This is a genomic window from Novosphingobium guangzhouense, assembly GCF_002896965.1.
Lineage (GTDB): Bacteria > Pseudomonadota > Alphaproteobacteria > Sphingomonadales > Sphingomonadaceae > Novosphingobium > Novosphingobium guangzhouense.
In genome coordinates this window covers 57,672-115,342 of the sequence record NZ_LYMM01000002.1, presented here as the reverse complement: position 1 = coordinate 115,342, position 57,671 = coordinate 57,672, and the positions used below count along the sequence as shown (strand labels likewise).

The window sequence follows — 57,671 nt, the reverse complement described above, 5'->3', positions numbered from 1 at the left end:
GGCCCTGCGCGCTCTGGTAGCCGTCGAAGTAGTTCTTCAACTTGCTGCCGAACGGAATCACGCCGAAGATCTTGCGCGGTTCAAGCAGCTTGCCCTTGCGGCTGGGATCCAGATCCTCGACCGTGCGGCGCAGTTCGGCAAGGTCGGCACCCACGCCTGCATCCTTGTCCATCGCCCGCACCGGGCGGTCGAGGAAGCGGTTGGAATGGCTGGAGGCGTCCGAAATTTCCTTGCGACCCATGTTGGTGATCTGATCCACCTTGCGGCCGAATTCCGGCGAGGCGGCGTCTTCGGAGACAAGGTCGTTCACGAACTCGTCCACGCGCACCTGCAGCTTGGATTTCGCCTCGTCCCCGATGGCGACAAGGCCCGCCGCGCGCTCGGGCGCCACGGTGGGCACCGGATCGGGCGGGGTCAGCTTCAGTTCGCCAGCGGTATCAGTGCCGAATGCGGGGCCGGTGGCCATGTGTAATCCTTGTGAAAACCCGGTTGTCAGCGAACCTATGTGCGCACACGCCTGTCTGCAAGGATAACCGGGGTTCAGCCTTCGACGAACCGCTGACCGGGATCGACCATGAGCATGGAATCCCCACGCGCCACGACCGCCAGCCTCAGTCCCGCCGCTTGCGCGCGACGCACCGCAAGGTCGGTGGGGGCAGAGATCGTAACCAGCAGCGGGCACACGGCCCGCACCGTCTTCTCCACCAGTTCATAGGAACAGCGCGATGTCATGACGATGAAGCCCTGCGCCGGATCGATGCCCCGCCCGCCATCGGCCCGCGCCAGTGCGCCCACCAGCTTGTCCAGCGCATTGTGCCGCCCCACGTCCTCGCGCAGCGCCAGAACCTCCCCCTTCTCGCTGCAGAATGCCGCGGCATGGGTCGCACGGGTCAGCGAGCCCAGAACCTGCCCTGCGCGCATGGCATCAAGGGCACGACCGATCGCCTGCGGGCTGACCTGAGATGCAAAGGCCTGAGATGCAAGGGAAAGTGCGGGCAACGGGCGCAATGCGGCCTCCACCCCCTCGATCCCGCAGATGCCGCAGGAACTATCTCCCACCCGCCGCCGCGCGCGTTCCAGGATCGGGCCGAGCCGTTCGGGCGGCAGGTTCACCCGCGCGACATAGCCCTTGCCCCATTCGGCATTGTCCGTCGCATGAACGGCCACTTCACCGACCTCCCCGGCCAGCGCCAGCCCCTCGGCCATCAGGAAACCTGTGACGAAATCCTCCAGCGCCAGCGGTGTCGCCATCATCACCGCGTAAGCGATGCCGTTTGTCTCGATCGCAACAGGCGCCTCGACCGGGACGGGGGACGCAAAAGCGTCTCCCTCTGCGCCGTCATACGTGGTGCGGCGAAGGTCGATGCGCACCGCGCCGGGACTGTCAGCAAGCTGTTCCAGTGTTCACTCCAACACACAAAAGCGCCCCAACGCCACGTCGAAGCTGCTGCAAAGGATTACAAAGCCTATTTGGCCCTTCCGATCACCCAATTTCCAGACCAGATTTTCCATAGGATTGATTTATAATGATTTTCTTTCAGGTTGCCCAATAGGGAAAGCAGCCGTGCCGCGCGACGGGAATACCCCTCTGCGCCCCAGTTGCCCACAGGTTGGGCTGAATTGGCTTGCGGCCTTCACGCGGATTCCTCTAATGGGCGCGCCTTGTATGGCTCCGGCGCTCTATCCGGGTCGCCGCCGTACACGCACGAGACGCGCCGAAACACATGGGGAAAAGGCCAGTCTCGAAGGCCCTTTTTCCACGAAGATTGGTACGAAATCGAATGAGTTGGCTCGACAAAGTCCGCAATTCCATATCGAGCCTCGCCAAGCGCGATACGCCCGACGAACTCTGGATGAAGTGCGCCAGCTGCGGCGAGATGCTCTTCATCAAGGAGTTCGAGGCCAATCTTTCGGTTTGCCCCAAGTGCGAGCACCACGGCCGCATCGGCGCCAAGGCGCGCTTCGACCTGCTGCTGGACACCGGCTACACGGTCCTGCCGACGCCCAAGGTTCCCGAGAACCCGCTGAATTTCCGCGATACCAAGAAGTATCCCGATCGCCTCAAGGCCGCCCGCGCCACCAATCCCTACCCCGATGCGCTGACCAACGCCTACGGTGCCGTGAACGGCGCCAAGGCCGTGCTGGGCGTGCAGGACTTCAAGTTCATGGGCGGCTCGATGGGCATGGCCGTGGGGGAGGCTTTCGTCGCCGGCGTGGAAAAGGCGATCGCTGAAAACTGCGCCTATGTCATCGTCACCGCAGCGGGCGGCGCGCGCATGCAGGAGGGCATCCTGTCCCTTATGCAGATGCCCAAGACCACCGTGGCCACCCGCCGCCTTGCCGCTGCGGGCCTGCCCTATATCGTTGTCCTGACCGATCCCACCACCGGCGGCGTGACCGCCAGCTACGCCATGCTTGGCGATGTGCAGATTGCCGAACCCGGCGCGCTCATCGGCTTTGCCGGCCAGCGCGTGATCCAGGACACCATCCGAGAAAAACTCCCCGACGGCTTCCAGCGCGCCGAGTACCTCCATGCCCACGGCATGGTGGACATGGTGGTCCACCGCAAGGACCTGAAAGACACGCTGGCAACGCTGCTCGGTTATCTTGCACGAAAGGAAGTCGCGTGAATATCGATAGCGCCCTGGTTCGCGAACTCGCAGAACTGCTGGCCGACACCGGCCTGACCGAGATCGAGGTCGAGGATGGCGATCGCAAGATCCGCGTCTCGCGCCAGATGGCCCAGCAGATCGCCGCGGCCCTGCCGCCGATGGGCTATGCCCCGGCTGCTGCCGCGCCCGTCGCGGCTGCTCCGGTTGCCGCCGAGGCTGCGCCCGCCGCTGCCGCTGCGCCGGTCGATGCCGTGAAGTCACCGATGGTCGGCACCGTCTACCTCGCCCCCGAACCGGGCGCGGCTGACTTCATCACCGTCGGCAAGACCGTGAAGGCCGGCGACGTGCTCCTCATCGTCGAGGCGATGAAGGTCATGAACCAGATCGTCGCGCCCAAGGCCGGCACCGTCACCGCGATCCTCGTCGACAACCAGCAGCCGGTCGAATTCGACCAGCCGCTCGTCGTGATCGGCTGAGAACGGGACCGGACATGGCCATCAAGCGCCTCCTGATTGCCAACCGCGGCGAAATCGCGCTGCGCATCCATCGCGCCGCGCGCGAAATGGGCATCGAGACCGTCGCGGTGCACTCCACCGCCGACGCCGACGCGATGCACGTGCGCCTTGCCGACCACGCGGTCTGCATCGGCCCGCCCGCCGCTAAGGACAGCTACCTCAACGTCGCCGCGATCATCTCTGCCGCAGAGATCACGCAGGCCGACGCGATCCACCCCGGCTACGGCTTCCTTTCGGAAAACGCCCGCTTCGCCGAGATCGTCGAGGCGCATGGCCTGAAGTGGGTCGGCCCGAAGCCCGAGCACATCCGCACGATGGGCGACAAGGTGGAAGCCAAGCGCACCGCAGGCGCGCTGGGCCTGCCGCTGGTCCCCGGCTCTGACGGCGCGATCGAAGACTTCGCAGAGGCGCGCGACCTTGCCGAAAAGATCGGTTATCCGGTCATCATCAAGGCGGCATCGGGCGGCGGCGGCCGCGGCATGAAGGTCGTTAATTCGGCCGAGGAACTGGAAAGCCAGATGGGCCAGGCCCGTTCGGAGGCCAAGGCGGCCTTCGGCGACGCCACGGTCTACATGGAAAAGTACCTCGGCAACCCGCGCCACATCGAGTTCCAGGTGTTCGGCGACGGCAATGGCGAAGCCGTCCATCTGGGCGAGCGCGACTGTTCACTGCAGCGCCGCCACCAGAAGGTGCTGGAAGAAGCCCCCTCCCCCGTCATCACGCCGGAAGAGCGCGACCGCATGGGCGGCATCGTTTCGAAAGCGATGGCCGACATGGGCTATCGCGGCGCGGGCACGATCGAGTTCCTGTGGGAAAACGGCGAGTTCTACTTCATCGAGATGAACACCCGCCTGCAGGTGGAGCATCCGGTGACGGAAGCCATCACCGGCGTCGATCTGGTGCGCGAACAGATCCGCATCGCCGACGGCCAGCCGCTGTCGTTCCGACAGGACGAGATCGAGTTCAAGGGTCACGCCATCGAATGCCGCATCAACGCGGAAGATCCGTGGAACTTCACCCCCTCGCCGGGTCAGGTGACGAACTACCACGCAGCGGGCGGCATGAACGTGCGCGTCGATTCGGGGCTCTATTCGGGCTACCGCATCCCGCCGTACTACGATTCGATGATCGGCAAGCTGATCGTGTCGGGCCGCAGCCGCAACGGGGCCATCATGCGCCTCAAGCGCGCACTGGAGGAAATGGTGATCGACGGCGTCAAGACCTCGATCCCGCTTCACCAGGCTCTGCTGGAAGATCCCGAGTTCAAGACCGGCGACTACACGATCAAGTGGCTGGAAGACTGGCTGGCCAAACGGGCCGCCGACTGAACGGACGGGGCGGGCCTTGCGCTCGCCCCTCCTCGTTTGAAGTAACGCATTGTGGTATCGGCTGAATGGCCGACGACACGGACTGGAAGATCATGATTTCGTTTCTCGACTTTGAAAAGCCGATCGCCGAGCTGGAAGCGCGCATCGCAGAACTGCGCGCCACCGCCGACGGCAGCGACCTCGACATCGAGAGCGAGATCGACAAGCTTGCGAAGAAAAGCGCAGGCATGCTGGAGACGACTTACGCCAAGCTTTCGCCCTGGCAGAAGACGCAGGTCGCCCGCCATCCGCAGCGCCCGCACTTCGTAGATTACCTGCGCCTGATCTTCACCGATTTCGTCGCCCTTGCCGGTGACCGCACGTATGGCGAAGATGCTGCCATCATCGGGGGCTTGGCAACGCTCGATGGCCGCAAGGTCATGGTGATCGGCCATGAAAAGGGGCACGACACCGCCACGCGCATCAAGCACAACTTCGGCATGGCCAAGCCCGAAGGCTATCGCAAGGCGATCCGCCTGATGGAAATGGCCAGCAAGTTCGGCCTGCCGGTCGTTACGCTGGTCGATACCGCCGGTGCCTTCCCCGGTGTCGAGGCTGAGGAACGCGGCCAGTCCGAAGCCATCGCCCGTTCTACCGAAGCCTGTCTGGCGCTTGGTGTGCCGATGGTGGCGGTGATCGTCGGCGAAGGCGGTTCGGGTGGCGCGGTCGCGATCGCCGCGGCCAACACCGTGCTGATGCTGGAGCACTCGGTCTATTCGGTAATTTCCCCCGAAGGCGCGTCCTCGATCCTGTGGCGCACGCCTGACAAGGCAGCCGATGCGGCCACCGCGATGAAAGTGACGGCGCAGGACCTGCTGGGCCTCAAAGTCATCGACGGCATCGTGCCCGAGCCCATCGGCGGTGCGCACCGCGATCCGACGGCGACGGCGCGCGCACTGGCCGATGCGGTCGGCCGCGAACTCGATGCGCTTGGCCGCCTGTCCGGCGCCGACCTGATCCGCCAGCGCGAAGAGCGCTTCCTGGCAATCGGTTCGCTCTGACCTTCGCGTCAGTTTGAGCGGGGGGCTTGTTGCGCCCCCGCTCTAATTTCCCGAACACCATGTCCGGTTATTGACGCTGGACGTCAACACCACCGACCGATAGTGGGATCGCCCAACACAGGTCCGCTTCGGCGGAACAGGGCACGCCGGACCAACCGCGATGACGCGGCGCCGGCCATGGGGTCGGGAACATCAATGAGCCTTTTCGGGCGGCATAACCTTGGCAGGACGACGCTTGCGCTGAGCGCGCTCGTCACTGCGGCCACCGTCTACGCGGCGACGCAGGGATCGGCGCAGGACAAATCACCCGATTTCGCCACGATGACCCCGCAGCAGGCCGCCGATTTCGTGGAGCCGATGCTGGGCGAATACTGTTCGCGCTGCCACAACGACATCGACATGATCGCCGATCTTTCAGTGGAAGATCTCAAGGCGGACGATATCCGCACCGGCCGCCATGCGGAGGAATGGGAGAAGATCCTGCGCCGCGTCGCCGCCGGGGAAATGCCGCCGCACGGCAAGACGCAGCCCTCTGCCCAGATGCGCGCCGCCTTCGTCAACTGGCTCGACACGTCGCGCGCGGGCTACCTTGCCGCCAACCCCGATCCGGGCCGCGCCACGATCCGCCGCTTGAACCGCATGGAATACGCCAACGCGGTGCGCGACCTGCTGGCGCTCGACGTGGATTTCAGCCGTGAGCTTCCCGCCGACAACTCCGGCTTCGGCTTCGACAATATCGCCGACGTGCTCTCCGTATCGCCCACGCTGATGGAGCGCTATGTCGCAGTCGCGGGCAAAGTGGGTCGCATGGCTACCGGCCTCACTTCGTCCCGCGAAGTGGTGACGACATGGCAGGTGCCCAAGGATGGCTCGGTCCAGAATTCGGGCGTTCCGGCTTACAACGAGCGTGCGGGTGCGATGCTGCCGCTGGCATCGCGCGGGGGCTATGCCCAACGTTACTATGCGCGCCGTGACGGGCAGTACGACATCTCGGCCTGGCTCAACGCCAATACCAACAACGAAACCGACAGACTGGCGGAGGACAAGGTCACCGCCCGCGTGCCGATGAAGGCAGGCTCCCATCTCGTGGCGCTGTCCTTCCGGCGCACCATCGCGCCTTCCGAAGCCGTGCAGGTGCTGCGCAACGATACCGACAAGGTGCCGCTGCCGCTCGACAAGCCGAAGATGCTGCCACTCGACGTGTGGGTAGACGGCAAGCTGGCCAGTACGCTGAACGTGCCCAGCTACCGCATGCACCAGCGCTATTCGCAAGCGAACTTCCCGCGCGACGTGCTGCAGGTGGATGTGGCAGGCCCGTTTGACGCGTCGGGAATGCCCGACACCCCCAGCCGCCGCGCCGTGTTCCTCTGCCGCCCGAAGAAGGCCAGCGAGGAAGAGGCGTGCGCGACGAAGATCGTCACCACCCTTGCCCGCCGCGCATGGCGTCGTCCGGTCGGCGGTTTCGACGTGGCTCCATTGCTGCGCATCTACGCCGACGAGCGCAAGGCTTCCGATTTCGAACACGGCATCGAAGCAGCGCTGGAAGCCGTGCTCGTCTCGCCCGAATTCCTGTTCGTGGTGGAGCGCGATCCGCAAGGCGCCATGCCCGGCAGCGTCAACCGTGTTTCGGACCTTGAACTGGCGACGCGCCTGTCGCTGTTCCTGTGGAGTTCGATCCCCGACGATCGCCTGCTGACCCTTGCCGAACAGGGCAGGCTGGCCCAGCCCGCCGTGCTTGATGCCGAAGTGGCCCGCATGCTGGCCGATCCGCGCGCAAAGGCACTGACGACGAACTTCGCGGGCCAGTGGCTCTACTTGCGCAACCTTGATCAGCAGCGCCCCGACACCGAGGTCTTCCCGCAGTTCGACGTGCGGCTGAAATCCGCGATGGCGACCGAGACGGAGATGTTCTTCGCGGACGTGCTGCGCAACGATCGGCCGGTGCTGGACTTCATCAGCGCCGACTACACGTTCCTGAACCAGCGGCTTGCCGAACACTACGGCATTTCAGGCGTCTCCGGCCCCGCGTTCCGCCGGGTGGCACTGCGCCCCGAATGGCATCGCGGCGGGCTGCTGGGGCAGGCGAGCATCCTGACCGTCACGTCCTATGGCAACCACACCAGCGTGGTGAAGCGCGGCAAGTGGATCCTTGAGAACATGCTCGCCGCCGCGCCGCCACCGCCACCGCCGGATGTGCCCGCGCTCAAGACCAGCCACGATGGCCGCCTGCTTACCGCGCGCCAGCAGCTGGAACTGCACCGCGCGAACCCGACTTGCGCCGCCTGTCACGTGAAGATGGACCCGATGGGCTTCAGCCTTGAGAACTTCGATGCCGTGGGCGCATGGCGAACCGTGGACGCGGGCCAGCCGATCGACACGATCGCGACGATGCCCGACGGCTTCCGGTTCGACGGCCTCACCGGCCTTCAGCAAGTGCTGATGGACCGAAAGGACGAATTCACGCGTGCCTTCACCGAACGGCTGATGACTTACGCCGTGGCGCGCGGGCTTTCCGCCAACGACATGCCCACGGTGCGCGCGATCGCCTCCGACGCCGCTGCGAACCAGTATCGCATCCAGACCATCGTGCGCGGCATCGCGAACAGCCCCGCCTTCACCCTGCGCCGCGTGCCGCAGCCGTTCAAGGCAGCGTATGGGGCGGCGTATGGAGCAGCGTATCTCGCCCCAAGGAACCCGACCCGATGAGAGTGATCCGCCCCGCCCTCTCCCGCCGCACACTGCTGCGCGGTGCCGGTGCCGCCATGGCGCTGCCCTTCCTCGAAGCGATGATGCCAGCCGCGAAGGCCGCTGACGTTTCTTCGCGCCCCAAGCGGCTTCAGGTGTTCTATTCCCCCAACGGCATGACAATGCCGGATTTCGTGCCCGCCACCACCGGCGCGGATTACGCGCTGCCTTCCTCGCTCCAGCCGCTGGCGCCACATCGCGATCAGATCGCCGTCATCACCTGCCTTGGCCATCCGCAGGCGGCGGCCATGGGCGACCGCCCCGCCGGGCACGGCCGTTCCTGCCCCGCCTTCCTGACCGGCGCACATGCCAAGCAGACCGAAGGGCCGGATATCCGGGCCGGCGTATCGATGGACCAGGTCTTCGCCCAGCACCTTGGCGATGCCACCCCGCTGGCCTCGCTGGAACTGGGGATCGACACCGCCAGCCTGCTGGGGTCTTGCGACATCAACTATTCGTGTGCCTATACCAACGGCATCTCATGGCTGACCCCCACGGTGCCGCTACCGGTAGAGGCCAACCCGCGCGCCGTGTTCGAGCGGCTGTTCGGCGATGGCGATACCGATGAAGCGGGCCGCCTTGCCCAGTTGCGCCGCCAGTCCTCGATCCTCGACTTCGTGATGGAAGACACCCGGCGTCTGTCCGGCCAGCTGGGGATGGAAGACAAGCGCAAGCTCGACGAATACCTGGATGCCACCCGCGCCATCGAAAAGCGCATCCAGCGCAGCGCCGCCTCGCCCGCCACGACGCAGGCGGCGAACCTCCAGCAACCCGCCGGCATTCCGGACGACTTTGCCGAGCATGTGAAGTTGATGATCGATCTGCAGGTGCTTGCCATGCAGGCCGATATTACCCGCGTCGGCACCTTCATGATCGGGCGCGAGCTGTCGAACCGCACGTACCCGGAAATCGGCGTGCCGGATTCGCACCACATGCTCAGCCACCACGGCAACAACCCGGACAAGATGGCGCAGCTGGCGAAGATCAACCGCTATCACATGGAATTCTTCGCCTATTACCTCCAGAAGATGCAGGACACGCGCGATGGAGACGCCTCGCTGCTGGACCGCACGCTGGTGATCCGGGGCTCTGCCTTCGGCGATTCCAACGAACATGACTACATGGACCTGCCGGTGATCGTGGCGGGCGGACTGGTGAAGGGTGGCCGCCACACGAAAGTCGAAAAGGGCACCACGATGTCCAACCTGATGCTCGCAGGCCTTCATGCCCTGGATGTACCGGCCGCAAAGTTCGGTGACAGCACCGCCCCACTCAGCGAGCTGACCCATGCTTAGGCTGCTGACGGGCGCAGCGCTGGTCACGCTGGCCGTCCCCGCACAGGCTGACCCGCTGGCCGATGCCCTTGCCACCGCCGATCCGGTTGCGGTGACAGCGGTTCTGGAGGCAGGCGGCGATGCGAACGCGGTACTGATGTACGGCGAAAGCCCCCTCGCCCGCGCGATCGAGACGCAGGATCCCGCGCTCGTCGCCGTGCTGCTGCAACACGGCGCGGAGCCCAATGTGGTGGATGCCGAGGGCCTGAGTCCCCTGTCGCTCGCCTGCGAACGCGGCAGTGCCCGGATCGTGCGGCAGTTGCTTGATGCCCGCGCCGATGCACGCAAGGCCGGGCCGGACGGCGCCACGCCGCTGGCGATCTGCGCGCGCTATTCATCGGCGGCGGTGGTGGAGCAAATGCTGCACAAGGGCGCAAGGGCCGACGCCGCCGATGCGCGCGGGCAGACGCCGCTGATGTGGGCCGCCTCTGCGGGGAACATCGACGCGATCGCAGCGCTGCTCAAGGCAGGCGCGAAAGCCAATCGCGTGACGCGCGAAGGGTTCACCCCGCTGTTCTTCGCGATCGCAAGCGGTTCGGCCGATGCCACCCGCGTATTGCTTGACGCGGGTGCCGATACGACCCATCGCGGACCGGAGAACACCAGCGCGCTGCAACTGGCGCTGTATCAGAAGAACTGGCGCGCGGCGCAAATGCTTGCCGCGCGCGGCTTCGACCTTGCCGAGCGGGACCGCAACGGCGAACAACCGCTCCACGTGGCGGCGGCAAGCGGCGATATCGCCCTGCTCGATGCGCTGCTGTCGAAAGGCGCAGACGTGAACGGCCTGACCGGCCCTTCGCGCATCACCTGGGTGACGGAAGCGAACTTCGGCGTCGCCCCGCCCCCCGTACCGCCAACGCCGCCCCTGCTGATGGCAGCGCAGGCCGGACAGGTAGAAGCGATGAAGCTACTGGTCGCACGCGGGGCTGATCCCCGCTTCGTGGCCGAGAACGGCGTCAATGTGGTGCTTGCCGCCGCTTCGGGGCGCAGTGCAGACGCGCTGCAAGCGGCGCTTGCCCTTGCCCCTGACGCCAATGTCGCCGACGCCAGGGGAACCACGCCGCTGCATCTCGTGCTGGGCGGCGGAATGCATGACCAGCTGGGCGCGATGCTCAGGGTGCTTGCCGCGCACCACGCCCGCCCCGACCTTGCCAATGCGCGCGGCACAACGCCCGCGCAGATGGCGCAAGGCGGTCTTGCGACGGTAAAAGCAGTCTACGATCAAGTCTTTGGCCAAACGGGCGCGCCCGTGTTAGCCAATGCGCGGCCCTGAATCATAACAACCCACAGGATCGACACACCATGACGCTTTCCAACAAGCTTTCGCTTGCCGTACTCGGCATGTCCGCCGCCGTGGTCGCCGTTACCGGCACCATGGCTGTTGCCGCCTCTCCCGCGCAGACCGCAATCACCACGCGTCAAGCCAACTTCAAGAAGATAGGCGGCGCGATGAAGGTTCTGAAAGACCAGCTTTCCAGCGGCTCCATCGACAAGGCGCAGGCCGTCGCCGCCGCAAAGACCCTTGCCGCAACCGGCCGTGCGCAAGCCACGCTGTTCCCCAACGGCTCGGGCGCATCGGCAGGCATCAAGACCGACGCCCTGCCCGCCGTGTGGAGCAACCGCGCGGCTTTCGACGGCGCGATGAAGGCTTATGTTGCGCAGGCCGACAAGCTCGTTGCCGCAGCCGGCACCGGCAATGCCGCCGCCATCGGCGCGCAGTTCAAGGCCGTGGGCGGCACCTGCGCATCGTGCCACAAGCAGTTCCGCGCCGACAACTGAGGCCATCGATGACCACCCGCTCCATTACGCCCGTCTGGGACCCGACCATCCGCCTGTTCCACTGGCTGCTGGTCGCGCTCATCGCCTTTTCGTGGTGGAGCGGGGAACAGCATGACCTCGAACGCCATCGCCTGTCCGGCTACGGCATTCTGGCCCTGCTGGTGTTCCGCGTATACTGGGGCTTCTTCGGCCCCCGCACGGCGCGCTTTGCCAGCTTCGTGCGTGGTCCGGGCGCGGTCGTCGCATATCTGAAGGCGCTTGGCAGCCGCAAGGCCGGCCATGCCGACGGCCACAACCCGCTGGGCGGATGGAGCGTCGTCGCCATGCTGCTGGCCGTGGGGGCGATGGTGACCGCAGGGCTTTTCGCCAGCGACATCGACATGCTCTACGATGGTCCGCTGGCGACATACGTGTCGTTCGACCAGTCCTCCGCCGCGTCCGACCTGCATTCCACCATCTTCAACGTGATCCTGGCGCTGGTGGCGCTGCACGTGATAGCCGTGGCGTTCTATCTGGTGTGGAAGCGCCAGAACCTTGTCCGTCCGATGATCACCGGAAAGCGCCCTGCCGCTCCCGAAGAACCGACGCAGGATCTGCGCTGGTCGCCGGTCAAGGCGTTGATCGGCATTGCGATCGCCGTGGCTTTCGCGTGGGCCGTTTCAACCGGCTTCCAGTTCGGCAACGCGCCCGCATACTGAAGCGGGCGCGCGTGCCGTCATTATCAGGGGGTGGCGTCCTTGTAACGGTCCCAGTTGCCGAGCAGTTCGTCCACCACCTTTGAACCCACGGTGTAGAGGTTCTCCACCGCTGCCTCCAGACCCGCATAGCCCTCGTTCTCGCGCAGCAGGTACGTCGCCGCATCGACGCCCGGCGGGGGCATCGTGAAGTTGGACCCGGCGCGCACTACCAGCACGCGATCGCGGTCAGCGCGACCCACGTTGTCGAGGTAGGTCATCGCCTGCATGACCCCGGTATCCTCCATCGCCGAAGTCACGAATTCGCCCTTGCCACCGCTCCAGTAGCGGACCCAGTCGTTGGCCCAGTCGGTCAGCTTTTCGCCGTGCCAGAAGGTCATGGCGGACAGCGTATCGCCTTCCAGCACGAAGGGCGCTTCCTGTGCATGAGGATAGTCGACGAACTTGGCGCGCTCCTCGGCAATTGCCGGGCTATCGGGCAGTTCGATATTCTTCGTCAGATCATACGCCCACTTTTCAAGGCTGGGGTTGATCTGGAACATCTCCCCGCCCGAAGGATCGGGCCTGGCGGTCTTGTCGTTCGGGCCCTTGGTGTTGCGGGCGAAGTAGCCGGTCTTCCAGTCGGCCGGGATTTCACGAGCGTCGATCTCGTGCGCAAGATCGCCGTCGACGACGTAGCGCGCCCAGGCGACCGAGCCGATCGAGGCATCCTCGGGATCGATGCCGGCGATGCCCGCGACCAGCCAGTACGCCTGGCTCAGATCGAAGCGCGGATCGAGGCCAAGCGCCATCGTCGCCGCCGTGGAACGCGCGGTGCCGATCCCGGTCACCATGCCCAGCACCTGCGTTTCGGGATTGTAGTAAAGATCGTGGAACGACTGCGGGAAGGGAATGCGCTGGGTCAGGCCCCGGCGCGCCTTCCATAGCTGGAATTCTCCCGCGACGTCGCCCTCGTCCTTGCCGATCTCGAACAGCGAAACGATCACCACCTTGACCGGCAGCGGATGATCGCACGGCGCACCGGGATCGCAATCTGTGACGGAGGAAGCGGAAACCGAGGCGGGAACCGAAGCCGATGCCGAGGCGGGTGCGTCGGCGGCGAACGCCGGTGCGGCCGTGGCAAGCATAGCGCCCGCCAGGAGGGTCGCGAGCGTCTGGGAGCGCATGATGAACCTTTCGATGAGTATCCGAGGAAGAAGGGAGCGCCGGCCATAGCCGACGCTCCCCCTCGGGGGGATCAGAACTTGTAGGAAATCGTCCCCTGGAAGCTGCGCGGACGTTCCGGCAGCACGATGGTGGAACCGAACAGTTCGGTGAAGTTGGCGCGGAAATACTTCTCGTTGGTGGCGTTCTTCACAACAAGGCGGAACAGGAACGGTCCCGTCTCGAACGAGGCGCCCACGTCAAACAGGGTGTAGGCGGGCAGCTTTACCGCGCGCGACTGGCCGGAATAGACCGAATCCACCTTCACCATGCTGCCGGTCAGCGCGATGCCGTTGTCGAAGGCATACGTCGCCGTCAGCGAATAGAGGTTGGTCGGAATGCCCGCGCGGCGGGATGCTTCCTTGTCCGGGATCGGAATAAGGCCGCCCGGCTGGCCGCCCAGGTACAGCGTCGGATCGGTGACGTTCACCAGATCCTCGATACCCAGGAAGCTGAACGTGCTGCCCGCTTCCAGGAAGCTGAGGTTGTAGACCTTGGTGCGGGTGTAGCCGCCGGTGATCAACAGGTGATCGTCCACCGCCCAGCGCATTTCTGCTTCGAGCCCCTTTGTCTCAACCGCCTGGTTCACGGTGGAGGACTGCGCGTTGTAGTCGGTGCGCTTCTGCTTGTAGACCGAGACCGCCGCGTAGAGGCGATCGTCCAGCCAGCTGCCCTTGAGTCCGCCTTCGTAAAGCTTGGACGCGGTGATGAAGGTGCCGCCTGCGATATTCTCAGGCGCGATTTCGGCACCCTGCCCGGCGATCACCACCGACTGGCGGGCGATCGTGGCGTAAGGGATCAGGCCGAAAGGCAGCTTGTAGTTGGCGCTTGCCGACCACGACCAGGCCCCCTTGCTGTCCGACGCACCGGGAATGTCGGGTGCGAATTCCATCTTGGGGATGTTGAAGTTCGACACCGCCTTGATGCGATCGTAACGCGCGCCCAGCGTGATATCGAGGCCGAACTTGAAGTCGAGGTCGGCAAGCCCGGCAAAGGCAATATCGGTGTAATGGCCACTGACGTAGCTGGTGTAGTCGCAGTCGCATTCGGTAGACAACAGGCGGTCGCTTGCCGGCGTGTAGCCCACGGCCAGGTCGACACGGTGGAAGTATTCGTAAGTGAAGTCCTCGCCGTGCTTGAAATTGGTGTATCGGATCGACGGAGACAGCTGGAACGCGAACTTGCCCGCATCGTTCTCGAACGTCTTGGAGACGACGATCTTGTCCTCGATCACGTAGGAATCGTGGAATTGCGAGAAGCCGTAAGCATTCTCGTTCATGTTTTCATAGCTGTCGTAGAACAGCTGGTTCTTGATCTCGATATCGCCGGGGCCGGTCCAGATAAGGTCGGCGTAAAGCGTGGTCGCATCGTTATCCAGCCGGTCGTTCGGGCCGGTCAGCGTCTTCTTGCGGCTCAGCTTGGTGGTGCCGGTATCGGTCAGTGCCAGCAGCGGATAGGCATCGAAGCTGGCATCGGTGAAGCCGGTGGGCGACAGTGCGAAAGGCGACATGTAGTTGGCGCCGCCGATCGAACGGATTTCCGCGGCCGAAATCTGCCCGTCGCCATCGAAGTCCAGCGACTGCGCTGCGCCGGTGATATACGTGCCGTTATCGACAAGGTCTTGCGTCAGGCGGTTCCAGCCGCCGTTCTGTTGACCGCGATAACGGTGGTACATTCCGCCGAATTCCAACCGCAGGTTCGGGGTGATATCGGTGTCAAACGCGGCCTGCAGAATGGTCTGCTTGGTCGACATGTTATCGTAGTAGCTGCCCGAATCCTCGATCTCGCCATAGAGGCTGTAACCGAATTCCTGCGTTCCCAGCTTGCCGGGGCCGCGGATTTCCGCCGACAGGTCGTTGCGCGACCAGGAACCGCCGGTGTAGCTGATCTTGCCCTCGGGGCTTGCGAGGTACGAACCGCCCTGCACGCGCGCTGATTTCGGCACGAAGTTCATGTAGCCGCCGGTCTTCGACGGGCCATAGATCGGCGATGCCGGGCCGCGCACGATATCGATGCGGTCGGACGCGGCGATCGGGGTCGGATAGTTGCCCGGATTGTCGAGACGGCGCATGCCACGGAAATAGACTTCGCCCGGCGTGCCGCGAATATCGAGCGCACCGCCGACACCGAAGAACGAGTTGGTGAACGTGCCCGGCGACTGCGCGACCAGATCGTAAATATCGGTGATGCCGAAGCGTTCGATCTGCTCGGTGCTGATGGTGGAAATCGCGCGCGGCGTCTCGGTCACGGTTTTGTCGAACCCGAAGACGGAACCGACACCTTCGATCGGCAGCGCACCGAGCGAGCCGGTGACTACGATGTCCTTGCCATCCTCGCTGGTGTCGCTCTGGGCGTCCTGAGCGAAGGCGGGTGTGGTGAGTGCTGTGCAGGAAAGCAGCGCGCTTGCGGCCAATACCGTCTTGCGCGTGGTGAAGCGGATCATTTCCCTCATGGTATGCCCCCTTTACGCGGCGGGCATGTCTGTGCCCCCGCTATGTGCTGTGGTGTCCCTCCTCTCCCGCACTTCTCTTGGCAGTTCCCTGTTGACGGTGCCCCGTTGCTTTGACGGCCGGCATCCGCGATCGCGGCGGGGGATCAGTCCCCCGCCGCGCCGTTCTTGTTCTTGAACCGGTCCAGCGAACGCTCGAACCGGTCGAAATTCATTTCCAGCCGCGCCTGCAGCATGGCCTTCTCGTTCTTCACGAGAAACGCCTTGCAGGATGCGGCGGCGAAATCCGCCGCACATGGCGCCACCGCGTCCCCATAACGGCGGCCCGCCCACAGGCTGGCGCCCGGCGCGAAGGAATATTCAAGGCTGTTGCGCGCCAGTTCCTTGAGGTCGGCGTAATGCAGCCCCTGTTGCTGCACCGCGCGGACATGTTCGTTGGTCATGTCCGACCGCAGCACGCCTTCGTCGTCGGTGGAAAGCATCACCGGCACCCCCATCGAGCGGTAGAGGTGCAGCGGATGGACCCCGCCTTCCACGCCGAGAATGACGGCATTGCTGGTAAGGTTGATCTCCACCGCCACGCCCTCACGCGCCATGCGGGCAAGGGTTTCGGGCGCGTTGACCTCGTAGGCGATATCCACGCCATGCCCGATGCGCCGCGCTCCCGAGGCGACGGCCTTGCCGATGTGATCCTCAAGATCCTTGGGTGGCACCAGTCCAAGCGCAAGTTCACCCGCATGCATGGTGACCTTCACCTTGGGATATTTCGCCTCAAGGAAGCGGAACATCGCCATGTGCAGGTCATAGTCGCGAAGGGCAACAGGATCGTCCTCGGGCATGACGATGTTCACGCCGACAAAGCGCGGATCCTTGTCTGCCAGCACGAAGCCCGCCAGCATCGACCGCCACACGACCTGCGGCGGCAAGCCGCGCATGGCCGAGTAGATGTAGTTCATCGCCACATCGCAGCCGGGATCGGCCGCCTTGGCCCCGCAGGACAGGCGCTTCTTCGCGAAGGCTTCTTCCTTGTCCACTTCCGCCATTGCCGGGGCCACCAGCGCCTGAGCCGCCGGAAGATCGCGCTTGTAAGCGGCTGCGATGCCTTCGGCGTCAAGCGGTCCATCGGGGGCGGACAGCATGAACGGGATCGTGCTGTCCGGGTTGTGCATCAGTTCGACGTAAACAAGGTTGTTGCGCCCGGCGCTTGCGAAGGCATCCGCCAGCCAGCGCGCATCCTCCCCTTCGGCGGCGGGTCCGAACTTGCGAAAGCTGGAGAAGAACTGGTTGTGCCCGGAAACCAGCGCCGGGCCGATCCCCTTCTGGAAGCCGCGCGTGGAAATCGCGTCGATCAGCCTTGCATAAGTGAACGGATCCTTCTCGGCCATACGGCCGATCTGCAGGTCTTCCGGGCACGGACCGGCCACGATGCGGGTGATGCCCGCGTCCGCGCACATGCCCTTGGCAGCCGCGACCTTGAGGAAATCCTCCGCATAGACCGAACCACCAAGGTGGTTGTGCAGGTCGCCGCCCTTGGGCATCGCCTGCAGGAACACACGCAAACGCCCGGCATTGCCTGCCATCTCATCAAGCATGGCCGAAGCCGCCGCCTCATCCGCATGTGCCGCCGGAGCGGCAAGCGGAAGGGCCAGCGTCGTCAGCAGGGTTGATAGAAGGCGCCTCACGGTACGGGGGCCACCGGCACGGTGTTTTCGTACTTGTCCCAGTGCTTGAGCAGTTCATGCACGACCGGCGCACCGACAAGGTAGTTCGCTTCGAACGCAGCCTTCTGCCCCGCGCCTTCGTTGGCTACGCTGTCCACCGCCGAGACACCCGGCGGCGGCATCGACGGGTTGGAGCCCGTACGCAGCACCATCACGCGATTGGGATCCACCAGCCCGTTCTTGGCCGCGATCAGGATCGAGCCCTGCTGGATCTGGCTTTCCATGTTGGTCATGGCGAAGCGACCCTTGCCATCGGTCCACAGCTTTACCCAGTCGCGCGCCCATTGCGTGCGGCTGGGGCCATGCCAGTAACGCAGGCCGCCCAGCGTCTCTCCCATCAGCACGAACGGCGGCTTCTGGGCATTGGGCCAGCCCTTCCAACGGGCACGGTCAGCCTGCAGTTCGGGCGAATCCGGGATCTTGACGTCCTTGCTGAGCCCATAGGCCCAGTATGCGAGACCCTGGTTCAGCTCTGCCGACATCGCCAGCTTGCGGGTATCGGTGAAGCCGGCGAAGTCCTCCGTCGCCTTGGGCAGCGTGTTGGGCTTGTCGGCGCCGATCGCGAAGAGACCATAGGGCCAGTCCTTGGGCACTTCGCGGTCATCGAATTCACGCAGCTTGTCGCCATCAACCACCCAGCGCGACCATGCCGCGCTGCCGACCGAGGCAAGCTGCGGGTCGACGCCGGAAATGCCGGTGAACAGCCAGTACGTCTTCGTGAAATCGAAACGCGGGTCCATGAGCAGCGCGGTCAGCTGGTCCGAAACGCTGCCGATCAGCGTGTCCAGGCTGCCCCAGACCATCCCATATAGACCATCGGCATTGCGGCGCAGCGGGTGAAGCGTGCCCTTGACCGGGATCACCTCGTCCAGATGCTCACGCTCGGCCCAGGCCTGGAATTCGCCGGGGGCATCGCCCTTGTCCTCGCCCGGTTCGAACGTGGCGACGACGATGACCTTCACCGGGATCGGCGCAACCTTGGGAATTTCCGGCAACGCCGGCTCTGCGGCCGACACGGCGACAGGCGCAAGCAGGCCCGCCGCTGCGGCAAGCGCCAGCGCACGCAAGGAAGCCCTCATGGGGCGGCCGGATCGAACAGAAATCATAGTAAACTTGAACCCCGAGAATGGGGGCGCGCCACGCAGGTTCGGTGGATTCACCCGGCACCGGCGCGCCCCTTACCAAAAAGCGCGGCTCCGGCGATCAACGATCCCCCTGTAGGGAGAGGATCGGGAAATCGCGGCCGTCGGATCGCACCTTGCAGTATTGCTAGCGGTGGTACGGCACAGGAGATAGTGCTAGCAAACTCAATGAATCCCACAGTCCGTTGCAAAAATTAGAGCAGGTCTGAAGTCGCCATGCCCGCCTTTTCCCGTTTTCTGCGCTATTTCATGGTCGTTGGCCGTCACGGATCGATCCGCAAGGCCGCCGACGAACTCAATGTCTCGGCTTCGGCGATCGCCCGCCAGATCCTCAACGTGGAGGCCGACATCGGCACTCCGTTGTTCGAACGCCTGCCTACCGGCCTGCGGCTGACGGCAGCGGGCGAAATCATGATGGCGGCGGGCAACCGCTGGCAGAAGAACATGCAGGATATCCGCGCCCAGATAGAGGATCTGCGCGGATTGAAACGCGGTCACGTGGAAATGGCGGTGATCGAGGCACTGGCCAAGGGCCACATCCCTGCCGCGATCCGCTCCATCAACGAGCGCTATCCCGGCATCACCGTGGACGTGAAAGTGCTGGAAAACGATCAGGTGCGCAAAGCCGTGGCCAATGGCGATGCGGATTTCGGCATCATGTTCGAACCGCAGAGCTACCGCGATCTCAACGTGCGCGCTTTCGTGGAAGTGGTGCTGGGCTTCGTCACGCCGGCGGGCCATCCGCTTGGCCTGCAGGACGAGGCGCGCTTCACTGCATGTACCGGCCTGCCGCTGATCCTGCCCTCCGAACCTCTGGCGGTAAGCCAGCAGATTTCCGTGCTCGAAGGCGCAACCGGGATGGAGATGGACCGCAAGGCCACGTCCGACAACATCCAGATGATAACTTCACTGGTACAGGAGGGCCTTGGCATCGGCATCCTGTCCTCTCTCGACGTGATTACCGAGGTGCAGGCCGGGCAGCTTTCCTTCACGCGCATCTCCGATGCCATGCTTCGGCCGATGACGCTGGCGCTTTGCACCAACTCCGCGCGCACGCCGTCCTATGCCGCCGGCATCGTGCTGAGCGAGATCGAGAACGGCTTTTCCAGGCTCAGTTATCTCGAATCCATGCGGCCCGGCGGGTAAAACGGCTTCGCAGGCGATTGCCCTGAACGCAGGCAGGCGATATTCGCGGGACTTTCCCGACATCGCCGGACAGGATTCGCTCCGCATGAGCCACAACCCCGAACCCCAACTGCATTACCTCGAATACTACGAGGACTTCCTTGCCAAAGTCCGCATCCTTTCGCGCAAGATCCGCGAAAGTGAATGGCAGCCCGAATTCATCATCGGCGTCGGCCGCGGCGGCCTGGTGCCCGCGGTCTACATCTCGCACCAGCTGGAACTGCCGATGCTGTCGATCGACCATTCGGCCAAGGTTCCCGGTTTCGCCGACGAGCTGCTCGGCAAGGTTGCCGGCATGAGCGCGGAAGGACGGCGCCTGCTGTTCGTGGACGACATCAACGACAGCGGCGGCACCATCGAATATATCCGCAACCTGCTGGGCGACAGCGGCTGCGACCATGGCAACCTGCGCTTTGCCGTGATGATCAACAACACCCGCTCCAAGGCCGTCGCCGAACTTTACGTCGACGCCATCGATCGTGACGAGGACAAGCGCTGGTTCGTGTTCCCTTGGGAGTCGGTCGGCACCAAGGACGCCATCGTCGAGGAAGCGCGCTCGGTTCCTGAAAGGCTTGGCTGATCATGCGGATCTGCGTCTATCTGGGATCGTCCGCAGGCGTTAACCCCCTGTACCGTGAAGCCGCGCACCAGTTCGGCACCCTGCTTGCCAAGCGCGGCATCGGCCTCGTCTACGGTGGCGGCATGGTGGGCCTGATGGGCGTGGTCGCGGACGCGGCCTGCGCGGCTGGCGGCGAAGTCATCGGCGTTATCCCCGAAGCCCTGCGCGCGCGCGAACACGACCATCAGGGCATCACCGAGCTTCACGTCGTCAAGACCATGCACGAACGCAAGGCGATGATGGCCAACCTTTCGGACGGCTTCGTCACCCTGCCCGGCGGCATCGGCACGTTCGAGGAAATGTTCGAGGCTTGGTGCTGGACCCAGCTGGGCTACCATAACAAGCCGGTGGGCCTGCTGGACGTCAACGGGTTCTATTCGGGCCTGCGCCAGTTCATCGACAACGTGGTGGAAGAAGGCTTCCTCCAGCCGCGCCACCGCGCGATGCTGCTGGTGGAAAGCGATCCCGAAACGATGATCGACCGCATCGTCAACTTCGTCCCGCCCGAAAACGAGCACTGGCTCGGCGCGCAGGACGTCTAAGGTCGGCCCGATGGGGCTTGGGCAGGATCAGCCTGTCGAAGCCCCATCCGCCATACGCAAAAGCGCCGCGTAAGGGTCACCCTCCAGCCCCAGCACGTGCGCAAAGGCGGGTTCGGTCTTCATCCCCCGACGCCGCGCAGCCATCACCGATGCGCGAAAATCATCGCCCCGCTCGTCAAGCAGGCGACGTTCGATCTCGAAATGCCGCCAGCCCATCTGCGCATCAACCGGCACCGGCGAGCCGAACAGTTCGAACGGCACGCCCGCAATCGTGAACCCCGCCACCACGGCCCGTTCATCGTGCGCCCACTGGTGCATCGCAAAGCCCTGCGCACCCGCGAACGCCCCCCACACCACGCGCGCGAAGGCATGGGCGTCAGGTGCATGGCACAGGACGTCGATATCGCTGCCCGGCACATCGATGCCCAACGGAAACGTCCCGGCCACACGCGGATCGAATGCGGCCAGGACCGTCAGGACATTGCTGCGGTCAAGCGCGGCGCGCCAGTTGGCGCTCACCCTGCCGCGTAAGCCTCCAGCCGCTCTACATGCCGCGCAACGGCTTCGGCCGGCAGGAACGAGCCGGTGAAGCTGTTGCGCGCCAGCGTCACCAGATCGGCACGGGAAAGCCCGCGCGCCTGTGCCACGGCACGGTAATTGTCGGCCACGTAACCGCCGAAATAGGCCGGATCATCGGAATTCACGGTCGCCTTCAACCCTCTGGCCAGCATCCGGTCCAGCGGGTGATCGGCAAGGTCGTTCACCACGCAAAGCTTGAGGTTGGACAGCGGACAGACCGTCAGCGTCATTTCCTCTGCTGCAAGGCGGGAAACCAGCGCCTCATCCTCCAGCGCGCGGTTGCCGTGATCGATGCGATCGACGCCAAGAAGGTCCAACGCTTCATGCACGTAGGCGGGCGGGCCTTCTTCTCCGGCGTGGGCGGTAATCTTCAGGCCCTTTTCACGCGCCGCCGCAAAGACGCGCGCGAACTTGGCAGGCGGATGGCCGACTTCCGAACTGTCCAGTCCCACCGCCGTGATCCGGTCGAGCCAGGGTTCGGCCATCGCCAGCGTGGCGAACGCCGCCTCTTCCGACAAGTGGCGCAGAAACGAGAGGATCAGTTGCGAGGTAAGTCCGTATTCGGCCTCTGCCGCCGCCATGGCCGAAAGCAGCCCTTCGATCACTTCCGCGAAGGGAATGCCGCGATCGGTATGGGTCTGCGGATCGAACATGATCTCTGCATGGACCACGCCGTCCGCAGCGGCGCGGGCGAAATAGGCCATCGCAAGGTCGTGGAAATCCGCCCGCGTGCGCAGCACGTCCGCGCCCGCATAGTAGATGTCGAGGAAGTCCTGCAGGTTCGAGAAGTCATAGGCAGCGCGCACCTCCTCCACCGAGGCGTAGGGAATGGCGACATTGTTGCGCTGCGCCAGTTCGAACATCAGTTCGGGCTCAAGGCTGCCTTCGATGTGCAGGTGCAGTTCGGCCTTGGGCAGGCCGGCGATAAACTGGGAAAGATCGGTCATGGTGTCCTTTTGTACGCGCATTCGCCCAGCAGGTAAGTACGGGAAATGGCGCGCTCGTCTCCAAGGATCTGGAGTGCGAAGAGCCGCGTGGCAAGGTCGGCCCCGCCGTTTTCCTTTGCCGTGCGCCGCGCCATGAGCGGCGTGGCGGCGCTGTCCAGCACGACGAAGTCCGCCTCCTGCCCCACTTCCAGTGCGCCTACCCGGTCTGCGATGTGCAGCAGCGACGCGCTGCCTGCCGTGGCGAGGTACAGCGCGCGGAACGGGTCCAGCCGGTCTTCGCGCGCCAGTGCCGCCTGATAGGCAAGGCCCGCCGTGCGCAGCATGGAGAATGAGGTGCCCGCGCCGATATCGGTGCCAAGCCCAAGGCGCAGCGCATGGCGGTCCGCCTGACCGAAATTGAAATGCCCGGACCCCAGGAACAGGTTGGACGATGGGCAAACCGCCACACCCGCGCCGCTTTCATGCAGGCGCGTGCAGGCCCGGTCGGACAAGTGAATGCCGTGCGCAAAGACCGAACGCGGCGTGACCAGCCCGAACCGGTCGTAAGCGTCGAGGTAATCCGCGCTGTCCGGGAAACGGGCGGCGACGGCGGCGACTTCATGGACGTTTTCCGATAAATGCGTGTGCATCAGCACATCCGGATGCTCGGCCAGCAACGCCCCCGCATCGGCAAGCTGCGCATCGCTGGAAGCCAGCGCAAAGCGCGGCGTCACCGCATAACCAAGCCTGCCGCGCCCGCGCCAGCGGCGGATCAGCGCCTCTGTTTGCGCACGGCCGGAGGTGACGGTGTCCTGCAGCCCGTCGGGGCCAAGGTCCATCAGCACCTTGCCTGAAACGATGCGCATGCGCCGTTCCAGCGCCGCTTCGAACAGGGCGTCCACCGATTGCTCGTGGACCGTGGGATAGACCAGCGCGCTGGTGGTGCCATTACGCAGCAGTTCATCAAGGAAGAACGCCGCCACGGCATCAGCATGAGCCTTGTCGGCAAAGGCTTTTTCAGCCGGGAAGATGTGCTTGTCGAGCCAGTCGAGCAGCTGTTCGCCATAGGATGCGATACGGTCGGTCTGGGGATAGTGGACATGGGCATCGATGAAACCGGGCACGACCAGGCCGGGCAGCTCTTCGGCATCGGGATAAGTATCGGCAAGGTCGGCGTAGGCGCCGCGCGCGATGACCACGCCATCCTCCACGACGAGCAGGCCGTCAGGTTCGTGGCGAACGGCATCGGCCGCGTCGCGGGGATCATGCGCGACCGAAAGCAATTCGGCGCGGTAGGCGCGGATCATCAGAGTCCTCTCAATTGCAGCAATTGCGCGCAAACGGCGATGGCGATCACGTCCGGCTCCTTGCCGGAGACGCCGGGCACGCCGATGGGCGCGGTAAGGCGCTCCAGTGCCTCGGGTGGGATGCCATCCGCGGCCAGTCGTGAACGGAAGCGGGCGATCTTGGTGGATGAGCCGATCAGCCCCACGAAAGCAAGAGGATCGCGCCCCAGCGCCGCCAGCGTCAGGTGATAGTCCAGCGGGTGGTCGTGGGTCAGGATCAGCATGGCCGCGTCCGCCGGTGCTTCGGCCACGCAATATGCGATCTCTTCTTCCGGCACTACGGTGACGCCATCGATATGCGCCTGCTCGGACCGCGTATCGAACCACGCCAGTTGCAGCGGAAGCCCCGTCATGTGCCGGGCGATGGCCTGCCCAACGTGACCCGCGCCGAACAGATAGACCGGCCGTGGCCGCTCGCCCACCGGCTCGACGATCCGGGCACCCACTTCGGGCTTGTCACCCCGCGCGGACTGGCGCGTGGCCGTCTCACGGTCGAACACGCGGCGTTCCAGCGCATCTTCGGAAAACCGGGTCGCCAGCATCCGGCCGGGCTCGGCATCATGCAGCCAGTCAAGCGCATCGACATCGAGATGCTCCACCAGCACGCGCACCCGGCCACCGCAGCATTGCCCCAGCAGCGGGCCAAGCGGATAGTCCTGCACCCGCCATGTGCCGGGAGGATGGTCAAGGATCGCCCGCGCCTGATCGACCGCGCGGTATTCCAGCTGGCCACCGCCGATGGTCCCTTCCTGCCCCTGCGCGGTAACAAGCATCCGCGTACCCGCCCCGCGCGGGGCCGAGCCTTCGCTGGCCAGCACGGAAACCATCGCGGTCGGGACCGTCCGGTCCAGCCGCCGCAGCCAGCCAATCCACTGGCTCATACGGCCGCCTTGTGCGCCGCGATGGCCTTGAGAATATGCTCGGGCGTACAGGGAGCATCCAGCGGCGGCAGCGCGCGCTTGTCCGGCATGGTCGCCGCAACCGCGCGGTTGAGCGCCGAAAACACCGAGATCGCCAGCATGAACGGAGGTTCGCCCACCGCCTTGGAGCGATTGATCGTCGGCTCCACGTTCTCACCGTCCCACAACGTCACAGTAAAGTGCTTCGGTCGGTCGGACGCGGTGGGAATCTTGTAGGTCGCAGGGCTATGCGTAAGCAAACGGCCCTTGCCATCCCAGACCAGTTCCTCGGTCGTCAGCCAGCCCTGCCCCTGAATAAAGCCGCCCTCGATCTGGCCCTTGTCGATCACCGGGTTCAGCGACCGTCCAACGTCATGGATGATGTCCACGGCCAGCACCTTGTGCTCTCCGGTCAGAGTGTCGATCACGACTTCGCTTACCGCCGCGCCATAGGCGAAATAGTAGAACGGACGGCCCTTGAAGACCGAACGGTCGTACTCGATCCCCGGCGTCGCGTAGTACCCGGTGGAGGACAGCGAGATGCGACCGATATGCGCCTTGCGCGCGACCTGCCCGAAATCCAGCGTCTCCGCACCGACGATCACGCCGCCGGGGGTGAAATGCACGGCTCCCTCTTCCAGCCCATATGTGCGGGCAAGGAAGGTGGTCAGCCGGTCGCGGATCGTCATTGCCGCATTGTGCGCCGCCATGCCATTGAGGTCCGCGCCCGAACTGGCTGCCGTAGCCGATGTGTTGGGCACCTTGTCGGTCCGCGTCGCGGTGATGCGGATGGTTTCCATCGGCACCGCGAAGACGTCTGCCACCACCCGCGCGACCTTGGTATAGAGGCCCTGCCCCATCTCGGTGCCGCCATGGTTCACCTGGATCGACCCGTCCGCGTAGACGTGAACCAGCGCACCGGCCTGATTGAGATGGGTCGTGGTAAAGCTGATGCCGAACTTCACCGGCGTCAGCGCGATACCCTTCTTGAGTACCGGATTGGCGGCGTTGAACGCCTCCACCGCGCGCGCCCGCTCGTCATAGCGCGCGGTCTGGCGCAGCCGGGCGATGATCTGCGGCGCGACGTTGTCGGCAACGGTCATCGCATAAGGGGTGGTCTCACGCCCCGGCCCGTAGAGATTGGCTACCCTGACGTCGAGCGGATCAAGGCCCAGTGCCATCGCCACGTCATCGATGACGCGTTCGATCGCCAGCATGCCCTGCGGCCCGCCGAAGCCACGGAAGGCGGTGGCCGACACGGTGTTGGTCTTCAGCCGCTCCGACACGACTTCGACATCCGGCAGGAAGTAGCAGTTGTCCGAATGGAACATTGCGCGGTCGTTGATCGCGGGAGACAGGTCCACCGTCGCCCCGCAGGCCGAGGCAAGATGCAGCGACAGCGCCAGCAGATGGCCCGCATCGTCGAAGCCGACTTGATACGCGATCTCGAAGGGATGCCGCTTGCCGGTCATGACCATGTCGTCATCACGATCGCAGCGGAACTTGGCGGGTCGGCCGGTCTTGCTGGCGACCAGCGCTGCGGCGGCAGCGAACAGCGCGGCCTGCGTTTCCTTGCCGCCAAACGCACCGCCCATGCGCCGCACTTCCACCGTCACATCGGCAGAAGACACATGCAGCATATGCGCGACAAGGTGCTGAACCTCGCTCGGATGCTGGGTGGAGCACAGGACATGGACCTGCCCGTCCTCTCCCGGCGTCGCCACCGAGACCTGCCCTTCGAGGTAGAAGTGATCCTGCCCGCCCATCGCGAAACGGCCGGACAGCCGGTGCGGCGAGGCGGCAAGTGCAGCGGCTGCATCTCCTCGCGCCATGCGCTGCGCGGGTTCGATATGCGATCCGGCAGCCTGCGCCTGGGCGACGGTTACCGCAGCGGGCAGCGGCTCATATTCGATCTGCCCCAGCCGCGCGGCTATGCGGGCCGCGCGCTGGCTGGTCGCGGCGACAAGGAACACGGCCTGTCCATGGCACAGCACTTCGCCATCGGCCAGCAGGCGGTCGTCGCCGGCAAAGGGGCTGACGTCGTTCGCGCCGGGAATGTCTGCAGCGGTGTAGACCGCAACGACGCCGGGGGAAGCCAACACCTTCGACAAATCCATCGAGACAATGCGCGCGCGCGCCTCGCTCGACTGACCGAACGCAAGGTGCAGCATGTCGGCAGGTTCGGTCAGGTCGTCCGCATAACGCGCCTCGCCCGCAACGTGGAGCCGGGCGCTGTCGTGCGGATGCGAAGGTTTGGGCAATACCTTCCAGGCAGGATCACGCTCAGCCATCGAGCGCCTCCAGCACCGCTACGGCAACCCCTTGCGAGCGCAGCCAGAGACGGCGCAGCAAGTTGGCGGCAGCTTCCACACGATAGGCCGCAGAGCCGCGCACGTCGGTCAACGGATCGAAATCCGCCTTCAATGCTTCCGCCGCTGTGGCGAAGGTGGCTTCGGCAAAGGGCTGGCCAAGCAGCGCATCCTCGCACCGGGCGGCCCGTTTTGGCGTTGCAGCCATGCCGCCGAAGGCCACGCGGGCGTCACGGATCACACCGTCCTCCACCCGCAGCATGAAAGCGCCGCAGACGGCCGAAATATCACTGTCAAACCGGCGCGAAAGCTTGGAAATCAGGATCACCGCATCCGCCGATGGGCGCGGAATGCGGATGGATTCGACAAACTCTCCGGGCTGCCTGTCCTGCTTGCCATAGCCAAGGAAGTAATCCTCCAGCGGCATCGTCCGCCGCCCTGCCATGCTGCGCAGCGTAAGTTCGCCGCCAAGCGCAATAAGCGCGGGCGGCCCATCACCGATCGGCGAGCCATTGGCCACGTTGCCACCCACGGTCCCGGCATTGCGCACCTGCAGCCCGCCGATGCGGCGCACCAGTTCGCCAAGCTCAGGGTGCAGCCGCGCCATCGCAGCATGGGCATCGGCATAGCGCACCCCGGCCCCAAGCGTCAGAGCATCGGCGCTTTCTTCAATCACCGCCAGTTCCGCGATCCCGCCCAGGAAGATCACCGTGCCCAGATCACGCAAGCCCTTGGTCACCCACAGGCCCACATCGGTTGCCCCGGCGATCATACGCGCATCGGGATGTTCGGCCAGCAGGCGGGCAAGTTCGTCCGCAGAGCGCGGCGCAAACCAGCGGCGTCCCTGCCATTCGCCCGAAGCGCTGCCCTGCAGCCCCCGAAGGGCGGTGACGACCGCCGCATCGTCCTGCGCGAAGGGCGCCGCAGCCTCTCCCGCCTCGATGATCGGGCCATAGCCGGTGCAGCGGCACAGGTTGCCCGCGATGACATCCTCCACAGGCAGTTCGCACCCGCGCGCGCCGATGGTGCGGCCGTGCAGCGACATGACGAAGCCCGGCGTGCAGAACCCGCACTGCGAACTGCCGTTGCAGGCCATCGTCTCCTGCAGCGGATTGAGCGCGCCGCCCACATCCTTGAGGCTTTCGACGGTCATCACCGCCTTGCCGTCCAGCATCGGCAGGAACTGGATGCAGGAATTGACCGCACGCCATGCCAGTTCATCGCCTTCCAGCGAACCGACAAGCACCGTGCAGGCACCGCAGTCCCCCTCGGCGCAGCCTTCCTTGGTACCGGTGCGGCGCATCGTGTAGCGCAGATGGTCCAGCACCGTGGCGGTCGGATCGACCGCGTCCAGTTCGACCATTTCACCGTCGAGAAGAAAACGCACCGCCACGTCAGCTCCCCCGGTACGTCGAATAGCCGAAGGGAGAGACAAGTAGCGGCACGTGGTAATGCCCGTCAGGATCGGCGATGCCGAAGTCGATCGACACGTGATCGAGGAAAGGCGGCTCCGGCAACTTGATCCCTTTGCCCCGGAAATAGGCGGCAACCGCGAATGTCAGGCGATAGGATCCCGTAGGTAGCGCCGGCAGGCCGGGACAGCGTCCGTCACCATTGGTTTCGCCGGTGAAAAGGATCGTGCCCGAACCGGTTTCCAGGCACAGCGAAATGCCGGTCGCGGGTGAACCGTGCGTGGTGTCGAGGACGTGGGTGGACAGGCTGCTCATGCGGCGGCCTCCTTGGCACGGGGCCATTCCCCAAGGAATTCGTGCTCATCGTAATCGAGGAAGTCGGCCACCAGCGCTTCCCGGTCATCAAGGAACAACTGGTCGGCAATCCCCTTCACCAGACGCGGCAGGGCATTATGCAGGCCGGAGAGAGCCGAGGCGGAAAGGCCAAGGCTGACAAGAGCCGAATAATTGAACGCGAACAGCCCGTGCAGCGGCGCGCCGTCCACACCATCGCGCGGCAGGAATTCGAAGGCGCTGCCAAGATAGGGATGCGCATCGATCAGCGCGTTGCGCTTGCCCGGCGGGCTCACACGGTCTGACCAGCGGGCGATGATATCCGCGACATCCGCCAGTTCGGGGCGCAGGCCCGGATCACTCAGCAAGCCGGTAGAGATCACCACGAAGTCGAAATCATGCACCCCATGCGGCGTCGTGACGCGCACGAGGCCGTCATGTTCCTTCACGTCCAGCCACGGCGCGCCAAGGTGCAGCGCAAAGCCCGGCCACGATGCCGCGCGTTCGAACGTGTCGTTCGTCGGCGGCTGGTTGTGGCCGAGGAAAGCGTCCATCGCGGCATACTTGGTCTGATCGTCCAGCGCGGGATAGCGGGCGGTGAAGCCCACGCGTTCCATGAAACGGATGGGGTTGATGCGCGGCAGTTCCTTGCGGCGCATGAACACTTCGGCCGCTGCCACGCCCTGCATCAAAGCGAAGTTGGCGTTGTCGAAAGCGGAAGCGCCCCCGCCCAGCACGCCGATGCGCTTGCCGTGCAGCGCAGCGAAATCGATCGGCTCGCTGGTATGCGCCCACAAGTGCCGGGGCAGGTTTTCGCGCACCATGGCAGGCGTGTGCCATTCGCCTCCACCCTGGATACCGGTGGCCAGCACGACCTTGCGCGCATGTTCCACCGTGCCGCCCGCAAAATGCAGGCGATGCAGGCCCAGATCGGGCAGAGGCTCGATCCGCTCAAGCTTCGCGCCGTTGACCACCGGCAGGTCAAGCACCCGGCGATACCAGCGCAGGTATTCCATCCAGTCGCCGCGCGCGATTTTGTCCACCGCGCTCCAGCCCGCAAGCCCATACTGAGCTTCCCACCATGCCCGGTAGGTCAGCGAAGGCACGCCAAAATCGATCGGGTTCAAGTGTTTGGGCGTGCGCAGCGTGACCATGCGCGCATAGGTTTCCCACGGCCCTTCGAACCCGGCCTCGTTCTCGTCGAACACGCGCACATGGGTCACGCCTTCGCGGCGCAGGCCAAGCGCGGCGGAGAGGCCGCACTGGCCACCGCCGATCACCGCGACATCCAGCACCGCCGCACCGTCCAGCGTGCGCGGGCGCACCCATTCGGGCCGTGCGAAGCCGATCAACTCCAGTTCGCGGGCAAGCTGCGCCTCAAGCGCAGGAAGGCCGATCTTGTCAGTCATGTCATGTCTTCCAGCCGCAGGCGGACGATCTCGCCGATCTGCTCCAGCGCCGTCGCCACTTCGGCCTCGCGATCGTTCGCAAGGCGGCGTTCCATTGCCGCAAGGATACCAGCCTTGTCGGTCAGGCGCACGCAGATGATGAAGGGAAAGCCGAAGCGATCGCGATAAAGCGCGTTCAGGCGGTGAAATTCGGCGTATTCAAGCGGCGTCAAACGGTCGAGCCCGGCGCTGGCCTGCTCGGCCGTGCTGGCATCGGTCAGCGTGCGATCGATCGCCGCCTTGCCCGCAAGTTCAGGGTGAGCGCGGATCAGCGCAAGCTGCTCTTCAGCGGTGGCCGCGTACATCACCGCCATCAGATCGGCGTGACGATCGCCGGTGGACGGCAGCGCATCCGCACGTGCCTCTACCCAGGGGCTGTGTTCGAACAGGGCGGTCACGATGTAGTCCCTTCAAGGCTGACATGGGCGGAAACGACCTTCCAGCCGCCGAAAAGACCTTCAGGGAACTTCACCCAGGACTGCGTCTGGCGGCCCCTTCGATCGGAACCTTCGCGGAAGAATTCGGCGTCGGCCGTGGCGAAGCTGTCGCCGTAGACGGTGATCGCAACGCGGCCCAGCTTGCGCTGCGGAGAGCCGCCGCGCCCCTTCCGGAACTCGCGGATTTCCTCAATGCCGTACAACACTTCGCCCACGCCGTAGCGGTTGGTTGTGGGGGCATCGTGGAACAGCGCATCCATCGCCGGGATATCGTCCGCCATCAGTGCCGTCTCATAAGCATGGAACGCGTGGGTGACTTCGGCGAGGAGCACCGGATCATTGATCTGCATGAGGATGCACCTCCATCCAGTGCCGCGCGATATCGATACGCCGCGCCACCCAGGCATCGCCGCTGGCCATGACATGATCGAGGAACCGCGCCAGCCAGCGCGCACGACCGGGCTTGCCCGCAATCCGCGCATGGAGGCCGACCGACATCATCCGCCCGCCCTCTTCGCGCAGCTGGTCGAAGGTATCGCGCATATGGCGAAAGAACTGCTCGCCTTCGGTAAAGCCGTTGAGCGCCACGATCTTCATGTCGTTGACGTCAAGCGTATAGGGCACGATCAGCTGCGGCCTGCCATATTGCGTATCCCAATACGGCAGATCGTCGGCATAGCTGTCGGCATCGTAGGCAAAGCCGCCCTCTTCCACCACCAGCCGCGCAGTATTGGGGGAGGTACGCCCCTGATACCAGCCGAGCGGGCGCTGACCGGTCAGCTTTTCGTGCAGCGCGATGGCTTCTGCGATGTGAGCGCGTTCGACGTCTTCGTGCTGATACTGATAGTCGATCCAGCGCAAGCCGTGGCTGGCGATCTCCCAGTCGGCCGCCAGCATCGCCGCCACCGCATCGGGGTTCATCTCCATGGCCTTCGCCACGCCGAACACGGTGACGGGAAGACCGCGCTCCGTGAACAGGCGGTGGAGGCGCCAGAACCCGGCGCGGCTGCCGTATTCGTAGAGGCTTTCCATTGCCATCGCCCGGTCAGGGTGGCTGGCGGCGCCAACCATCTCGGACAGGAACGTCTCGGAGCCCTTGTCGCCGTTCAGCACCGAATTCTCGGCGCCTTCCTCGTAATTGATAACGAACTGCACCGCCACGCGCGCGCCGTTCGGCCACTGCGGGTCCGGCGGGGTCTGTCCATAGCCGGCAAGATCGCGCGGGCTCATGCGCCTTGGCCTTCCGGCCATGCCCCGATCGCCGCCGTCACTGCCTCACCGGCGGGCAGCGCGAAGCCCTGCATCCGCAGGCACGATTCCAGCGCCGCCAGCGTCAGCAGAACCTTGTGCTTCATCGCATTGTAGCCCATCGCGCCGATGCGCCAGATCTTGCTCTGCAAGGGGCCGAAGGCGGTGCCGATCTCGATCTCGAACAGTTCGCGCATGGCCTTGCGCACGCCTTCGCCATCCACGCCATCGGGGATGTACACGCCGGTCACGTTGGTCATGCGATAGCGGTCGTCGCCGAACACCGTCAGGCCCATCGCGCGCAGGCCCGCCGTCATCGCCCGGCCTGCCGAGGCATGGCGGGCATAGCGCGCCTCCAACCCTTCACCCAGCGCAATGCGCGCGCATTCGCGGGCGGCGTAGAGCATCGATGTCGCTTCGGTATGGTGGTTCAGGCGCTTTTCGGACCAGTAGTCCATGATCATCGCCAGATCGAAATAGTTGGAGCCGATGCGCGGCCCCGCACCGTCCACCATTCCGGCGCTGCGGATGCCCTGCTCCACATGGCGACGCCTGCCGATATGCTCTGCAGCGCGGTCGGAAATGGTGATCGGGGCCGAGCCGGAGGGGCCGCCCAGGCACTTCTGCAGGCCGCCGGTGACGATATCCACGTCCCAGCGGTCTGCCGCCAGTTCCATGCCGCCGATAGTCGCGGTGGCATCCACGTAGGACAGCGCACCAGCCTGCCGGCACAGCTCGCCGAAGCCTTCCAGCGGCTGCGCCATCGTGGTGGACGTATCGCCGTGAATGGTCGCCACGATCTTGGGATGACAGCGGGCGATGGCATCGGCGATGCGATCCATCGGCACGACTTCGCCCCACGGCGCCTCCACCGTCTCGATGATCGCGCCGATGCGCTGGAGGATTTCGGTCAGCAGCAGGCCGAAACGGCCGAAGTTGACCACCAGCACCACGTCGCCGGGCGAAACAAGGCTGACCAGCGCCGCCTCGATCCCGGCGCGCGCGGTGCCGTCGACCAGCATCGTCCAGCGGTTCTGCGTGCCGAAAATCGGGCGATAGAGCGCCATGACCTGATTCATGAACCCGGTCATCTCAGGATCGAACTGCCCCAGCAGGTCGGCGCTCATCGCGCGCAGCACGCGCGGATGGGCGTTGATCGGCCCCGGCCCCATCAACAGGCGCTGCGGCGGGTCGATCTCTCCGAAAAGATGCGGATCAAGCGACAACGGATTCTCCCAGACGTTCGATGAAGCCAAGCATCACCTGCAACGCGACCTGCGCGTCTTCAGGTTCGACATGCTCGGCCGGATTGTGGCTGATGCCTTCGCGGCATCGGATGAACAGCATGGCAGTGGGGCACAAGGCGGCCATGTTCATGGCATCGTGCCCCGCGCCCGAAACGAGACGGCGCACCGGCTGACCGGCCGCAGCCAGCGCCGCGTCCATCATGTCCATCAGCGCCGGATCGCTGGGGCTGGCGGCAAGATCGTGGATCAGCGCGATGGCCAGTTCAAGCCCGCGGGCGGTGGCGATTTCATCGATACGCGCACGGATTGCCTCTGCCACCGCATTGCGCCTGTCTTCCGCGCCCGAACGCACATCGATGGTGAAGCGGACTTCGCCGGGGATCACATTGGGCGCGCCGGGCAGTGCTTCCAGCCGGCCCACGGTAGCGACGACGTCAGAATTGTCTGCGCGCGCGATCTGCTCCACCGCCAGCACCATCGCCGCAGCGCCCGCCAGCGCATCTCGGCGCAGGCGCATCGTGGCGGTGCCTGCATGACCCGCCATCCCCTTTACGGTAACCGCATAGCGCAACTGCGCCGCAATCCCGGTAACGGTGCCGACCGCAAGACCATCCGCCTCCAGCACCGGCCCCTGCTCGATATGCGCTTCGAGATAGGCGAGCGTGGTATCCGGCGCGCGGGCTGCGGAAAGGTAATCGGGCGTGGTAGCCAAAGCCTGCGCTAGCGTGACGCCCGCCGTGTCGGTGATATCGAGCGCTGCGACATCAAGCGTGCCCGCCACGGCCCGGCTGGTCAGCATGGCGGCGGGAAAGCGGGAGCCCTCCTCGTCCCCGAAGGCGTAGACCTCGATCGGAAACGGCAGCCGCCTGCCTTGTGCATGAAGCGCGGCAACAGCCTCGATGCCCAGCATGATCCCCAGCGGCCCATCATACGGCCCGCCGTCACGCACGGAATCGAGGTGACTGCCGATCACCAGCGCCGGTGCATGGCCAAGGTGCCCGTCATAGCGCCCGATCAGATTGGCGGCCGCATCGACATGGACGCGCATTCCCGCCGCTTCCATCCATCCCGCCACGGCGCCTTGCGCAGCGGCATAGGCCGGCGTCAGGTATGCGCGGAACAGGCCACCTTCCATGTCACTGTAAGGAGCAACGCGCAGGGCATCGCACCGGGCAACGGCGCGGGCCCCGCCGGGGTTTTCGGTCACCATCCCGCCGCCTCGCCATCGCTGCGTGGGTCAGTTGCGCCTTCGAACGAGCCGTCGGCAAGCCGCACCACGGCGCCCGCATGGCCCATGGTGGCGGTCAGCGGGCCCACGCGCTCCACATCATGCCCGGCTTCGGCAAGTTGAGCGTAAAGCGCATCGTTAAAACCGTCTTCCAGTTTGAGCGAGGTCGTGACATCGCCCCAGGTGCGGCCCAGTAGCCAGCGCGGGGCGCTGATCGCGGCCTGAAGGTCCATGCCGAAACGGGCATAGCGGGTAAACAGCGCGGCCTGCGTCTGCGGCTGCCCTTCCCCGCCCATCGTGCCATAGGCCATGACGCGCCCATCTTCGAACACCGCAAGCGCGGGGTTGAGCGTATGGAACGGCTTGCGACCGGGCTTGAGAGCATTCCAGCCGTTCTCGGCCAGCCGGAACGAGCTTCCGCGGTTCTGCCAGGTGATCCCGGTCTGCGGCAACACAAGGCCCGATCCGAATTCGAAGTAGGTGGACTGGATGCATGAAACCACCCGGCCCTCTGCATCCGCGGCGCCGAACCAGCAGGTGTCCCCCCACTGCGGCGGCTGCGGCCATTCAAGCGCCCGTGCGGGATCGATCCGCGCGGCAATATCGTCCAGTCCGGCAGAGTCAGACAGCAGGTGCTGGAAATCGAAACCAGTATACAGCGGGTCGCCCACGTGAACGTCGCGCAGCAGGAAGGCCTGCTTGGTCGCTTCGACAAGCCCGTGGACATGGTCGAAACCATCCGCCGCGTCGGCCTTGAGCCGGTCGAACAGCGCCAGAATCATCAGCGAGGCAAAACCCTGCGTCGGCGGCGTTGCGTTATAAAGCGCCGCGCCGCCGATCACGGTATGCAGCGGATCGGGCCTCGTCGCCCTGTGTGCGGCAAGGTCGGCTGCCGAAACCGGGCTTCCCAGCGCCTCAAGATCGGCCGCGATCAGCGCTGCGAGTTCTCCGGTGTAGAAATCGTCAAGGCCGTTCGCAGCCAGCATCCGCAGCGTCTGCGCCAATGCGGGAAGGCGCAGCAGGTCACCCTCCTCCAGCGGGCGCCCATCAGGCTCGAACGTGGCGGCATAGGCGCCGGGCGCCCCGCGCAATTCATCGCCCTTGCCCGCCGCGATCGCCGCGCCACCCTTCGTGACCGCAACGCCGTTTTCCGCATGGGCGATCGCATCGCGCAGCAGGCGTTCCAGCGGCAGCTTGCAGTAATCAGCCTCCAGCGCCGCCGCCCAGCCCGAGATCGTGCCCGCCACGGTGTTCGCGGCAAGCGGTCCACGCGTCGGCACTGCATCCAGCCCGGCATAAAGCGAAAGGTCAGCCTTCGCCGCTGCCCCGCCGCAGCCGTGGATAGAATGGACGGTCCCATCGGGCTCCCGGATCACCCAGAACCCGTCGCCGCCGATCGCGGTCATGTGCGGGTAGACGACAGCCAGCGCCGCCGCGATGGCGACGCAGGCTTCCACGGCGCTGCCACCTTCGGCAAGCACATCGCGCCCGGCCTGCGCTGCAAGGAAATGCGGCGCGGTGACGATGCCGTTGCTGGCGTTTACGGTCTGCATGGATGGCCTCTCAGTCCGGCGTCATCAATCTGGAAGGGCCGCCACGAAGGCGCGCACCACATGGGCGGAATTCACCGAGGCAAGGCGCTCGTAAGTGTCCTCCATGTTCTTGTCGCGATCACCGCCCGCAAGGTCCGAAAGCGAACGGAACACGATCGTGGGCACCTGATTGGCATAGGCCACCTGCGCCACCGCGCCGCTTTCCATGTCGAGCACGCGGGCGTGCCACGCCTTGTGCAGATACTCGCGGAATTCGGCGTTGTCGGCATAGACGCCGGCACTGACGCCGGTTCCGCCGACGACGACCCTGGGCGGCCGGGCGATGCATAGCTCGCTGCCGGGAAGCTGGTGCTCCGAAGGCGCCACGCAGCGTTCCATGGTAATTGTGGGCGCCACCTTGCGGGCAAGGTCAAGCAGTGCAGGGTCCATCGCGAAAGTGAAGAACCGCCGGGCCGGGGTCTGCGCATTGGGCACCGTCACACCGCGCGGGAAGATGAAATTCCAGTTGCCCGGCGCCTCCGTCGAGACGGCTTCGGGCGATTTCCAGCCGCCCTGCCCGTCCTTGCGGGCAAAGTTCACTTCCAGATACTGGCCCCAGTTTTCCGCCACGATGACGTCGCCTATGGTCAGCGCCGGGTCGACACCGCCCGCGATTCCGGAAAAGACGATGCGCTTCACGGTAAAGCGATCGATCACCAGCTGGGTGTTCATCGCAGCGTTCACCATCGACACGCCGCTCTGCATCAGGAGGACGGGCTTACCCTCCATCACGCCGGTCAGGTAGGTGGAGCCGTTGAGGGTATATTCCTTCTGCTCGGTCACCGAATGAACCAGAGCATTCCATTCGGGCTGATATGCCGTCATCACCAGGGTACGGGGGGTGAGGTCCAGCCGCTCATCCGCCAGAGCGGGGCTTGCGGCCAGTGTCAGCGCAAGCGCTGCGGTGATGACGGCAGCGCGCATCAGGCGGCTCCCATCCAGACGAAGCGGGCCACGAAAAGAAGCGCCAGGACCAGCAGGAAGGCGTCCTTCTTCGTGATTGTCCCGCGCACGATCTTGAGCGCGGCATGGGCGGTGATGCCGAAGGCAAGCCCGTTGGCGATCGAGAACGTCAGCGGGATCATCGCCACGGTCAGGAACGCGGGGATCGCCGAAAGCGGATCTTCCCATTCCACTTCGGTCAGCGGCAGCAGCATCAGGCCGCCGACGATGATCAGCGCCGGAGCGGTCGCCGCCAGCGGGATCACTTGTGCGTAAGGCGCCACGAACATCATCGCCAGGAACAGCACGCCGGTGACTACGGCGGTAAGGCCGGTGCGTCCGCCCGCCTGCACGCCGGCCGCGCTCTCGACATAGCTGGTGACGGTGCTGGTGCCCGCCATCGAGCCGACGATGGTAGCGGTGGCATCCGTGATAAGGATGCGGTTGAGGCGCGGAATACGGCCCGCCGCGTCCATCAGCCCGGCCCGCTTGGTCACCGCGACAAGGGTGCCGATGTTGTCGAACAGATCGACGAACAGGAACACGAACAGGATCTCAAGCAGGCCCAGCCCGTGCTTGCCGGAAAGGCCGAAGACGCCGCCGAGGTCAAGCTGGAACGCGGTTCCGGTCAGCGCGGCAAGGGAATAGGGTTCGGGGCTGATGGAAACCATGCCCGCGATCCAGCCCACCACGGTGGTGGCAAGGATGCCGATCAGCATCGCTCCACGCACGTTCCACACCGATAGCGTACCGATCACCGCAAGGCCGAACAGCGCCAGCGCCGCTCCCGGAGCCTTGAGATCACCCAGCGCCACGAACGTCGCCGGATTGGCGACAACGATGCCGGAATCCTTGAGGCCGATGAAGCCGATGAACAGGCCGATGCCGCCTGCGACCGCCGCGAAAAGGTATTGCGGGATGGAATTGACGATAAGCTGGCGGATACCCGTCAGGGTCAGCAGCAGGAACGCAACGCCCGAAATGAACACGCAGCCCAGCGCCACCTGCCAGGGCACGCCCATCTGCTGGACGACGGTATAGCTGAAATAGGCATTGAGCCCCATACCCGGCGCCAGCGCCAGGGGTGTGTTCGCGACCACGCCCATCAGGATCGAGGCGAAGGCCGCCGCAAAGCACGTCGCCGCCGCGACCGAGGCGATGGGCATGCCCGCGCTGCCCAGGATCGCCGGGTTCACGAGCACGATGTAAGCCATCGTCAGGAAGGTCGTCACCCCCGCCAGCACTTCGGTCCGCGCGGTGGTGCCTCGCGCGCTCAGCGAGAAATAGCGGTCGAGCTTGCCGGAGGGCGCCGGCGTTTCCTGCGCCCCCTCCGGGACATCGATGGTGGTTGAGATCTGCGTCACGGTATTACCCCCTCGCCGCCTCGGGCGGCGTAAAATCATAAGTGCGCGCCGTGCCCAGCGGCATGGAATATCCGACGATCCCTTGCGCCTCGAGCATCGCGGCGAAGGAGAAGAGGTCGCTTTCGCGCCCCGGACCACCGATCAGTTGCAGGCCGATCGGCAGCCTGCCCGGTCGGTAGAGCGGAACTGCCAGCGACGGCAATGCCGTGAAGGTGATCGGCTGGGTATGAATGCCAAGGTCGGCCCTTGCCGGGGACAGCGCGCCGTCGATGAGGATGCGCGGATCGGCGATCGGCGGCGCGAAAGTCGGCGTCGCGGGGGCGAGCAGCACATCGTAATCGGCAACCAGCGCCTCGATCCGGGCGCGATACTCGGCGCGGAATGCCTGCGCCTCTGCATAAAGCGCATCGGGCAGCAGCGCGCCGGCCAGCAGGCGATCGCGCACTTGCGGATCGAAGCTCATCGCGTTCGCGGCCAGTGCCTTGCGATGCAGCGCGCCACCCTCGTATGCGGTGATCAGGAACGCGGCGGAACGGGCGCGCGCGATCTCGGGCAGCTCGACAAGCGGGGCGCCGGGCGCGATGGCGTCGATCGCGGCCAGCTGGTCATCTTCCGCATTCTCCCGGAACCGCCCTCCAAGACGCGCGATGCGCAAGTCGCCGCTGCGTGACGATGAGCGCCCGCCCAACACCTGCCACACCAGCGCCATTTCCTCGATAGAGCGGGTGAACGGGCCGATGTCATCGAAGCTTTCCGCGAAAGGAAACACACCGCCCAGAGGCAGGCCGCCGTGCGTGGGCTTCAGGCCATAGAGCCCGCACAGGCTGGCAGGCACGCGGATCGATCCGTTGGTGTCCGATCCCAGCGCAAAGGCGAGCAGCCCGGCCGCCACCACCGCCGCCGACCCGCCCGACGAACCACCGGCCAGACGCGAGGGATCATGCGGATTGCGCGTGGTGCCATAGGCCGCGTTAATGGTCGCGAAGCCGTAAGCGAACTCATCCATGTTGAGCGTCGCCACGCAGATCGCGCCCGCCGCCTGCAAACGCGCTACCGCCTCGGCATCACTGGTTGCAGGCGCGGCATCGGCATAGAGCGTGGAGCCCGCCGTGGTCGGCAGTCCCTGAAGGTCGAACAGATCCTTAACGCCATAGAGCACGCCTGCCAGCGGCCCGGGATCGCGCCCGGCGGCCACCATGGCATCGACGGCATCAGCCTCGGCACGGGCACGGTCATGCAGTACGCAAGTGACCGCGACGTGCTCGTCCGCGACCAGCGCGATCAGCGCTTCTTCCACCATGGCACGGGCGCTGAGCGATCCGGCTCGCACGGCAGCGGCGGTCTGTGCGATCGCCCTCATGCCGGTTCACCACGCATGGTACGCAAGTGACGGGCCAGCAAGGCCAGGTTGGCGGCAACGCCCGGCGCGCATTCCGCCGGTATCGTGATTTCCCGCGCATACGCTGCGGCAGCGATTTCCGCTTCGCCCAAAGGCACCTCGGGCGAGGCTTCAGGACGGGGGCATACGGGGGTTTCGGCCATGGTCTCGCGCAGTCGGAAGGGTCAGGAAAAGGTGCGCCGCGCGGCCACAAAGTCCGCGCCCCGCACCTGGGTCCTAACTGCCTTGCCAGACCTGCGCGATCAAACGCAATGATCGGAACGGATCATTGCAAAAATTAGAGCAGGGTATTGCACAGCGAGGCTTCGACAAGCGAAGCCCCTGCCCTGGTTCATACCATCGTTTCAGGCCGCACCACGCGGTCGAACGTCGCTTCGTCCACCAGCCCCAGTTCCAGCGCCGCCTGTTTGAGCGTCTGTCCTTCGGTATGTGCGTGCTTGGCGATCTTGGCTGCGTTATCGTACCCGATCTCGGGCGCCAGCGCGGTGACCAGCATCAGCGAACGGTCCAGCAGTTCGGCTATCCGCGCGCGGTTGGGCTCGATCCCATCCACGCAGCGCTCGGCAAAACTGACCATGCCGACAGAGAGCAGGTCGATAGACCGGATCACCGCCGCGCCGATCAGCGGCTTGAACACGTTCAGCTCGAAGGCGCCCTGCAGGCCGCCGACGGTCGCCGCCTGATGGTTGCCGATGACTTGCGCCGACACCATCGTCAGCATCTCGCACTGGGTCGGGTTGACCTTGCCCGGCATGATCGAGCTGCCCGGTTCGTTAGCGGGCAAGTCCAGCTCGCCAAGCCCAGAGCGCGGGCCGGAGCCCAGCCAGCGCACATCGTTGGCGATCTTGGTCAGCGCCACCGCCAGCGTCGCCAGCGTGGACGAAAGATGCACCAGCGGGTCGTTGGATGCCAGCGCCTCGAACTTGTTCTCGGCAGGACGGAACGGCAGCCCCGTCAAGTCCGCCAGTTCCGCGGCCACGTCGACGTCGAAGCCCGGCGCCGCGTTCAACCCGGTGCCAACCGCCGTGCCGCCCTGCGCCAGCGCGGTCATACCGTGCGAAACGGCAGGTTCGATACGCTTGCGACTGCGATAGACCTGATGGACGTAGCCGGAGAATTCCTGCCCCAGCGTCACCGGCGTCGCATCCTGCAGGTGCGTGCGGCCGATCTTGACGATATCCTTCCATGCATCCGCCTTGGCCTGCAGCGAGGCGTGCAACTGGTCGATCGCCGGATAGAGCTTATCCGTCGCCGCGCGCGCCGCCGCAACGTGAAGTGCGGTGGGGAAGCTGTCGTTGGAGGACTGGCCCATGTTCACATGATCGTTGGGATGGACCGGCGACTTGCCGCCACGCGTGCCTGTCAGGATTTCGTTGGCGCGGCCCGCGATAACCTCGTTGACGTTCATGTTGGACTGCGTGCCCGATCCGGTCTGCCAGATCACCAGCGGGAACTGGTCGTCCAGCTTGCCCGAGACGACTTCCTGCGCGGCGCTTTCGATGGCATCGGCGATCTTTCCGTCAAGGCCATGCTTGCGGTTCACCCGCGCCGCCGCCTGCTTCACCAGCGCCAGGGCATGGACGATCGCGATCGGCATGCGCTCGGTTTCGCCGAAGGGGAAATTCTCGATCGAACGCTGCGTCTGCGCGCCCCAATAGGCGCTGACGGGTACGTCGATTTCACCGATACTGTCGGATTCGCGGCGGGTTTCCATGGTTTCGAGATCTCCTTCGCTTCAAGCAATGTCCTCTAAGGGTTAGATAAGCCGCAAGACTGCCTTGTCCATCGCTATTGCGAATTAGTTGCATAAATTTGCATGCAATCTCTGCAAGCCCGGTGCATCCCACGCGCTTGACTGGCCCTTAGATTTGGCCGACCTCGTCGTTCCCCCTTGCCACGCTCCGAATACAGGACATCCCCATGACCAAACGCCTTCTCGCCGGCCGCGAAGTCGCCGCCATCGGCCTCGGCTGCATGAACATCGCGTGGGCTTATGGCGAAGCGCCCAGCCGCGCGGATGCGGTATCGCTGTTCCGCCATGCGCTGGACGCCGGGTGCGATCACTTCGACACCGCCAACATCTACGGCATGGGCATCAGCGAAGAAACGCTGCGCGAAGCGATCATGGGCCGGCGCGACGAATTCTTCCTTGCCACCAAGACCGGCATCGTGCTCGACGGTGAACGGCGCGGGACCGACTGCCGCCCGGATAGCATCGCCGCATCGATCGACGCCAGCCTCAAGCGGCTCGGCACCGACCATGTCGACCTGTTCTACATGCACCGGCTGGATCGTGACACGCCGATCGCGGAGTCGGTCGGCGCAATGGCGCGGCTGATCGAAGCGGGCAAGATCGGGGCCTACGGCGTCTCCGAATGGTCGAGCGCGCATATCCGCGAAGCGCATGCGGTGCATCCGATGGCCGCGGTGCAGACCGAATACTCGCTTTGGACCCGCAACGTCGAACTGGGCGTGCTGGACACCACGCGCGAACTGGGCATCGCGCTGGTCGCGTTCTCGCCCGTCGGTCGTGGCGCGCTGTGCGGCGAGATCACCGCGCCGGAACAGCTTGGCGGCAAGGACATCCGCCTGACGATGCCGCGCTTTTCGGCGGAACACTGGCCCGCCAATCTGGCCCTGATCGAACAGCTTTCCGCCCTAGCCGCCGAGGCCGGGGCTACGCCTGCGCAACTATCGCTCGCGTGGGTGCTGGCACAGGGCGAGCATCTGCACGCGATCCCCGGCACGCGGTCCATTGCGCACTTCGACCAGAACCATGCCACGATGGCGCTCGATATTCCCGCCGAAGTGATCGTGCGCGCAGGCGAGATCATCAACCAGCAGACCGTCAGCGGTCACCGCTATTCGCCGACGATGAACGCCTCCATCGATACCGAGGATTACTGAGGCGTCACCCCAGGGGCTTCATCTCGCGGATCAGGTCGATCAGCAGGCGAAGCCCCCTCGGCACCTGGCGGCGGCTGGAATAGTAGATGAAATAGCCCGGCCCCGGCGACGCCCATTCCTGCAGCACCGCGCGCAGCGATCCTTCGGCCAGCAGCGGCGCGATCGCCGGCTCCGCCGCGTACATCAGTCCCATCCCGTTCAGCGCCAGCGCACGACTGATGCTGCCGTTGTCGACGATGATGCCGCCGGGCACTGTCAAAGCCAGCGATTCCTCTCCGCGGTCGAAGTCCCAGTTATATATCCGCCCATTGCCCAGCCTGATGCGGATACACTGATGGTGCATCAGGTCGTCGGGATGCTGGGGCTCGCCATGCTTTTCGAAATAGGCAGGCGCACCGGCCACCACCCATCGGAAATCGGGGGTAACGCGCTGGGCGATCATGTCCTCCGGCACTGTGCCACCGAAGCGGATGCCGGCATCGAAGCCCGCCTCGATCACGTCCACCATCGTGTTGTCCACGCTGATATCCAGTTCCACATCGGGATAACGCGCGACGAACTCGGGCAGGATCGGCGCCAGCAGCCGCATCGCCGCTTCATCCGGCACGTTGAGGCGCACGCGGCCGGTGGGGGCATCGCGATGAAGATTGAGCAGGTCCTCAGCCTCATGGATTGCGGCGAAGGGATCGCGGATGGCAGCCTGCAGATCCTCCCCGGCCGCCGTCAGCGTGACGGAGCGGTTCGTGCGATTGACAAGGCGAACCTTGAGCCGCTCCTCCAGCCCCCGCAGCGAATGGCTGAGCGCCGAGGCGCTGACACCCAGTTCCGTTGCCGCCTTGCGGAAGTTGCGGTGCCGCGCGATGGCAAGAAAGTACGAAAGATCGGCAAGGTCGGAACGCCGGAAGGGCATTTACGGATGTGTCCTGAAGATGAAGGCCCCAGCGTAAGACGCAAAGCACGCCGCTTCAATTCCTCCCCAAGCCTCGCTCGGGGAGGAATGTGATGGATCAGACGACTTCGCCCAGCTTGTCGAGGTGCTTGTCCAGCGTGATGGGATAATCGCGCACCCGCACGCCGGTTGCGTTGTAAATCGCGTTCGCGACCGCCGCGCCGACGCCGCACAGGCCCAATTCTCCGACGCCCTTGGCCTTCATCGGCGAAACCTTGTCGTCCGCTTCGTCAAGGAACACAACTTCCTGATGCGGAATGTCGGCGTGGACCGGCACTTCGTACCCGGCAAGGTCGTGGTTGACGAAGAAGCCGAAACGCTTGTCGACCGCCAGTTCCTCCATCAGCGCGCCGCCCACGCCCATGGTCATCGCGCCGATCACCTGGCTGCGCGCAGCGGTGGGGTTGAGGATGCGGCCCGCCGCGCAGACCGCCAGCATCCTGCGCACGCGGGCTTCGCCGGTGTAGCGATCCACCGCCACCTCGACGAAGTGCGCGCCGAATGTGGACTGCTGGAACTTCTTGCCCAGATCGCCGAACTCGATCGAGTCCTCCACCACGATCTCGCCGCCCTTGGCCGCGCTAGCAATGTCAGCCACGCGGTTGCCGACGTGGACCTGCCCGTTCTCGAACGTGGCCTCTCCCGGCCCGAAGCCCAGCTTCGCCACGATCGCTTCGCGCAGCTTCACGCAAGCGGCATAGAGCCCCGCCGTCGAAGAGTTGGCACCCCACTGACCGCCCGATCCGGCAGAGACCGGGAACGAGCTGTCGCCCAGCTTCACCGTCACCTTGGCAAGCGGCACGCCCATCATCTCTGCCGCGGTCTGCGCCATGATGGTGTAAGTGCCGGTGCCGATGTCGGTCATGTCGGTTTCGACCGTAACCTGCCCCGAGGGGCTGAGGCGAACGCGCGCACCGGACTTCATGTTCAGGTTGTTGCGGAACGCTGCGGCCACGCCCATCCCGATCAGCCAGCGGCCTTCCTGCACCTGGCCCGGCGCCTTGCGCCGCGCCCAGCCGAAACGCTCTGCCCCCTCTTCCAGACAGCGCACGAGGTTGCGCTGAGAGAACGGGCGCTCGGGCTTCTCCGGGTCGACTTGCGTATCGTTGATGACGCGCAGTTTCACCGGGTCCATGCCCAGCTTCTCGGCCAGTTCATCGACGGCCATTTCCAGCGCCATCAGGCCGGGAGCCTCGCCCGGCGCGCGCATGGCGTTACCTTCGGGCAGGTCCAGCACGGCAAGGCGCAGCGCGGTCATGCGATTGGCGCCCGCGTAGAGCAGCTTGGTCTGCTGCGTGGCGCTTTCCGGGCCGCCGCCTTCCAGATCACCCGACCAGCTTTCGTGGCCGATGGCGGTCAGCGTGCCGTCCTGCGTCGCGCCAAGGCGGATGCGCTGGATCGTCGCGGGGCGGTGCGTGGTGTTGTTACCCATGAACGGACGCGGCAGGGCCACTTTGACCGGCCGCTTCGCCGCTTTCGCGCCCAGAGAGGCCATGATCACGTCCGAACGCAGGAACAGCTTCCCGCCGAAGCCGCCACCGACATAGGGCGAGATCAGGCGCACGTTCTCAGGCGGGATCTGCAGGGTGCGGGCAAGATCTCCCGCGCCCCACGCCACCATCTGGTTGGCGCTCCACACCGTCAGCTTGTCCCCTTCCCACGCGGCGATGGTGGCGTGCGGCTCCATCATCGCGTGGCTCTGGTCGGGGGTAGTGTAAGTCTGGTCGATCTGCACCGGCGCGGCGGCGAAGGCCCCGGCGAAGTCGCCCACAGCGGTCGGCGCGTCGGACCCGGTGGCGTCCGGGGCATCGACTTTCGCAGCGGCAAGGTCGAAGGCGCCGCGGTCACGCGCGTAATCGACGTCGATCAGCGCAGCGGCGGAGCGGGCCTGTTCGAACGTTTCTGCCACGACCACGGCGATCGCCTGGTGGTAATGCTGGATCTTCGGTCCGCCCAGCAGCATCGCGGTGTTGAAGTTGCCCTTGGCGATCTTGCCCGCGTTGCGATGCGTGACCACCGCGACCACGCCCGGCGCGCGTTCGGCGCGAGAAGTGTCCATCGAACGGATGGTGCCCTTGGCCACCGCCGAGCCTACGACATACCCATAAGCTGGCTTGCCGGGCAGCTCCTGATGCTCATAGGCATAAGGCGCATGGCCGCCGACCTTGAGCGGACCGTCGATGCGCGTGGTGGGCTGGCCGACGACCTTCATGCGGTCGATAGGGTTAGTCCCTGCGGGGGTATCGAACTTCATGCTTTTGCCTCCGCGAGAACCGCAGCGATAGTGCGCTGGGCGAGGGTCAGCTTGAATGCATTGTCTTCGCGCGGGGCAGCCCCGGCAAAGAGACGGTCGGCCACGGCCTTCGAGCCGTTGGGCAGCAGGGCATCAGCCCCTTCCACCCGCCACGGTTTGGGCGCAACGCCGCCAAGCGCGACGGCGCCCTTCCCGTCCTTGCCGATCACTGCCGCGACGGAGACGAGCGCGAAGGCGTAAGAGGCACGATCACGCACCTTGCGATAGATATGCGTGCCCCCGCGCGGTTTGGGCAGGGCGACGGATATGATCATCTCGCCCTTTTCCAGCGCGGTTTCCACGTGCGGGGTCTGGCCCGGCAGCGTGTGGAAATCGGCGATGGGTATAGCGCGGGTAGTACCGTCAGGGCGGATCGTCTCGACCGAGGCGTCAAGCACGCGCATCGCCACCGCCATGTCGCTGGGATGCGTGGCGATGCACGCGTCGCTGGTGCCGATCACGCCAAGCTGGCGCGAAAACCCGCCGATCGCCGCGCAGCCGGAACCGGGCTTGCGCTTGTTGCAGGGCATGTTGACGTCATAGAAGTACGGACAACGGGTGCGCTGCAACAGGTTGCCCGCCGTCGTCGCCTTGTTGCGCAACTGGCCAGACGCGCCTGCGACAAGTGCGCGGGTCAGCACGCCGTAGTCCTTGCGCACGCGTGCATCTGCGGCAAGATCGGTGTTGCGCACAAGGGCGCCGATGCGCAGGCCACCGCCGTCAATCGGCTCGATCCTGTCCATGCCCAAGCCGTTGACGTCGATGAGGTGCGTCGGCGTTTCGATCTCAAGCTTCATCAGATCGAGCAGGTTGGTGCCGCCCGCGATGAAGCGCGCGCCCGGCGTCGTGGCAGCCTTGACGGCGGCGTCCTGCGCGCTCTTCGCACGCTCATAAGTGAACGGCCTCATGCCTTCACTCCTGCAACCTGAGCCATGGCTTCGGCGATGTTCGAATAGGCACCGCAGCGGCAGATGTTGCCGCTCATGCGTTCGCGCATTTCCGTGGTGGTCATCGGCGAAGGTTTGGAGACGTCGGCAGTGACGTGGCTGGGAACCCCGGCGCGGATTTCCTCCAGCACCGCGACGGCAGAGCAGATCTGGCCCGGCGTGCAGTAACCGCACTGGTAGCCGTCATGCTCGACGAAGGCGGCCTGCATCGGGTGAAGGTTGTCGGGGCTGCCGAGCCCCTCGATCGTGGTGACCTCGTCGCCTTCGTGCATCACCGCAAGGGTCAGGCACGAATTGATGCGGCGGCCGTTGACGATCACCGTGCAGGCGCCGCACTGGCCGTGGTCGCAGCCCTTCTTGGTCCCGGTCAGCTTCACATGCTCGCGCAGGGCGTCAAGCAGCGTGGTGCGGGTGTCCAGTTCCAGCCGCGTCGACTCGCCGTTGACCTTGAGCGTCACTGCCGCATGTGGCGGGGCATCAGCCTGCCCTTGCGCCATGGCCACATTGCCGGGGCCAAGCGAACCGGCAATCGCCGCGCCTGCCGCACTGGTCTTGAGAACGTCGCGCCGGGAAATCGCTCCGTATCCTTCCGTCATGGGTGATGCTTTCTGCTACGGGACGACCACGGCAGAACCGCAGCCGGTTCGCGCCTTCCTTGCCCAAGGCGCGCCCTATGTGACCATCAACCCATAGTGCCCGGATAAGTTGCTCTCCGCCATGGCATCACCATTGCATGCAATGTTGAACATTATTCATCACTGCAGACAATATAACTATACACAGCGAGATATAGTACCCTAAGCCGTGGCGACGCGGTCCAGCGGGTTGGCGCGGCGCGTGTCGGGGAGCATCAGCGCCGCCACCAGCGATACGACGCAGAACGCCGTGACGTACCAGTAGAAGCCCTGCTCCATGCCGCCCTGCTTGAAGGCAAAGGCAACGTTCTCCGCCGTGCCGCCGAACAGCGCGTTGGCGACGCCATAGGCAAGGCCCACGCCCAGCGCGCGGACATGGACGGGGAACAGCTCTGCCTTGAACAGCCCGCTGACGGAGGTGTAGAAACTGCAGATCGTCAGGCCCGCCGCGATCAGCAGGAAGGCGGTGACAGGGCTTTTCGTCACCGCCAGCGCGCTGAACAGCGGCACCGTGAACAGCACGCCCAGCGCGGCAAAGGCGACGATGTTGTTACGCCGCCCGATCTTGTCCGAAAGCAGACCCATCAACGGCTGCTGGATCATGAACACCACCAGCACGGCGGTCATCATCACCGTCGCCGTTTCCTTGGACATGCCCACAGTGAGGACGAGGAACTTCTGCATGTACGTGGTGAAGGAATAGAACATCAGGCTGCCGCCCGCCGTCAGCGCTGCAACGATCAGGAAAGCGCGGGTGGAATGGCGGAAGAGTTCGGCCAGACTGCCGGCTTCGGAGCCCTCACGGTCCTTGGCGTCAGCGGTTTCGTGCATATGGTCGCGCAGGATCACGATGCAGGCCGCTGCCGCTGCGCCGATCAGGAAACCGATGCGCCAGCCCCACGCCTTCATCCCGGCTTCTCCCAGCAGGTGCTGCAGCAGCAGGATCACCAGCGTCGCGGTCAGTTGCCCGCCGATCAGCGTGACGTACTGGAAAGAGGACCAGAAGCCACGCCGCTTCGGTCCGGCGATCTCGGAAAGGTAGGTCGCCGCCGTGCCGTATTGCCCGCCGGTGGAGAAACCCTGGAGCATGCGTCCCACCAGCAGCAGCGCCGGAGCGACCGCGCCGATCGTGGCATACGTGGGCAGGCAGGCGATCAGCAGCGCCCCCGCACCCATCATCAGCACCGACACGACCATCGCCTTCTGCCGTCCGTGCCGGTCCGCATAGCGCCCGAAGAACCAGCCGCCGATGGGCCGCATCAGGAAGCCGATGGCAAAGATGCCGCTAGTGGCCATGACCTGCACCAGCGCATCGCTCTTGGGAAAAAACTCGGACGAGAAATAGAGCGCGGTGAAGGCGTAGACGTAGAAATCGTACCACTCGATCAGATTGCCCGCAGAACCCGCAACGATGGCCTTGAGGCGCATCCTGTCCGTCAGTTGCGGGGCTTCAGGGGTGGGCTCGATCGTGAGGGGTTGCGACATCTAAGACCTTTCGTCGTCCGGGTTCGCCGGAAGTTCGCTTCGACGCGTCCCACTGCACCGGTTATCAGGAGCCCACGTCAAAGGGGAAGCGCCGTCGTCGCCTTGATTTCTGACAGCGCTACCGTTGAGGTGATTTCCTGAACGCCGGGAAGCTGGGACAGCTTCTCGAAGAAGAAGCGCTCATAGGCGCTGATATCCTCCGCGACCACCCGGATCATGAAATCGACGGAGCCCAGCAGCACGTAGCAGTCCAGAACCTCGGGATATTCGCGGATCTTGGCGGCGAATTCGTCAAGGTTCGCGCGGCCGTGGGCGTTCAGCTTCACCTGCACGAAGACATGTGCGTTAAGCCCCACTTTATGCCGATCGACGATGGCGACGCGGCGCTGGATGAAGCCCTCGCGCTCCAGCCGGTCGATCCGCCGCCAGCAGGGAGAGGGAGACAGGCCCACCCGCTCCGCAATCTGCGCAGTAGTCTGATTCGCGTCGTGCTGCAGTTCGCGGAGAATTTTTCGCTCATATGGATCAAGGTCGGTCATTTTGACCTGATATCACGCCTGCACCCCTCCTGTCGCGGCGGATTTTCCGCCATGGGGCTGAAATGAGGTCAGAATGTCCCGCCCCTCATCGGCATAATGCGGAAGCTAATACCACTCCCGCATGGAGCCTTGACGATGGTTGCCCAGACCCGGCGCATGATGCCGCCGATCGAATATGTCCGCCTGTCCGACGAAGCTGCCGGTCTCGACGGCATCATCGCCATCCATTCGACCGCGCGCGGCCCGGCGGCGGGCGGCTGCCGCCTGTGGACCTACGACGACCCCGAAGCCGCCATGCGCGATGCCTTCCGACTGGCCGAAGGCATGAGCTACAAGAATGCCATGGCCCGCCTTCCGCTTGGAGGCGGCAAGGCCGTGCTGCGCCGACCGGCCGGTGACTTCGACCGCCCAGAGGTCCGGAGGGCGCTGTTCGAGGCGTTCGGCGAAGCGGTCGAGAAGCTGGATGGTCGCTACGTCACCGCAGAGGACGTGGGCACCGGAGTATCCGACATGGAATACGTGGCGCTGCATACCCGTCACGTTGCCGGACGCACCGCGCTGCCAGGCCTTGCGGGCGGCGATCCGTCCCCCTGGACGGCGCTTGGCGTATTCGAGGCGATGAAGGCCGCCGTCGAATTCCGCTACGGCAGCGGTCTTGCGGGCGTGACGGTGGCGATTTCAGGCGTCGGCAATGTCGGCGCGGGGCTGGCGCGGCTGCTCCACGGAGCGGGCGCGCAGCTGGTGGTTGCCGATATCGACCCGCTGCGCTGTGCCCGTCTGGCTGAAGAAACCGGCGCGCGCATCATGGGGATCGACGGCATCGCCGCCATCGAGGCCGAAGTCTTCGCGCCCTGTGCACTGGGCGGCGCGCTTGATGACGCAACGGTCGAGGCACTGCGCGCGAAGGTGGTCTGCGGAGCGGCCAACAACCAGCTTGCCGCGCCGCATGTCGCCGAGATGCTGATGGAGCGGGGGATTGCTTATGCGCCCGATTACGTGGCGAACGCGGGCGGCATCATCAACGTCGCGGCCGAGTATCTGGGCGAAAGCGAAAACGAAGTACGCGGCCGGGTCATGGCCATCGGCCCGCGCATGCGCGAACTGCTCGACACCGCCGCCAGCGATGGCCTGCCGCCGCCCGTGGTGGCCGATCGCATGGCCGAAGAACTGATGCGCCCGGAAATGGTGGCGGCGTAAAACCTCTCGATATCGAAGCAAGGGGGCAGCCTGCGCTGCCCCCTTATTTTTATCAGAACGCGGCTTCGTCCAGCGCCATCATCGACGCCTTGCCCGCCTTGATCGCAAGGAATGCCGCCGTTGCCTGCGGCAGGATGCGGTCGAAGTAGAACTGTGCCGTCGCCAGCTTGGCCTTGTAGAAGCCGGCGTCCTCGCTACCGCCCGCCAGCTTGTCGCGCGCGATCAGCGCCGACTTGGCGAAGCAGTAGGCCATCGCCACCAGCCCCATCAGGCGCAGATAGTCGGTTGCTGCAGCGCCTGCTTCCTCGGGATCCTTCATCCCCTTCTGGGCGATGGTGCCGGTGGAAAGCTGCAGCGCGCCAAACGCCTTTTCCAGCCCCACGATCATGGGCGCGAACTGGGCATCCGCCTTGTTCGCTTCGATGAAGCTGGACACCGGATGGAAGAAGCTGCGCAGATAGCGCCCCATGTGCGCGGGCATCTTGCGACCGACAAGGTCGAGCGCCTGGATGCCGTTAGTGCCTTCGTAGATCATCGCAATGCGGGCATCGCGGGCGTACTGCTCCACGCCGCTTTCCGCGATGTAGCCATGGCCGCCGTAAACCTGCACCGCCAGATTGGCGCTTTCATGGCCAAGGTCAGTGAACAGCGCCTTCACCACCGGGGTCATCAGCGCGATGAAGTCCTCGGCATTCTGCTTCACGGCAGGGTCGGTGGCGTGTTTCTCGGCATCGAGAGCACGGCTGACCCAGCCGCCCAGTGCGCGGCAGCCTTCGTTGTAGGCGCGCATCGTCATCAGCATGCGGCGCACATCGGGATGGACGATGATCGGGTCCGCCGGACCATTCGGGTTCTTCACGCCCGAAAGCGAGCGCCCCTGCAGGCGGTCCTTTGCGTACCACACGGCGGACTGATAGGCCGCTTCGCCCACGCCAAGGCCCTGAACGCCCACCGAGACGCGCTCGGTGTTCATCATCTTGAACATGGCCTCCATGCCCTTGTGGGGCTTGCCGACCAGCCAGCCGGTGCTCTCGTCGAAGTTGAGCTGGCAGGTAGCCGATGCCTTGAGCCCCATCTTGTGCTCGATCGCCGCAACCGAAACGCCATTCGACGGCCCCGGCGTGCCATCGTCTTTCGGCAAATACTTGGGAACGAGGAACAGGCTGATGCCCTTAACCCCGGCCGGCGCATCGGGCAGACGGGCGAGGACGAGGTGGATGATGTTGGGCGTCAGGTCATGCTCGCCCGCCGAGATGAAGATCTTGGCGCCTGACAGCTTGTACGACCCATCGTCCTGCGGCACTGCTTTCGTGCGCAGCATGCCAAGGTCAGTGCCGCAGTGCGGTTCGGTGAGACACATCGTTCCCGACCATTCGCCCGACACCATTTTCGGGAGATAGAACTGCTTCAGTTCATCGCTGGCGTAGGCCTCGATCGCGGTGGTGCCGCCGTGGGTCAGGCCGGGGTATAGGCTGAACGAAAGGTTGGCCGAGCAGATCATCTCCTCGGTCATCTTGTTCACCGCTTCGGGCAGGCCCTGTCCGCCCCATTCGGGGTCGGACGCAAGCGCACACCAGCCGCCGTCGCGGAACATGTCATACGCTTCCTTGAAGCCCTTCGGGGTGCGCACGACGCCGTTTTCCAGCGCGCAGCCCTCTATATCACCCGAACGGTTCAGGGGCAGCAGCACTTCCTGCGCCACCTTGGCCGCCTCTTCCAGTACGGCATCGACCAGATCGGGGCTGAATTCCTCAAGCGCTTCCAGATTGCCGAAGCCATCGTCCTGATGCAGTTCGTGGATCACGAACCGCATATCGCGCAGGGGCGCCTCATAGACTTGCATGTGTCACTCTCCTCGCGGGGTTGGCGATGGTCTTTGCCACTGCGCCGAACCTTGCGTTAAAATCCGTCGGGGAATGGGCGATGTTGGGTGGCTCGCCCATTCCCCTTGCCGTCAGTTGCGCAGCGGCTTGCCGGTTTCGAGCATGTGCTCGACACGGGCGATCGAGCGGGGCTCGCGCACCAGTCGCATGAACGCTTCACGCTCCAGCTTGAGCAGTTCCTGTTCGCTGACCACGTCGACCAGATCGGCATCGCCGCCGGTCAGCACCGTCGCCAGCGCATCGGAGACGACCATGTCATAGTCGGTCGCCTTGCCCTGCTTGTGGAAGCCGTCGGCCGCCATGCCCAGCGCGGTGCGGCCGCTCTCACCCGGCAGGCGGAAATGCGGCGCTTCGCGCGGCTTGTAGCCGTCGACCAGGCTGAGCGCTTTCTGCTTGGCGTCGAACAGCAGGCGATCGCGGTTCATGGTGATCGCATCGTCTGCGCGCAGGAACAGCATCTCCTTCGCCTGCGCCGCAGATTTGGACACCGAGGCGGTGGACACCGTCTCGAACACCTTGGCGACGGCGGGCATCGGCCCCTTGGGCATCAGCTTGCTCTGCTGCCAGCGGTCAAGCATCTCGCCATTGCCGCCCCAGCCCGGAACAAGGCCCACGCCGCATTCGACAAGGCCCATGTAGAGTTCGGCATGCGCCTGGATCGCATCGCAGTGAAGCAGGATCTCGCACCCGCCGCCCAGCGCCATGCCCGCCGGCGCGCCGACCACGGGGAATGGCGCGTACTTGAGGCCCTTGTAGGCCATCTGCCCACCGGCCACGAGCTTCTCGATCTCGCTCCACGCAGCGATGTTCACCGCGAAGATCGCAAGGCCAAGGTTCGCCCCTGCCGAGAAGTTGTCGGCATCGGTGTAAACGACCATGGCCTTGTACTTCGACGCCACCAGCGGAATCGCCTCGACGATCAGCTTCATGACCTCGCCGTCGAGCGCGTTCATCTTGCCGGTGAATTCCAGCGCGGTAACGCCATCGCCGATGTCCCACAACGCCGCCGATGCATTCTTGAGCAGCGGCTTGCCCGCCAGCTTCACATCGGCAAGACTGAGGACGCCTTGTGGACGTTTGATGTCGTCGTAAGTGCCGTTGAGTGTCAGGTACTGCCGCACCCCGCTTTCCACGCGGTAGAACGGCCGGTCGCCCGCTACCTTGAGGATTTCGGGAACGGGTTTTCCTTCGGATTCAAGACGCTGTGCCAGCCAGGCGGCGCCCAGCCTGTCGATCATCTCGAACGGGCCGGCCTTCCAGTTGTAGCCAAGCTTCATCGCATCGTCGATCGCCACCACATCGTCCGCCGCCGAGGGTATCAGCGATGCGGCATAAGCCAGCGTTCCGCCCAGAACCGCCCAGGCATAGTCGCCGATCGGCCCCTTGGTTTCCACCAGCGCGCGCAGATCCCCGCGCGCCGCCTTGCCCGACGGACCCGCGGCGCGGATCATTTCGCGGTATTCGCCGGTGGCAAGGTCGATGGTCTCCTTTCGGCGGCCCATATCCTTGTTAAGACGATAGAATCCGCCCTTGCCCTTGCGGCCGGTATAGCCGTCCGCAATCATCTTTTCGATCAGCGGATGACTGCGGGCGATGGCGTGGTAGGGATCGTCCTTGGGCAGCGTGGAGGTCAGACTTGCTTGCAGGTGCGGCATCAGATCGATGCCGACAAGGTCGACAAGGCCGAAGATGCCCGTCTTGGGAGCGCCCATCGGCTTGCCCGCCACGGCATCGGCCAGTTCCACGCTCAGCCCCTGATCGAAAGCGGCGTTAAGGCCCAGCTGGATCCAGTAAGTGCCTATGCGGTTGGCAATAAATCCGGGCGTGTCCTTGGCCTTCACCACCGTCTTGCCCATCGCCACATCGGCGAACTGCTCCACCTTCGCGGCAACACCGGCATCGGTATCCGGCCCGGTCACGATTTCCAGCAGCCGCATGTAGCGCGGCGGATTGAAGAAGTGGGTGATGAGGAAGTCGCGCTTGAAGGCGTCAGAGCGACCATCGACCAACTGTGCCAGCGGGATCGTCGACGTGTTGGACGACACCGCCGTCCCTTCGCGCTTCACGGCCTCAAGCCGCGCGTAGAGCCCTTGCTTGATGTCGAGGCGTTCGATCACCGCTTCGATCACCCAGTCGCATTCGGCAACCTTTTCAAGATGATCCTCGATGTTGCCGGTTTCGACGAGTTTCGCGGCGGCCTTGCTCATGAAGGGTGCGGGTTCGGTCTTGAGCATCTTTGCCACCGCGCCTTCGGCCACGGCGTTGCGATTGCTCCCCTCCTTGGGGACGATATCGAGCAACAGCACCGGCACGCCTGCATTGGCGACTTGCGCAGCGATCCCCGCCCCCATGGTGCCAGCGCCGATGACACAGACTTTCTGGATAGGCCGGCTCATTCCACCGCCTCCAGAACAGTGGCGATACCCTGCCCGCCGCCGATGCACTGGCTGGCAAGCGCATACTTGCCGCCTTCGCGCTTGAGCAGCGACGCCGCCTTGCCAACGATGCGCGCACCGGTTGCACCAAGCGGGTGCCCGATGGCGATGGCGCCGCCGTCGATGTTCACCTTCGCCGTATCCAGGCCAAGGTCCTTGATGCAGGCAAGTGCCTGAGATGCGAAGGCTTCATTCAGTTCCACCACGTCGAGATCACCGGCGGAAATGCCCGCGCGCTCAAGCGCCTTCTGGCTGGACAGGATCGGCCCAAGGCCCATCGTTTCGGGCGCGCAGCCGGAAATCGCCACCGCCTTGATCCGGGCAAGGATCGGCAGGCCATGCGCGCGGGCGTATTCTTCCGTAGTAACCAGCACCGCGCTGGCGCCATCTGTCAGCGGCGAGGAAGTTCCCGCCGTTACCGAACCGTTGGCGTCGAATGCGGGCTTGAGACCAGCAAGCCCTTCTGCCGTGGTCTCGCCACGGATGGTGCCGTCTTCGCTGACGGTGCCGCCCTTGGTTTCGATCGGCACGATTTCGTCAACCAGCTTGCCCGCATCGCGCGCCGCAGCGGCCTTGTGCTGGCTGGAAACGGCCAGAGCTTCCTGCTCTGCCCGCGCGATCTGGTACTTGGTGGCGACGTTTTCCGCCGTTTCGCCCATGCCCATGTAGGCGGCGCTTTTCTTCGCCAGTGCCGGGTTGGGCAGCGGGTTGAAGCCCATCATCGGCACCCGGCTCATCGATTCGACGCCCGCGCAGACGAATACCTCGCCCGCGCCGATGGCGATCTGGCCCATCGCGGTATGGATCGCGCTCATCGACGAACCACAGAAGCGGTTCACGGTCATGCCGCCTACCGAGATCGGCAGATCCGCCAGCAGCCCGATCAGGCGCGCCACGTTGAGCCCCTGCTCCCCTTCCGGGAAGGCACAGCCGACGATGATATCCTCGATATCCGAAGGCTCCACCCCGGTCTTTGAAATCAGCCCGCGGATGACTTGCGCGGCAAGGTCATCAGGGCGGACACGGGCGAGCGCGCCCTTGTTTGCAAGGTGAAACGGCGAACGGGCATATCCCGCGATCACGACGCTTTGCATCTATTCCTCTCCATGGGTGGACCCGGCCGGCTTGAGTGCCGAATCCTAAGCGATCCTCGTTCTCCCGAACGTCTTCCCTAAAGGTGCGAATCTTTCCCTATACGTCAAGAGAATTTTCGGATATGCCGAGTCCATCCGGTTCGGGATCGCCTGTCACCTGCGAAGTCAGGGGCGCGGTTCCAGCAAAGAAATCCGGGCGAGAGAGATGGAGAGGTCGCACATGCACTTCGTTAAACTTACCACGCTGGGATTGGGTTCCGCGCTCATCGCTGCGGCATCGCCGGCGCTGGCGGCCGATGCGGGATCGCTGGTTGGCTCGTGGCGCACACCGGCCAAGCACGGTGTCATCGAAATCGAACGCTGCGGCGGGTCGATCTGCGGCAAGCTGATCTCTTCGGAGAACATCCTGAAGAACCCCGACCTGAAGGACGTCAACAACAAGGACGCCGCCAAGCGCGACCGCCGCCTCAAGGGACTGCAGATCCTGGGCGGGTTCAAGCAGGACGGCAATGCCTGGTCGGGCGGGTCGATCTACAACCCCGAAGACGGCGGCACTTACAAAGCGACGATCACGCCCGCCGGTGCGGACACCCTCAAGCTCAAGGGCTGCATCGTCTGGCCGCTGTGCAAAACGCAGACATGGACGCGGATCAAGTAAGCCGCGCGGCAGTTAAATACCTGCCAAAAGCAATTACCTAGGGAGAGTACGGAATGCATACCAAGTACAACCGCATCCTTCTTGCGAGCGCGGCGGGCGTCGTCGCCATCGCGTGGAGTGGATCGGCAAGCGCGCAGGCGTTCTATCTTCAGGAGCAGTCCGTACGCGGACAGGGCCGCGCCTTCTCTGGCGAAGCGGCCGACACCGGCGTCGATTCCCTGTGGTGGAACCCGGCCTCGATCGCGGGCATGCAGGGCGGTGAAGCCGCCGTGCGCGCCAGCGCCATCCTGCCGCGCGGCAAGGTCGTGGACAACGGCACCGTGATCGTGCGGCCCGGGCAGGCAGCGGCTCCCGTCGGCGGCAACGGGGTCTCGAAGAACCCGATCGACAACGGCTATCTCCCCTCCGGTGCCATCGCCTACGGCTTTGGCCGCGTCGCGGTGGGCCTGTCCCTGACCGCGCCCTATTCGTTCACCACCAATTACGAAGAAGACAGCTGGGCGCGCTACAGCGCGGACAAGACCAAGCTGCGCACATATGATATCCAGCCCTCCGTCGCGGTCGAGGTTGCCAAGGGCCTCTACATCGGCGCGGCCGCCAACATCGAATACGTGGATGCAACGCTGGGCAACTACCTGCCCAACGTTTCCCCGCTGCTGGCAGACGGACACCAGACGCTGAAGGGCAAAGGCTGGGATGTGGGCTGGTCGGCTGGCATGCAGTTCCACGATGGCCCCGTCTCGCTCGGCCTCGCCTACAAGTCCTCGGTCAAGCACAAGCTGGACGGCACCGTGACCATCGAAGGTCTGCAGGCTCCGCTGGCGGCGAACAACGGTTCGATCGACGCGACGGCGGAATTCAGCACGCCATGGATGGTGATCGGCAGCGCCCGCGCGAAGCTGAGCAAGAGCCTGACGCTGAACGCGCAGGTCGTGCGCATGGGCTGGAGCGAGTTCGATTCGATCGATCTTGGCGCCCCCCTCAACCAGTCGATCCCCGAAAACTACCGCAACAGCTGGACCTGGGCGATC

50 protein-coding genes (2 of these 50 cut by a window edge) are annotated in these 57,671 nt (G+C 64.9%); 16 read left to right on the top strand and 34 right to left on the bottom strand.

Annotated elements, in window-relative coordinates:
• Together A8V01_RS02005 and A8V01_RS02000 are read right to left on the bottom strand one after the other, a co-directional pair.
• On the bottom strand, positions 1-466 hold the beginning of the coding sequence (locus A8V01_RS02005) for a toxic anion resistance protein (protein WP_103094286.1). The gene continues 755 nt to the left of window position 1, outside the view; 466 of the gene's 1,221 nt are visible here — the first part of the coding sequence; the start codon lies at positions 464-466; the stop codon falls past the left edge of the window.
• 74 nt (positions 467-540) lie between these two features.
• The gene (locus A8V01_RS02000) at positions 541-1,371 is read right to left on the bottom strand and encodes a formate dehydrogenase accessory sulfurtransferase FdhD (RefSeq protein ID WP_425437244.1); all 831 of its coding nucleotides are present in this window, start codon (positions 1,369-1,371) and stop codon (positions 541-543) included.
• A gap of 410 nt (positions 1,372-1,781) precedes the next feature.
• Here A8V01_RS02000 and accD point away from each other — a divergent pair, with 410 nt between their 5' ends.
• From accD to A8V01_RS01955, 9 genes are all read left to right on the top strand, one after another.
• Entirely contained in the window at positions 1,782-2,630 is an 849-nt protein-coding gene (gene accD / locus A8V01_RS01995; RefSeq protein WP_103094284.1) for an acetyl-CoA carboxylase, carboxyltransferase subunit beta, read from the top strand.
• Positions 2,627-3,088: an acetyl-CoA carboxylase biotin carboxyl carrier protein gene (gene accB, locus A8V01_RS01990; RefSeq protein WP_103094283.1), complete on the top strand. Its 462-nt coding sequence runs from the start codon at positions 2,627-2,629 to the stop codon at positions 3,086-3,088. Before accD ends, accB begins: the two co-directional genes overlap by 4 nt.
• 14 nt (positions 3,089-3,102) lie before the next feature.
• Positions 3,103-4,455: an acetyl-CoA carboxylase biotin carboxylase subunit gene (accC, locus tag A8V01_RS01985; protein ID WP_103094282.1), complete on the top strand. Its 1,353-nt coding sequence runs from the start codon at positions 3,103-3,105 to the stop codon at positions 4,453-4,455.
• A 92-nt stretch (positions 4,456-4,547) separates the two neighbouring features.
• The gene (locus A8V01_RS01980) at positions 4,548-5,495 is read left to right on the top strand and encodes an acetyl-CoA carboxylase carboxyltransferase subunit alpha (RefSeq protein WP_103094540.1); all 948 of its coding nucleotides are present in this window, start codon (positions 4,548-4,550) and stop codon (positions 5,493-5,495) included.
• 195 nt (positions 5,496-5,690) lie between these two features.
• Positions 5,691-8,201, top strand: coding sequence for a DUF1592 domain-containing protein (locus A8V01_RS01975; RefSeq protein WP_103094281.1), 2,511 nt, complete (start codon positions 5,691-5,693; stop codon positions 8,199-8,201).
• The gene (locus A8V01_RS01970; RefSeq protein ID WP_103094280.1) at positions 8,198-9,535 is read left to right on the top strand and encodes a DUF1552 domain-containing protein; all 1,338 of its coding nucleotides are present in this window, start codon (positions 8,198-8,200) and stop codon (positions 9,533-9,535) included. The genes A8V01_RS01975 and A8V01_RS01970 overlap by 4 nt, the downstream gene beginning before the upstream one ends.
• Positions 9,528-10,847: an ankyrin repeat domain-containing protein gene (locus A8V01_RS01965; RefSeq protein ID WP_170065809.1), complete on the top strand. Its 1,320-nt coding sequence runs from the start codon at positions 9,528-9,530 to the stop codon at positions 10,845-10,847. The genes A8V01_RS01970 and A8V01_RS01965 overlap by 8 nt, the downstream gene beginning before the upstream one ends.
• 29 nt (positions 10,848-10,876) lie before the next feature.
• Positions 10,877-11,353, top strand: a complete 477-nt coding sequence (locus A8V01_RS01960; RefSeq protein WP_103094279.1) for a c-type cytochrome — start codon at positions 10,877-10,879, stop codon at positions 11,351-11,353.
• An 8-nt stretch (positions 11,354-11,361) separates the two neighbouring features.
• The gene (locus tag A8V01_RS01955; protein ID WP_103094278.1) at positions 11,362-12,051 is read left to right on the top strand and encodes a cytochrome b/b6 domain-containing protein; all 690 of its coding nucleotides are present in this window, start codon (positions 11,362-11,364) and stop codon (positions 12,049-12,051) included.
• Positions 12,052-12,074: 23 nt separating this feature from the next.
• Here A8V01_RS01955 and A8V01_RS01950 read toward each other — a convergent pair whose 3' ends face one another.
• The 4 genes from A8V01_RS01950 to A8V01_RS01935 all read right to left on the bottom strand — a co-directional run bounded on the left by A8V01_RS01950 (position 12,075) and on the right by A8V01_RS01935 (position 18,500).
• Positions 12,075-13,214 carry a purine nucleoside permease gene (locus A8V01_RS01950; protein ID WP_245892262.1) on the bottom strand — a complete coding sequence of 380 codons (1,140 nt, stop codon included), beginning with the start codon at positions 13,212-13,214 and terminating at the stop codon, positions 12,075-12,077.
• A gap of 71 nt (positions 13,215-13,285) precedes the next feature.
• A complete protein-coding gene (locus A8V01_RS01945; RefSeq protein ID WP_103094277.1) occupies positions 13,286-15,703 on the bottom strand; it encodes a TonB-dependent siderophore receptor in 2,418 nt (805 codons plus the stop codon).
• Between the two features lie 143 nt (positions 15,704-15,846).
• Positions 15,847-17,382, bottom strand: a complete 1,536-nt coding sequence (locus A8V01_RS01940; RefSeq protein ID WP_245892261.1) for an adenosine deaminase family protein — start codon at positions 17,380-17,382, stop codon at positions 15,847-15,849.
• Complete coding sequence (locus tag A8V01_RS01935; protein WP_170065808.1) at positions 17,379-18,500, bottom strand: purine nucleoside permease; 1,122 nt, start codon at positions 18,498-18,500, stop codon at positions 17,379-17,381. Before A8V01_RS01935 ends, A8V01_RS01940 begins: the two co-directional genes overlap by 4 nt.
• 279 nt (positions 18,501-18,779) lie before the next feature.
• Between A8V01_RS01935 and A8V01_RS01930 the strand changes: the two genes are divergently transcribed.
• From A8V01_RS01930 to A8V01_RS01920, 3 genes are all read left to right on the top strand, one after another.
• Complete coding sequence (locus A8V01_RS01930; RefSeq protein WP_103094276.1) at positions 18,780-19,709, top strand: LysR family transcriptional regulator; 930 nt, start codon at positions 18,780-18,782, stop codon at positions 19,707-19,709.
• An 85-nt stretch (positions 19,710-19,794) separates the two neighbouring features.
• Positions 19,795-20,328, top strand: a complete 534-nt coding sequence (locus A8V01_RS01925; protein ID WP_103094275.1) for a phosphoribosyltransferase — start codon at positions 19,795-19,797, stop codon at positions 20,326-20,328.
• Between the two features lie 2 nt (positions 20,329-20,330).
• On the top strand, positions 20,331-20,909 hold the full coding sequence (locus A8V01_RS01920) for an LOG family protein (RefSeq protein ID WP_103094274.1): 579 nt from the start codon (positions 20,331-20,333) through the stop codon (positions 20,907-20,909).
• A 27-nt stretch (positions 20,910-20,936) separates the two neighbouring features.
• Here A8V01_RS01920 and A8V01_RS01915 read toward each other — a convergent pair whose 3' ends face one another.
• From A8V01_RS01915 to fumC, 19 genes are all read right to left on the bottom strand, one after another.
• On the bottom strand, positions 20,937-21,428 hold the full coding sequence (locus A8V01_RS01915; RefSeq protein ID WP_103094273.1) for a DUF4269 domain-containing protein: 492 nt from the start codon (positions 21,426-21,428) through the stop codon (positions 20,937-20,939).
• The gene (locus A8V01_RS01910) at positions 21,425-22,435 is read right to left on the bottom strand and encodes an adenosine deaminase (protein WP_103094535.1); all 1,011 of its coding nucleotides are present in this window, start codon (positions 22,433-22,435) and stop codon (positions 21,425-21,427) included. The genes A8V01_RS01915 and A8V01_RS01910 overlap by 4 nt, the downstream gene beginning before the upstream one ends.
• Positions 22,432-23,721, bottom strand: coding sequence for a guanine deaminase (gene guaD, locus A8V01_RS01905; RefSeq protein ID WP_103094272.1), 1,290 nt, complete (start codon positions 23,719-23,721; stop codon positions 22,432-22,434). Before guaD ends, A8V01_RS01910 begins: the two co-directional genes overlap by 4 nt.
• Entirely contained in the window at positions 23,721-24,641 is a 921-nt protein-coding gene (xdhC, locus tag A8V01_RS01900) for a xanthine dehydrogenase accessory protein XdhC (protein WP_103094271.1), read from the bottom strand. Before xdhC ends, guaD begins: the two co-directional genes overlap by 1 nt.
• Entirely contained in the window at positions 24,638-26,950 is a 2,313-nt protein-coding gene (gene xdhB / locus A8V01_RS01895; protein WP_103094270.1) for a xanthine dehydrogenase molybdopterin binding subunit, read from the bottom strand. Before xdhB ends, xdhC begins: the two co-directional genes overlap by 4 nt.
• Complete coding sequence (gene xdhA / locus A8V01_RS01890; protein WP_103094269.1) at positions 26,943-28,361, bottom strand: xanthine dehydrogenase small subunit; 1,419 nt, start codon at positions 28,359-28,361, stop codon at positions 26,943-26,945. The genes xdhB and xdhA overlap by 8 nt, the downstream gene beginning before the upstream one ends.
• 1 nt (position 28,362) lies before the next feature.
• Complete coding sequence (gene uraH, locus A8V01_RS01885; protein WP_211294934.1) at positions 28,363-28,695, bottom strand: hydroxyisourate hydrolase; 333 nt, start codon at positions 28,693-28,695, stop codon at positions 28,363-28,365.
• On the bottom strand, positions 28,692-30,122 hold the full coding sequence (locus tag A8V01_RS01880; protein WP_103094267.1) for an FAD-dependent oxidoreductase: 1,431 nt from the start codon (positions 30,120-30,122) through the stop codon (positions 28,692-28,694). The genes uraH and A8V01_RS01880 overlap by 4 nt, the downstream gene beginning before the upstream one ends.
• A complete protein-coding gene (gene uraD, locus A8V01_RS01875) occupies positions 30,119-30,559 on the bottom strand; it encodes a 2-oxo-4-hydroxy-4-carboxy-5-ureidoimidazoline decarboxylase (RefSeq protein ID WP_103094266.1) in 441 nt (146 codons plus the stop codon). Before uraD ends, A8V01_RS01880 begins: the two co-directional genes overlap by 4 nt.
• Positions 30,556-30,948 (bottom strand): oxalurate catabolism protein HpxZ, encoded by a 393-nt coding sequence (gene hpxZ / locus A8V01_RS01870; protein ID WP_103094265.1) that lies wholly within the window; start codon positions 30,946-30,948, stop codon positions 30,556-30,558. Before hpxZ ends, uraD begins: the two co-directional genes overlap by 4 nt.
• Complete coding sequence (puuE, locus tag A8V01_RS01865) at positions 30,935-31,828, bottom strand: allantoinase PuuE (RefSeq protein WP_103094264.1); 894 nt, start codon at positions 31,826-31,828, stop codon at positions 30,935-30,937. The genes hpxZ and puuE overlap by 14 nt, the downstream gene beginning before the upstream one ends.
• On the bottom strand, positions 31,825-33,018 hold the full coding sequence (locus A8V01_RS01860; RefSeq protein WP_170065820.1) for a pyridoxal-phosphate-dependent aminotransferase family protein: 1,194 nt from the start codon (positions 33,016-33,018) through the stop codon (positions 31,825-31,827). Before A8V01_RS01860 ends, puuE begins: the two co-directional genes overlap by 4 nt.
• Positions 33,019-33,061: 43 nt before the next feature.
• A complete protein-coding gene (locus tag A8V01_RS01855; RefSeq protein WP_103094262.1) occupies positions 33,062-34,303 on the bottom strand; it encodes an allantoate amidohydrolase in 1,242 nt (413 codons plus the stop codon).
• Positions 34,297-35,874 (bottom strand): gamma-glutamyltransferase family protein, encoded by a 1,578-nt coding sequence (locus A8V01_RS01850; protein ID WP_103094261.1) that lies wholly within the window; start codon positions 35,872-35,874, stop codon positions 34,297-34,299. Before A8V01_RS01850 ends, A8V01_RS01855 begins: the two co-directional genes overlap by 7 nt.
• Positions 35,875-35,898: 24 nt before the next feature.
• On the bottom strand, positions 35,899-36,837 hold the full coding sequence (locus A8V01_RS01845) for a 5'-methylthioadenosine/S-adenosylhomocysteine nucleosidase (protein WP_103094260.1): 939 nt from the start codon (positions 36,835-36,837) through the stop codon (positions 35,899-35,901).
• The gene (locus A8V01_RS01840; protein WP_103094259.1) at positions 36,837-38,219 is read right to left on the bottom strand and encodes an NCS2 family permease; all 1,383 of its coding nucleotides are present in this window, start codon (positions 38,217-38,219) and stop codon (positions 36,837-36,839) included. The genes A8V01_RS01845 and A8V01_RS01840 overlap by 1 nt, the downstream gene beginning before the upstream one ends.
• Positions 38,220-38,223: 4 nt before the next feature.
• Positions 38,224-39,579, bottom strand: coding sequence for an AtzE family amidohydrolase (locus tag A8V01_RS01835; protein WP_103094258.1), 1,356 nt, complete (start codon positions 39,577-39,579; stop codon positions 38,224-38,226).
• Positions 39,576-39,761: a hypothetical protein gene (locus A8V01_RS01830; RefSeq protein WP_103094257.1), complete on the bottom strand. Its 186-nt coding sequence runs from the start codon at positions 39,759-39,761 to the stop codon at positions 39,576-39,578. Before A8V01_RS01830 ends, A8V01_RS01835 begins: the two co-directional genes overlap by 4 nt.
• 188 nt (positions 39,762-39,949) lie before the next feature.
• On the bottom strand, positions 39,950-41,332 hold the full coding sequence (fumC, locus tag A8V01_RS01825; RefSeq protein WP_103094256.1) for a class II fumarate hydratase: 1,383 nt from the start codon (positions 41,330-41,332) through the stop codon (positions 39,950-39,952).
• A 206-nt stretch (positions 41,333-41,538) separates the two neighbouring features.
• Between fumC and A8V01_RS01820 the strand changes: the two genes are divergently transcribed.
• A complete protein-coding gene (locus tag A8V01_RS01820; RefSeq protein WP_103094255.1) occupies positions 41,539-42,525 on the top strand; it encodes an aldo/keto reductase in 987 nt (328 codons plus the stop codon).
• A gap of 4 nt (positions 42,526-42,529) precedes the next feature.
• Here A8V01_RS01820 and A8V01_RS01815 read toward each other — a convergent pair whose 3' ends face one another.
• The 6 genes from A8V01_RS01815 to A8V01_RS01790 form a co-directional block, all read right to left on the bottom strand.
• A complete protein-coding gene (locus A8V01_RS01815; RefSeq protein WP_103094254.1) occupies positions 42,530-43,435 on the bottom strand; it encodes a LysR family transcriptional regulator in 906 nt (301 codons plus the stop codon).
• 97 nt (positions 43,436-43,532) lie between these two features.
• Complete coding sequence (gene paoC, locus A8V01_RS01810; protein WP_103094253.1) at positions 43,533-45,728, bottom strand: aldehyde oxidoreductase molybdenum-binding subunit PaoC; 2,196 nt, start codon at positions 45,726-45,728, stop codon at positions 43,533-43,535.
• Positions 45,725-46,675, bottom strand: coding sequence for an FAD binding domain-containing protein (locus A8V01_RS01805; RefSeq protein WP_103094252.1), 951 nt, complete (start codon positions 46,673-46,675; stop codon positions 45,725-45,727). The genes paoC and A8V01_RS01805 overlap by 4 nt, the downstream gene beginning before the upstream one ends.
• Positions 46,672-47,310 (bottom strand): aldehyde dehydrogenase iron-sulfur subunit PaoA, encoded by a 639-nt coding sequence (paoA, locus tag A8V01_RS01800; RefSeq protein ID WP_103094251.1) that lies wholly within the window; start codon positions 47,308-47,310, stop codon positions 46,672-46,674. Before paoA ends, A8V01_RS01805 begins: the two co-directional genes overlap by 4 nt.
• Positions 47,311-47,511: 201 nt before the next feature.
• Positions 47,512-48,834, bottom strand: coding sequence for an MFS family transporter (locus A8V01_RS01795; RefSeq protein ID WP_103094250.1), 1,323 nt, complete (start codon positions 48,832-48,834; stop codon positions 47,512-47,514).
• Positions 48,835-48,911: 77 nt separating this feature from the next.
• Entirely contained in the window at positions 48,912-49,373 is a 462-nt protein-coding gene (locus tag A8V01_RS01790) for an Lrp/AsnC family transcriptional regulator (protein WP_103094249.1), read from the bottom strand.
• A gap of 135 nt (positions 49,374-49,508) precedes the next feature.
• On the opposite strand from A8V01_RS01790, the gene A8V01_RS01785 reads away from it, so the two are divergent.
• A complete protein-coding gene (locus A8V01_RS01785) occupies positions 49,509-50,570 on the top strand; it encodes a Leu/Phe/Val dehydrogenase (protein ID WP_103094248.1) in 1,062 nt (353 codons plus the stop codon).
• Positions 50,571-50,622: 52 nt separating this feature from the next.
• On the opposite strand, the gene A8V01_RS01780 is transcribed toward A8V01_RS01785, so the two are convergent.
• The 3 genes from A8V01_RS01780 to A8V01_RS01770 form a co-directional block, all read right to left on the bottom strand.
• Complete coding sequence (locus A8V01_RS01780; protein WP_103094247.1) at positions 50,623-52,413, bottom strand: acyl-CoA dehydrogenase C-terminal domain-containing protein; 1,791 nt, start codon at positions 52,411-52,413, stop codon at positions 50,623-50,625.
• A gap of 111 nt (positions 52,414-52,524) precedes the next feature.
• Entirely contained in the window at positions 52,525-54,849 is a 2,325-nt protein-coding gene (locus tag A8V01_RS01775; protein ID WP_103094246.1) for a 3-hydroxyacyl-CoA dehydrogenase/enoyl-CoA hydratase family protein, read from the bottom strand.
• Positions 54,846-55,982 carry a thiolase family protein gene (locus tag A8V01_RS01770; protein WP_103094245.1) on the bottom strand — a complete coding sequence of 379 codons (1,137 nt, stop codon included), beginning with the start codon at positions 55,980-55,982 and terminating at the stop codon, positions 54,846-54,848. The genes A8V01_RS01775 and A8V01_RS01770 overlap by 4 nt, the downstream gene beginning before the upstream one ends.
• Positions 55,983-56,202: 220 nt before the next feature.
• Between A8V01_RS01770 and A8V01_RS01765 the strand changes: the two genes are divergently transcribed.
• Together A8V01_RS01765 and A8V01_RS01760 are read left to right on the top strand one after the other, a co-directional pair.
• Positions 56,203-56,640 carry a DUF2147 domain-containing protein gene (locus tag A8V01_RS01765; RefSeq protein WP_103094244.1) on the top strand — a complete coding sequence of 146 codons (438 nt, stop codon included), beginning with the start codon at positions 56,203-56,205 and terminating at the stop codon, positions 56,638-56,640.
• Between the two features lie 53 nt (positions 56,641-56,693).
• Positions 56,694-57,671, top strand: partial view of an OmpP1/FadL family transporter gene (locus A8V01_RS01760; protein ID WP_103094243.1) — the 5' portion only. 321 nt of this gene lie beyond the right edge of the window; the window shows 978 of its 1,299 coding nt (coding positions 1-978); its start codon is at positions 56,694-56,696; the stop codon falls past the right edge of the window.

What these genes read in the sequence shown, in the direction of transcription:
- guaD (WP_103094272.1), bottom strand. Translation starts at nt 23,721, where the DNA reads ATGATCCGCGCCTACCGCGCCGAATTGCTTTCGGTCGCGCATGATCCC.
- A8V01_RS01770 (WP_103094245.1), bottom strand. Translation starts at nt 55,982, where the DNA reads ATGCAAAGCGTCGTGATCGCGGGATATGCCCGTTCGCCGTTTCACCTT.
- A8V01_RS01970 (WP_103094280.1), top strand. Translation starts at nt 8,198, where the DNA reads ATGAGAGTGATCCGCCCCGCCCTCTCCCGCCGCACACTGCTGCGCGGT.
- A8V01_RS01820 (WP_103094255.1), top strand. Translation starts at nt 41,539, where the DNA reads ATGACCAAACGCCTTCTCGCCGGCCGCGAAGTCGCCGCCATCGGCCTC.
- A8V01_RS01795 (WP_103094250.1), bottom strand. Translation starts at nt 48,834, where the DNA reads ATGTCGCAACCCCTCACGATCGAGCCCACCCCTGAAGCCCCGCAACTG.
- A8V01_RS01850 (WP_103094261.1), bottom strand. Translation starts at nt 35,874, where the DNA reads ATGCAGACCGTAAACGCCAGCAACGGCATCGTCACCGCGCCGCATTTC.
- A8V01_RS01950 (WP_245892262.1), bottom strand. Translation starts at nt 13,214, where the DNA reads ATGCGCTCCCAGACGCTCGCGACCCTCCTGGCGGGCGCTATGCTTGCC.
- A8V01_RS01860 (WP_170065820.1), bottom strand. Translation starts at nt 33,018, where the DNA reads ATGGGGCCGGGGCCGATCAACGCCCATCCGCGCGTGCTGCGCGCGATG.
- A8V01_RS01925 (WP_103094275.1), top strand. Translation starts at nt 19,795, where the DNA reads ATGAGCCACAACCCCGAACCCCAACTGCATTACCTCGAATACTACGAG.
- A8V01_RS01815 (WP_103094254.1), bottom strand. Translation starts at nt 43,435, where the DNA reads ATGCCCTTCCGGCGTTCCGACCTTGCCGATCTTTCGTACTTTCTTGCC.
- uraH (WP_211294934.1), bottom strand. Translation starts at nt 28,695, where the DNA reads ATGAGCAGCCTGTCCACCCACGTCCTCGACACCACGCACGGTTCACCC.
- paoC (WP_103094253.1), bottom strand. Translation starts at nt 45,728, where the DNA reads ATGAAGTTCGATACCCCCGCAGGGACTAACCCTATCGACCGCATGAAG.
- A8V01_RS01930 (WP_103094276.1), top strand. Translation starts at nt 18,780, where the DNA reads ATGCCCGCCTTTTCCCGTTTTCTGCGCTATTTCATGGTCGTTGGCCGT.
- puuE (WP_103094264.1), bottom strand. Translation starts at nt 31,828, where the DNA reads ATGAGCCCGCGCGATCTTGCCGGCTATGGACAGACCCCGCCGGACCCG.
- A8V01_RS01935 (WP_170065808.1), bottom strand. Translation starts at nt 18,500, where the DNA reads ATGAGGGCTTCCTTGCGTGCGCTGGCGCTTGCCGCAGCGGCGGGCCTG.
- fumC (WP_103094256.1), bottom strand. Translation starts at nt 41,332, where the DNA reads ATGGAAACCCGCCGCGAATCCGACAGTATCGGTGAAATCGACGTACCC.
- A8V01_RS01780 (WP_103094247.1), bottom strand. Translation starts at nt 52,413, where the DNA reads ATGCAAGTCTATGAGGCGCCCCTGCGCGATATGCGGTTCGTGATCCAC.
- A8V01_RS01855 (WP_103094262.1), bottom strand. Translation starts at nt 34,303, where the DNA reads ATGGTGACCGAAAACCCCGGCGGGGCCCGCGCCGTTGCCCGGTGCGAT.
- A8V01_RS01775 (WP_103094246.1), bottom strand. Translation starts at nt 54,849, where the DNA reads ATGAGCCGGCCTATCCAGAAAGTCTGTGTCATCGGCGCTGGCACCATG.
- A8V01_RS01830 (WP_103094257.1), bottom strand. Translation starts at nt 39,761, where the DNA reads ATGGCCGAAACCCCCGTATGCCCCCGTCCTGAAGCCTCGCCCGAGGTG.
- A8V01_RS01785 (WP_103094248.1), top strand. Translation starts at nt 49,509, where the DNA reads ATGGTTGCCCAGACCCGGCGCATGATGCCGCCGATCGAATATGTCCGC.
- A8V01_RS01920 (WP_103094274.1), top strand. Translation starts at nt 20,331, where the DNA reads ATGCGGATCTGCGTCTATCTGGGATCGTCCGCAGGCGTTAACCCCCTG.
- A8V01_RS01880 (WP_103094267.1), bottom strand. Translation starts at nt 30,122, where the DNA reads ATGACTGACAAGATCGGCCTTCCTGCGCTTGAGGCGCAGCTTGCCCGC.
- paoA (WP_103094251.1), bottom strand. Translation starts at nt 47,310, where the DNA reads ATGACGGAAGGATACGGAGCGATTTCCCGGCGCGACGTTCTCAAGACC.
- xdhC (WP_103094271.1), bottom strand. Translation starts at nt 24,641, where the DNA reads ATGAGCCAGTGGATTGGCTGGCTGCGGCGGCTGGACCGGACGGTCCCG.
- A8V01_RS01805 (WP_103094252.1), bottom strand. Translation starts at nt 46,675, where the DNA reads ATGAGGCCGTTCACTTATGAGCGTGCGAAGAGCGCGCAGGACGCCGCC.
- A8V01_RS01790 (WP_103094249.1), bottom strand. Translation starts at nt 49,373, where the DNA reads ATGACCGACCTTGATCCATATGAGCGAAAAATTCTCCGCGAACTGCAG.
- A8V01_RS01845 (WP_103094260.1), bottom strand. Translation starts at nt 36,837, where the DNA reads ATGCGCGCTGCCGTCATCACCGCAGCGCTTGCGCTGACACTGGCCGCA.
- A8V01_RS01975 (WP_103094281.1), top strand. Translation starts at nt 5,691, where the DNA reads ATGAGCCTTTTCGGGCGGCATAACCTTGGCAGGACGACGCTTGCGCTG.
- A8V01_RS01980 (WP_103094540.1), top strand. Translation starts at nt 4,548, where the DNA reads ATGATTTCGTTTCTCGACTTTGAAAAGCCGATCGCCGAGCTGGAAGCG.
- A8V01_RS01955 (WP_103094278.1), top strand. Translation starts at nt 11,362, where the DNA reads ATGACCACCCGCTCCATTACGCCCGTCTGGGACCCGACCATCCGCCTG.
- accC (WP_103094282.1), top strand. Translation starts at nt 3,103, where the DNA reads ATGGCCATCAAGCGCCTCCTGATTGCCAACCGCGGCGAAATCGCGCTG.
- hpxZ (WP_103094265.1), bottom strand. Translation starts at nt 30,948, where the DNA reads ATGCAGATCAATGATCCGGTGCTCCTCGCCGAAGTCACCCACGCGTTC.
- A8V01_RS01945 (WP_103094277.1), bottom strand. Translation starts at nt 15,703, where the DNA reads ATGAGGGAAATGATCCGCTTCACCACGCGCAAGACGGTATTGGCCGCA.
- A8V01_RS01835 (WP_103094258.1), bottom strand. Translation starts at nt 39,579, where the DNA reads ATGAGGGCGATCGCACAGACCGCCGCTGCCGTGCGAGCCGGATCGCTC.
- xdhB (WP_103094270.1), bottom strand. Translation starts at nt 26,950, where the DNA reads ATGGCTGAGCGTGATCCTGCCTGGAAGGTATTGCCCAAACCTTCGCAT.
- A8V01_RS01910 (WP_103094535.1), bottom strand. Translation starts at nt 22,435, where the DNA reads ATGACCGATCTTTCCCAGTTTATCGCCGGCCTGCCCAAGGCCGAACTG.
- A8V01_RS01965 (WP_170065809.1), top strand. Translation starts at nt 9,528, where the DNA reads ATGCTTAGGCTGCTGACGGGCGCAGCGCTGGTCACGCTGGCCGTCCCC.
- accD (WP_103094284.1), top strand. Translation starts at nt 1,782, where the DNA reads ATGAGTTGGCTCGACAAAGTCCGCAATTCCATATCGAGCCTCGCCAAG.
- A8V01_RS01960 (WP_103094279.1), top strand. Translation starts at nt 10,877, where the DNA reads ATGACGCTTTCCAACAAGCTTTCGCTTGCCGTACTCGGCATGTCCGCC.
- A8V01_RS01765 (WP_103094244.1), top strand. Translation starts at nt 56,203, where the DNA reads ATGCACTTCGTTAAACTTACCACGCTGGGATTGGGTTCCGCGCTCATC.